Origin of the sequence: Pseudomonas sp. NFACC39-1 (genome assembly GCF_900110355.1) — a bacterium.
In the GTDB taxonomy this organism is placed as follows: Bacteria; Pseudomonadota; Gammaproteobacteria; order Pseudomonadales; family Pseudomonadaceae; genus Aquipseudomonas; species Aquipseudomonas tehranensis.
Genome location: NZ_FODL01000003.1, coordinates 282,032 through 338,505, shown reverse-complemented (window position 1 = coordinate 338,505; position 56,474 = coordinate 282,032). Strand labels below are relative to the sequence as shown.

Sequence of the window (56,474 nt, the reverse complement as noted above, 5' to 3'; positions counted from 1 at the left end):
CCGGGGACCGCTATTTTCTGGGCGATGAAATCGACCTTGGCCACCGACCCTTCCGTGTCGGACAGTTGTTCATCGGCAAACTGAAATGGATCACGCCCATGATCTGGATGGGCTTCGGAGCAAGCTCCATGGCCATGTACTTTCTCGCTTCATGGAGCCCACTGGTGTACCAGTATGCAGGCTTCGACCGGGCTACCGCGTCATGGGTAAGCTCCTTCGCCTCGTTCAGCGGAGCCATGGCCGGGCTCGTGTTGATGCGAGTGGTCGACACTCGTGGGCCCTACGCCGTAATGATATACCCCCTGTTGTCGTTACCCTTTTTGCTGGTCCTGGGTATCGGCGAACTGCAAGGCGACGCCTTTATTGCACTGAGCCTGATGGGCGCTATTTTCGTCAAGGGCAGCCACTACGGCATCACCAGTATCGCCGGGGTTTTCTACCCCAGTGCCATTCGCGGCAACGGCGCCGGATGGGCCGCGTCCATGGGTAAGATCGGCTCTGTATGTGGGCCGTTACTCGGGGCCTATGTGCTCAACAGCGGCATGCCCGTGGTGAAGAGCTTCGCCGTACTGGCCCTGTGTCCTGCGGTACTTGGCGTGTGCGCCTATGTCGTGGCCCGCATTGATCGGCGCGCAACCGTGAACACCGAACTTCTGACCACGTCGCAACCCTAGAAAAAATCAACGCAGCAGCGACGCAGAATCATGCAAGTCAAGGAAGCACGTCCACGACTTGCATGTACGCTATTGGCCCGAACAAGGGATCACTCGTTTGACCAGCTTACCTATGGTCATCCCCTGGATCAGAATCGAAAACACCACGACCAGGTAGGTCATCCCCACCACAACATCACGTGCATCCCCCGGCGGCAGCGACAACGCCAGGGCCACCGATATCCCGCCGCGTAGCCCACCCCACGTCAGCACACTCCAGGAGCCTTCAGGTAACCGGAACCGCTGCCCCAGGACCGCTATCGGAACGCCTACCGTCAACAGGCGCGAGAACAAGGTCAGCACGATCACCATCAACCCCGTGATGATGAGTGGACTGCTGAAGTGGATCAGAATCACTTCCAGACCGATCAGTACAAACAGGACGGCGTTGAGTATTTCGTCAATCAACTCCCAGAACATGTCCAGGTTCTTCTCGGTCTGCTCAGACATCGCATAGGAGCGTCCGTGGTTACCGACGATCAACCCCATCACCACCATCGCCAGCGGGCCGGACACGTGCAAATGAGTGGCCAGGGCATACCCGCCGAGCACAGCGGCCAAGGTGATGAGCACCTCCTCTTGATAGCTGTCGATACTCTTGAGCATGCGGAACGTGACATATCCAACGACCGCGCCCAGAACCGCACCGCCGCCCGCCTCCTCCAGCAAGAGCCTCGAAACGCCAGTGACGGTGGGCGCGTCGCCACTGGCGATCATCGCCAGAATCAGTGAAAACAGCACAACGCTGACGCCGTCGTTAAACAGTGACTCTCCGGAAATCACCAGCTCCACGCTACTGGGAGCACCGGCGGATTTCAGAATGCCCATGACCGCAATCGGATCGGTGGGGGAAATTAGCGCGCCGAACACTAAGCAGTAGGCAAGCGGCAACTCCAGCTCGGAAAAAGACAACAGCCACCATAGCCCGAAGCCGATGAACAACGTCGACACAGTCGTGCCGACCACAGCCAGGGATGCCACCTGCCATCGATAGGCACGCAGTTGCGACAAGTCAACGTGCAGGGCCCCCGCGAACAACAGCAATGACAGCATGCCCTCCATGAGCAACTCGGAGAAGTCGATGGACTCCACCAGTGATTGCTCAAGTGTGTGCAGGGCGTGAAAACCCAGCGCATCGGAGGCCATGTTCAACAACGATAAACCCAAGGCGATGCCCATCACGCCAATGGCCGGCGGCAGGCCGACATAGCGCCGATTAAAAAAAGCGAGTACTGCGGTGATGCAGAGAAATATTGCAACGATGTCTAGCATTGGCTGAGGGGTCCGTTGGAATACAAAACGTTAACGTTGGACAATACCGTCATCCCCCATTCCCAACCATCTGCCACAACGACGCCCCCACCCCGGTAATGCTCTCCCCGGCAATCAACCCCGCCGCCGCGGTGATGGCAAAGCGTTCTGTAAGGCTCGGCCAGCGGCAGCTCACCAGCCAGGTGAGTACCGCGCCGAGGGCCATCATCAGTGACACCGAGGCCGGCAAGACGAAGGCCAGGCCCAAAGCCGCCGTGCTTGGCAGGTAACGGGCCCGGTGCGCGGGCAGTACGCTGTCGAGGATCCCTAGCAGCAAGCCGGCCACTGCGCCGATGATGACCGCCCAGCGAATGCTCGCTGACAGTGAGTCCAGCCCCAGGGTCAGGGTTTGCGCCACGGCTTTCCAGGTGGCGACCGCCGGGGCCGGCCATTCCTGGGTGAGCAACATCCCTTGCGGGTCCGGAATCAGGGCCAGGTAGGCCAACACCCCGACGATGCTGCCGACGAAAATCCCCAGGGTTTGCGCGATCAACTGCTTGCCCGGCGTGGCGCCAATCGCCCGGCCCACCTTGAAGTCGTTCATCAAGTCCGTGCATTGCCCAGCCGAACCGCCGGCGGTGTTGGCGCTCATCAAGTTGATCGGCACCTGTCCCGGGGCGACGATGCCAAAACTCAGTTGGGACAATTGTCCGATGGCGCCGATGGGGGCAATGCCCGTGGCGCCGACCACACGGGCGGCCACGGCCGCCAGGCAGATCGCCAAGGGAATGGTCAACAAGGCCATCCACGGGTTGATGCCAAACAACAGTGCTTGCAGGCTCACCACCAATATAATCGCCAGCAGGAAACCGGCGGCGGGCCCCGCCTTGGGGGCCGCCCAGGTCGCCCCACCACCTGCCCTGGTGGACTTGTGCAAGGCCCACAAGCGAATCGCCAGAGAGGTCAGGGTCGCACAGACCATCAGGCTCACGCCCGGCCACAGCAACCACTCCACCAGCGCCGCGAACTGCGGACCACTACTGTCCGGTGGCAGTTGCACCAGACCCTGCGCCAGCAGCCACGGCGCCAACCCGCCCCATGCCAGCAAGGCGCCGAGCAGCAGGGTCAGGCCGACGCGAATCCCGATGATCGCGCCAAAACCCACCAACAACAGTGAAGGGTCAGCGGTAAACGTCAGGCGTTCCAGCTGCGGAGTTGGCGACCAGCGCGGGAAGGTCCACAGGAAGGTATCAACCCCTTTGACCCACCCCGACAGCAACGCAGCGCTGAGCAACACCTTCAAGCGCTTCGCCGCTTCGTGGCCGTGGTTGTAGATGTGCAGAAGGGTTTCCAGGGTCGCCATGCCCTCGGGGAATTTCAGCGCCTTGTCGTTGAGCAATGACGGCCGCAGGTACCAGGCGATCCAGATCCCCAGGAAGCTCACCGAGAACACCCAGGCAATCATTGGGATGGCGTCCAACTGTTGACCAGTCAGCAAGGTATAGGCCGGGATCGGCGCAACCAGCCCACCGGAAATGATTGATGCAGCGGCCGAGGCCACGGTCTGGTTGATGTTGCTTTCGTGCAGCGTCCAGGGCAGTTGAGCGGCCGAACGCTTGGCCAGGCCTTGCCAAATGCCATAGCCGATCAGCAAGGCAATGATCGACATGTTGAACGACCAGCCAATCTTGAGGCCGGCGTACACATTGGAAGGCGTCAACAGGATACCGATTACGATGCCGGTACTGACCGCTCGCAGGCTCAGCTCACGTTCGACAGGGTAATCCAGGGCGATGGTTGGCGAGGTTGGGTGCATGCGAATTCCTTATCGGCAATGAGACAGCGCGATCACTCAACGCGGCGACTTAACAAATGAGCGCTGCATTGGCGGAAGGTTCACATGACTGCGAGAAGCCCCTGCCAGCACGGGACATTCCTGTCCAGGCGTTCGCGGGGTGGTTGAGGGCTCAAGCCAACAGCTCGCTGATCCACTGGGTTTGCCGAGCCATCTCTTGCAACTTATCCTCTGGCACGGCCTGTCGCGCCCGGGTGAAGTGGGTCAAAGTGCGCTGTTTGAGGCGCAGCATACGCTGCCACTTGGCCAGGAACGCCGGGCTGCGGACGCGCATCTGCAATGGCCCGAAGTACAGCTCCTGCGCGGTGTACGTCACGGGCCCGGCGCGCTCGGCGACGATGATTTCGTAGTAGAAGCGGTTTTCCCGCAGCACTTCTTCGAAGCAGATGCGATAACCATTTTCCATCAGCCATTGACGCAGTGGCTGCTCGCCGCCATTGGGCTGCAGGATCAGCCGTTCCTGGCCGCTCAGGCGCGCCTTGCCGTCGGCGAGAATGTCGCGGATCGTCTCGCCGCCCATGCCGCACAGGCTGACGGCCGTGATCCCGTCTCCGGGCTCGATCGCCGCCAGGCCGTCGGCCAGGCGCACGATGACCTGCTGGGTAAAACCGTTCTCGCGCACCGTGCGTCCAGCCGAACGAAACGGAGTCAACGCCACCTCGCCAGCCACCGCCGCCGCAATTACACCCCGGCGCATCAATGCCACCGGCAGGTAGCCGTGATCCGAGCCGATATCGGCCAGGCGCGCACCGGCCGGTACATGCGCCGCCACACGTTCCAGGCGCTGGGACAATGTCTGTTCGTTCAACTGCTGCTCCTGTTCATCACCCACGTCTGGATCAAGCCTGAGCAGGTGCCCAGCCGAGGGGCAATCACAACACTCATCGCGCAACGGGTCAAACCGGCTCACTAACCAGAGCTGATGGCTGACCTCAGATCCTTTCCCTTGCTACGTTTTCCATAGGGAATACCCGCTCGACCCGCGAAAAACGCCAACGAATTGGCGCCGATATTTGAAATCTGAAAAAAACTGAACAAACGACGTTTTTCCGACGATTGGCCCATGCGGGCCATTGCTGAGGCTTTGAAAGCAGGCACATCATCCGACTGTCACCGCCAGCATTTCAGGGCCTGACGGCAGAGCAATTAATCGCATCGCTCTAATAGGAGCATTCAGGATGATGACCGTTTATTTTGTGGTTATGGCTATCTGCAGCGGCGTTGAAGGTTGTGTAGAAGAGCGAAAGCCGGGGCCAACTTTTGCCTCCAGGGCGGTGTGCATGGACAACGCCCGGGCGATGGCGCCGCGCAAAGGCGTGAAATTCAAATGTCGCAGTGAACGCCTCTGGGTGCCGGTTGAGGCGCGGGGCGTAGACGGCAACGAAAGCGTTGTTTCAACCGGCGCGCACACCCAGCCTTAGCACGGTGACCGATGAGCGGTGAGCCATCAGCCACTCAACACCGCCTTAAGCAACGGGTCATTCAGGTACGCGACATTCAATCGCGTCCAGGGATTGATACGCGACTGCTCCGGTGAAAATATGTGACCGGGAGCAATCATGAATCCCTTCGGCAGCAGTTGCCGGGTCAGCTCCCTGGCGTCATCAATGTGGGCAAACCGGGCCCACAAATACAGACTCTGCTCTGGCCGAAAGAACACCTCGGCGCCTATCTCATCAAGCATCTGCAAACCTGACGCAGTGGCGCTCTTGAGCCGCTCCTGGAGACGGATCTGATGCCGCAGAAAATGCCCCTCCGTCAGGATGACATCAATGGTTCGTTCACACAGCTCCGAGGTGCTGGTGTGCAGGAGCATTTTCAGATCACCCAGTTCATCGATGACGTCCTTGCTCCCCGCGATAAACCCCACCCTCAATGCCGCAGAAACCGACTTGGAAAAACTGCCCACGTACAGTGAACGGTTCAATTGATCCAGCGCAGGCACCTTGATGGCCGACGCCGGTTTGAAATCAGCCAACGCGTCGTCGTCCACCAGGATAAAGTTGTGCTCATGGGCTAACTGGACCAGTCGATGGGCTTTGCCGGGGGAGATATCGGAGCCCGTCGGATTGTGCCCAACCGACTGAATGAAAAATAATTTCGGCTTGTGCAACAGAAGATGCTGCTCCAACACGTCCAGGTCCGGCCCGTCCGGCAATCGAGGTACGGATAACATTCGCGCCCCTTGCAGTTGCAGCTTGCCAAACAGCGGGTAATAACCCGGATCCTCGACAAAAACGTAATCCCCCGGGGCAATGAAGCGGCGGATGATCAGATCCAGTGCGTGATTGGCCCCATGGGTCGTTACGATTTGCCGCGCACTGGCGGTAATCGAATAGCTCGCCAGTTTTTGCACCAGGTGTTGGCGCAATGCAGCGTTACCCAGCCGGTTGCCGTAGCGAAAAAGCGTGGTGACCCCCATGCGCATGATCTGGCGCGTGAACTTGTCCAAGCGCAGATCCATCAGCCACTCTACGGGCGGAAAACCTTCCCCAAGCGGCGAGTGCCCCGGCTCTCGGACAAACTGCTGACGCATCAGCCAGATGGTGTCCATCGCCCGGGTAAAGGGCAGTGGCTCTTCCGGTTCGCTGCTGCTCGGCGCGCCTCGTGTCACGAAGAAACCCTGCCCGTGACGCGCCTCGACCAGTCCTTGGGAGGCCAACGATTCATAAGCGTTGATCACCGTATTTTTCGAATGACCAAACAGACGCATGCACTCGCGCAGGGACGGTAAACGGTCACCCACTCGGTAGGTGCCGTTGCCGATCTGCGCAACCAATGATGCCGTCAGCTCCTGGGCAAGCGTCAGTCGTGCCATTGTACGAAGTCCTGGAGGAATGATTCGCAGAGGGTACAGCTTAGGTACTGTCTGTCCAAACTGTACCTTTTTTGCCAGGACACATACGCATAGGGTGGCAGGCATTGAAAAACAATAACTGCAACCGGATGCCTTCCATGAGTATCGACTCCCGCCTCCCGATGTTCCGTAGCCTGTCGCCAGCCGAGCGCCTGAACCACTTGCAACAGCTGCTTGAGCTTGCAGAAGATGACGTTGCCCTGCTCCGCGATGCTGGCGCCCTGCCCCTGGAAATAGCCGATGGCATGATCGAGAACGTCATCGGAAAATTTGAATTGCCCTACGCTGTCGCGAGCAACTTCCAGATTAACGGACGCGACGTCATTGTGCCGTTGGTCGTCGAGGAGCCTTCGGTGGTCGCCGCCGCCTCGTTCATGGCCAAACTGGCGCGCGAAGCCGGTGGTTTTCAGACCTCCAGCTCGCTGCCGCTGATGCGCGCGCAAGTGCAGATCGTGGACATCGACGATCCCTTCAATGCCCGTCTGAGTCTGTTGCGCCGCAAGGACGAAATCATCGAACTGGCCAACCGCAAGGATCAACTGCTGAACCAGTTGGGTGGCGGTTGCCGCGACATCGAAGTGCATACCTTCGCCCAGAGCCCTCGCGGCCCCATGCTGGTCGCCCACCTTATCGTGGATGTACGCGACGCGATGGGGGCCAATACCGTAAACACGATGGCTGAAGCCGTGGCCCCGCTGATGGAGCAGATTACCGGCGGCAAGGTCCGGCTGCGCATTCTGTCGAACCTCGCCGACCTGCGGCTTGCCCGAGCCCAGATCCGTATTGCACCGGAACATCTCACCACCAAGGCCTACAAGGGCGAGGACGTCATTGAAGGCATCCTCGATGCTTACAACTTTGCAGTGGTCGATCCCTATCGTGCGGCCACCCACAACAAGGGCATCATGAACGGCATCGACCCATTGATCGTCGCCACCGGCAACGACTGGCGCGCAGTGGAAGCCGGAGCACACGCCTATGCCTGTCGTAACGGACATTACGGGTCACTGACGACCTGGGAAAAAGATGGCAGGGGCCATCTGGTGGGAACGTTGGAGATGCCCATGCCCGTCGGCCTGGTCGGCGGCGCGACCAAGACGCACCCGCTGGCCCAACTGTCGTTACGCATCCTGGGCGTGAAAACCGCTCAGGAACTTGCCGAAATTGCCGTGGCGGTCGGCCTCGCCCAAAACCTGGGGGCGTTGCGTGCGCTGTCTACCGAGGGGATACAACGCGGGCACATGGCTTTGCATGCACGCAACATTGCGCTTTCGGCGGGGGCCAGGGGCGATGAGGTCGATTGGCTGGTCGCGCAGATGGTCGAAGCCCGGGACGTGCGCTCAGACAAAGCCGCTGAACTTCTTGGGCAAAAACGCGCGCAGGCGTCGGACTCATAGCCACGAATTCAAGCACATCTCTTCACGTTCATAACAATAAAACCCTCCAGGGGCAGTGGGAGAATCCTGATGAAATCCGAACTATTTGAAGTATGGGGCGACACGGTTGATGGTCGCCACTTGCTCTACTCCATAGGCATCGGTGCAGCCGTCAGCCTTGGCGCTTTTTTTATCGCCCAGCACCTGCTTGTCGGCTGGGTGGACTCCGCGCAGATGGCCCGCGCCTACGCGATGCTGGTAGGTATTGTGGGCTGCCTGGCAGGTGGCGCCATCAGTGCGCTGCTTTTCAAACCCAAGCGCCATGTCATAGAACATCTGGCGGATCCGGCTTGGCGCGCAAAAATCCTGATTGAGTTGCAGAACGAGTACGGCCCACTGGGCAGTCTGGCTGATCTGCCGCCGGCGACGATCGCGGAACTGCGTGAAATGGACCTGTATGAGCTGTTCGCCGATTACGAGAAAGGCCTTGGTGCGCCCGCGAAAAGCCCCGCTGCAACAGCCACCGTGGGTGTCGGCGCAGTCAGTGGCAATGGAGGTCAATCATGATCGTTCCACTGATGGATCAGATCCTGGTGGCACTGGGCATGGGGATCCTGGGGGCGGTGATTTTTGCCGGGATCGGGCTCATCTCCGGAAGCGATGAAACCACCACCCTCGCCCCTTTGACCTTGCTGGTCGTCCTGCTGGGCGTCCCGGCCCCCGGCGTGCTGACGTTCTTTCTGGCCGGCGCCGTCGCCAAACATATGACCCATGCCGTCCCGACGGCGTTGCTGGGTATTCCTGGCGACACCATGGCGACGCCATTGATGCGCGAGGCCAACTTTCTGCGCAACTTGGGCGTGCCCCACATTGCCCTGCGCAAGATGATTTCGGGCGCTGTCATTGCCGCGTTGATCGCCGTGCCAATGGCCGTATTGTTCGCGCTGATGCTGGCGCCGTTCGGGGACATGATCAAGCAGGCTGCGCCTTGGGTGTTCCTGCTCGCGGCGGTGGCGATCGCGTGGTTCTCCAAAGGTCGTCTGGCCGCCGTGCTGACGCTGATTCCGTTCGTCATGATCATCGTTGGCCTGCAAACCATGACCGCACAGTTCGGGGTCAAGCTCAGCGTCAGTTACTTTCTGGGCATCGCCATTGGCCCGTTGATCGCCGCGCTGTTCTCACTGCTCGCGCCCGCCGAGCGGGAAACCATGCGACGCCAGCAAGTGCGCACGTTTTCCCTGTCGCCCGACGTAAAAAGCTGGGGTGGCTTTTTTCCTAATCCGCTCAAGGTGCTGGACAGCAAGCAGAGCCTGTGGACGGCCATTACGGCGGTGATCTCCAGCGCGACCTTTGTGTTCAGCCCAGTGGCCATGACCGTCATCATGGGCGAGCTCGTCGGTTCGAGGGTCAAGCATGTCTATCATCGCCTGACCACGGTCATCACCGCTCGAAACGGCGTTACGGAATCAACCTACCTGGCCGAAGCCTTGATCCCGCTGATCGCCTTCGGCCTGCCACTGAGCCCTGTCGCAGCGGGCCCGGCAGCGCCACTGTTCAACGCTCCGCCGCGCTTTAGCGTGGACGCGGCGACAGGCGAGGTGAACAACTTGCATTCACTGCTCAGCACCTGGGAGTTTTTTGGCTACGGGTTATTGGCGGTGGTCGTCGCCATCCTGATCGCTTACCCCTTCACCATGAATTACGCCCACAGAGCCGCGTCCTACGTGTCGCGCAAGATCAGTCACGAAGCGGTGATCTCGACCTTTGTCGGCCTGATCCTGGTGATCGGCATTTGGGAAGGTGGCCTGCTGGGGTTGCTGGTGATCGTCACCATCGGCCTGCTGGGCGGTTTCCTCTCACGCTTTTTGGGGTTCAACATCGGTGTGCAGTTCATGGGCTATTACACAGCCGTACTGTCTGTTCCCGCCCTGGTTGCCCTGATGAATGCGTGATGTTTTTAACCCTCTACAACAGTGTTCAGATAACCAATAACGGTGATGCGAATGACTCTGAAAATATCGGTACTGGCAGCGGGTGCGATCATGGCCTTTTCGCTTTGCACCGCAGCGTTTTCCGCTACGAAAAACCCACTGGTCGGAACATGGAAAATGGTCAGCGCAACCATTGAACGCGATGGCATCCGATCGGATGCGTACGGCCCCAATCCACATGGATGGCTGGTGTTCACTGAAGATTTGACGTTTGTCGAGGTGCTCACCGATCCGCGAGTGCCTGCGTTTCGATCCAGCGTTCGGGGCGAAGGAACCGATGAGGAAAACCGGGCAGCGATGGCTGGGAGCATCGGTTTCTTCGGACGATATACCGTCGACCAGAACGGTGAATTCACCGGCAATACCGTCGAAGGATCGACGTTCCCGAATTGGGTGGGCGCGACACGTACTCAAGATGACCTGCAACTGAAAGTCGACGGCAACCGGATGGTGGAAAATTTCCAGCGTCCCGACGGAACGAAGGTTCATATCATCTTTGAGCGGGTGAAGTAGCTGTGCGTCGCGAGCAGCCCTGACCGGGCCGGCTCAATCCAAGGTGAGCTGAGCTGAGCACAGCTCAGCCCACGCTTGCGCAACGCGGGTATCCACTCGCCCCACGGCTTACCAGATCGGCACCGTGTAGAGCACCAGGAAGCGGGTCTGGTTTTCATCGCGAAACGCCGCGCCGGCCGGGAAGTCGTTGCGATAGATCGATTTGCGCACCATCAACCCGACATTCTTCAGCGGACCGCCCTGGATCACATAGCCCAGTTCCATCTGGAATTCCCGCTCCTTACGGTCGTCGGCATTGAGTGCCGCCAGTTCGATATTGTCACCGCGCACGTAACGCAGCCGGCTCTTCAAGCCGGGCACCCCGGCGGCGGCGAAGTCATAATCGTAGATCGCCTGCCAGGTCCGTTCCTTGGCGTTGAGAAAGTCCGAGCTCATGGTCAACTCGCTCATGCCCATCAACTCAGTGCCTGACACATAAGGCGTCGCCGTGTCGCCGCTGGCGTGCATGTAACCCAGGCTCAGGCGATGACCGCCAACGCGATAGCCGAACAACGCCGAGAGGTTGCGGTTGTCCACCTTGCCGCCCTTGGCACTGCCCTCTTCGTCGCTGAAAAAACTGCGCAGGTCAGTGCTCAACGTGCCTTCGCCCACTTGCACGTTATGCAGCAAGGCCAGGGTGTTCTGCTGGTACAGGTCGGCTACTTCAGCGTGATAAACCCGCAGGCTGAGGTCTTTGTTTACCTGATAATCGCCACCGACATAGGCCATGTGCGATGAGGTGGCCGCACCGTTGAAACGTCCGTTCGGCGAAGCGATGCTCATTGGCTGGTAGTCGGTGGAGTCACGCTTGTTGATGCGATCGATGTAGCCGGTATTGAGCGTCAGTCCGTCGATGTCCTTGGAACTGAGCGTGGTGCCGCGAAACGTCTGCGGCAGCAACCGCGACGGGCTGGCAAAGGCGAACGGCAGGAAGATCGACACATCGCCGCTCTTCACCGTGGTTTGCGCAAAGCGCATTTTGGCGGTCATGGCCAGGCGCGAATATTCGTCCGCCGCGCGCTTGTCGCCGCTGGACACCGGCAGCAATTCAGTGCCGCTGCGGTCCGGTGAGGAGTCCAGCTTGACCCCCATCAACCCACGGGCGTCCAGGCCGAAACCGACAGTGCCCGGCGTAAAACCCGACTCCACATTCATGATAAAGCCCTGAGCCCACTCCCGAGCTGCGGTTTTCGCCCCCTCGTCCTTGTAATCCCGATCCAGGTAAAAATTGCGCAAGGTCAAGGTGCCGTGGCTATCGTCGATGAAACCTTCCGACAGTGCGGGGGTGGTGACCGCATATAAGCCCAACAGGACGAGGCCCCGTGCGCAAAGAGGTGAGACTGAGGTCGTCGCAAGGACGCCCCGGGGTGAATTCGCCATGTCCGATGTCCACTTATTGTTGTTGTTTTTTTTGAACGTGATCGACAGCCATATAGCCGCGATCTCGGGCCAGAGAGTGGGAAAAGGCGGAGGCGCCGTCAATCCATACTGGCCGATAATCGAACATTAATATTCATATCTATTTTCAAGAAACCCCCAAAAATACATTACATGCCATTGATTTAAATAAGCTTATAGCGATTATTTTGGGCTTCTTCTGTGAGCGTTCATTTTTTAGTTATCTTTGTTAATCTTAATTTCGGCTTGGCATTGCAGGATGCGAGCAAGCCTGCGTGCGCCCGTCAGTACACTCACAAAAATAATAAAGAGGTTTGCCATGGACACCCCATCACGTCGCACGACGCTGACCATTGCCCTGTGTTTTATCGTCGCTTTGATTGAAGGCTTTGACCTGCAAGCTGCCGGCACTGCCGCCGCAGGGCTGCGTCAGACCTTCGCCCTGGACCCGAAAATGATGGGTTGGGTGTTCAGTGCCGGCATTATCGGTTTGCTGCCGGGCGCCTTCTTCGGTGGCTGGATTGCCGATCGCATCGGTCGCAAGAAAATCCTCATCGCAGCGGTGTTGCTGTTTGGCGTGTTTTCGCTCAGCACTGCCTATGTCGGCTCTTTTTCCAGCCTGCTGCTGGTGCGCTTCATGACTGGCCTGGGCCTGGGCGCCGCCCTGCCCAACCTGATCGCCCTGTGTGCCGAAGCCGTGGGCGAGCAACGGCGCGGTACGGCTATCAGCATCATGTATGCCGGCGTGCCATTGGGTGGGGCTCTGGCGGCGGTGGTCGCCATGCTGTTTCCCGAACACTGGCAGACGACCTTCATCATCGGCGGGCTCGCGCCGTTGCTGGTGGTGCCACTGATGATGGTATTGCTGCCCGAATCCAGCGCCTTTCGCCAGCAACAAGACACCGCTAACCCCATGCGCACGTCAACCGGTCAAGCCTTGTTCGGCGAAGGCCGGGCCAGCGTGACCCTGGCGTTGTGGTTGAGCTACTTCTTCACCCTCACCGTGATGTACATGTTGCTCAACTGGCTGCCCTCGCTGTTGCTGGAACAGGGCTTCAGTAAACCCCAGGCAGGCCTGGTGCAGATGCTCTTCAATATCGGCGGTGCCCTCGGTTCCTTGCTTGGCGGACTGTTGCTGGATCGCTGCAACGGCATCAAGGTGGTGCTGTTCGTGTACACCGGATTATTGGTGGCGCTGGGCGGGGTCGGCCTGTCTGGGGGCATCGTCCCCATGGCCATCGCCGGCTTTGCAGCCGGGTTGTTTGTGATGGCCGCGCAACTGGTGCTTTACGCCCTGGCTCCACCCTCCTATCCAACGTCGGTGCGTGCCACCGGCGTTGGCGCAGCGGTAGCGATCGGTCGTTTAGGCTCGGTGGCCGGGCCTCTGGCGGCCGGGCAGATTCTGGCGGCCGGAGCCGGCACCACCGGTGTCTTGCTGGCCACCTCGCCCGGTTTGGTGATTGCGGCATTGACCATCATCAGCGTCATTGTCCGCTCTGCCCCACCGAGCCTATCGATGGATAAGGCCAAAGCCTGATAGCAACGGGGTGCAACACCGATTAATAAGAGCGTCCAAGTGTTCGCCTTTATATCGTTTTTCGTTAACGTAATTCGATTATTATCGCGCCACACTGCCACAGCCCCAGGTGTGACCATGGCCGATACCGCTGGAACTGACCGCAGCCCTTGGGCGGTCTTTCTGATCTTCTTACGATTGGGCTTGACCTCTTTCGGTGGCCCCATTGCCCACTTGGGCTATTTTCGCGAAGAGTTCGTGACGCGGCGACAGTGGCTAAGCGAACGCAGCTATGCGGATCTGGTTGCTCTGTGCCAGTTCCTGCCAGGGCCCGCCAGCAGCCAGGTCGGGATCGCGCTCGGGCTGTCCCGGTCTGGCTACGCCGGGGCGGCGGCCGCTTGGGCGGGCTTCACGTTACCGTCAGCGATTGCCCTGATTCTGTTTGCGCTGGGCATCGCCCGTTACGGCGATGCGCTGCCTTCCGGCGTGCTGCACGGTCTGAAGGTGGTGGCCGTCGCCGTGGTGGCCCAAGCCGTGTGGGGAATGGCGCGCAATCTTTGCCCGGATGCACCGCGCATCACCCTCATGGCGGCGGCGGCCTGCTTCGTCCTTCTGATGCCGACGGCATGGGGACAGGTGGGGGTCATTGCCATCGCAGCGATAATCGGCCTCGTGCTGTTCAAGCCTCAGCACGATTCAACCCATGATCCCCTGCCAATAACGGTCAGGCGTCGAGTTGGCCTGCTCTGGTTGACGCTGTTCTTTGCCCTGCTGATGGGATTGCCGCTGCTGTCGGCCATGTTCCCGAATCAAACGCTGTCGATGGTGGACGCTTTCTACCGTGCCGGAGCACTGGTGTTCGGTGGCGGGCATGTCGTGTTGCCGCTGCTGCAAGCCGAGGTCGTGCCTACCGGGTGGGTCAGCAATGACGCCTTTTTGGCCGGCTATGGCGCGGCGCAGGCTGTTCCTGGCCCCTTGTTTACCTTTTCAGCGTTTCTCGGCGCCTCGATGAACAATGCCCCGTCCGGCTGGTTGGGCGGCCTGATCTGCCTCTTGGCAATCTTCGCCCCCTCCTTTCTGCTGGTCGTCGGCGCATTGCCCTTCTGGGAGCGCCTGCGCCGTAACGGGCGCACCCAAGCCGCACTGTTGGGCGTCAATGCGGCGGTGGTTGGCCTGTTACTGGCTGCCCTCTACAACCCTGTCTGGACCAGCGCAATTCACGCACCACAGGATTTCGGACTCGCTCTGGTGGCACTGGTCGCCCTGATGTTCTGGAAGTTGCCGCCGTGGCTGGTGGTGATCGGAAGCGGCGTCGCGGGTGGGCTGTTGAGCGCGGTTCTGTCCTGATCGCTGGCAAAAAACTCGAACTCACGCCATGCCGCTGCATCCAATGTGTAGGCCAACAGAGGTGAGCGATATGAACAACGATGACGATCTGGAAAAAACATCGCACAACCCGTCTACCGATACATCCGGCACACAGGTTGAAAGCGATGTTGAGGACAGCCCCACTTCAGCCCAAACCGAGGAGGAGGAAGCGGAGGCACTGAGACGAAAAATAGCCGAGATAGAACGCAAGGTGGCGGATGGTCACTAACCCAATGCACCAGCCCCTTGAGGTCAGTTTTACGGTTTGCTCCATTTCCCTTGGAAGTCGCTTGAATGCGCGAAGTGTCGCGCATCAACATAAAGCTGTTCATTCAAGAAAAAACGGTGCGCCTTCCCAGCTCGGAAGAAACACCGTTTTCTCTTGAACGAACAGCATTACACGCATCAACGGGCGTTTTTTCAGATCCATTCCGTGTGCACCTGTTACCCCCCGATCACGCCCGCATACACCGATCGATCGACATTGCCACCCGACAGAACCACCCCCACTGTTTCCCCCGCCCTGGCTTCACGCTCCTGAATAAGCGCCGCCAAGGCCGCGGCGCCGGCCCCTTCGGCGAGGTTATGGGTGTCGGTGTAATAGACGCGCATGGCCTCGGCAATTTCCGCCTCACTGACCGCTACGATCCATGCGGCCCCCGCTGCGTAGAGGGCGAACGCCTCGGGAATCGGTTTGCGCACGGCAAGGCCATCAGCAAAGGTATCTGCCGAGGCGGTTTCGCGTATTTCGCCGGTCTCAAACGATAACTTTGCGGCCATGGCCTCAGTGGACACCACCCCCACCACCCGGGTTTTCAGGCCCAGCGCATCGCGAGCGGCGATCACGCCACAGATGCCCGACCCACAGCCAATCGGCACATAGACCGTATCGAGCTGCGGCGCGGCGGTGAACAGTTCCAGTGCGTACGTGGCCACGCCTTTGACCAGCTCCAGGTGAAACGGTGGCACCAGGAACAGCCCATGCACTTGCGCCAAGCGGGCTGCCTCTTCACGGGCTTCATCAAAATCCCGGCCACACTCAATGACCTCACCGCCAAAGCCGCGCATGGCATTGTTCTTTTCCAGCGAGTTGCCCTGGGGCACGACTATCAACGCCTTCAAACCCAGCGCACTCGCCGCCAGCGCCAGGCTCTGGCCATGGTTGCCACGGGTGGCGGAGACGATGCCTTTTACTTCTGGATGTTCGCGCTTGAGCCAATGCATGAAGGTGATGCCGCCGCGTATCTTGAAAGCGCCGGTGGGGGTGTGGTTCTCGTGCTTGACCCACACCGTGCAGCCCAGACGCTGGGCCAGCAAGGGCCAGGAATACTGGGCAGTGGCGGGCATCACTTGGTAAACATGGCGAGCAGCCTGTTCAATATCGTCACGAGTCAGTCGGTGCATGAGGTTGTCTCCCTGAGTGGCTAGCCAGTCTAGACACCGCAGCCTTGGGTCGGCTTTCAAAAAACCGACCTGACTTTTGCGCCCTGTCTTGACTACTATGACGCTCATGAGCCATTCAAATAGCCGACCACCCGCGCCCTTGTCTGAACCGGTCCGCCGTGTCGAGACCGGGGCCTGGGTGATCGAATTACTGCCCAGCGCTGCTTACTCGACCCGCTATGTGGCAACCCAGGCGTCGATTGGTTTTGCCTTCGACAGCCAGCGCGGCGTGCACGCCCTCGGCAGCGATCGAGTGCTTCCCTTCGAGGCGATGCCCAACGGCCTGGCATTCGTCCCGGCCGGGTGCGACGTGTTCTCCGAATCACGCAAAGGCGGCGAATACCTGCGGGTGATGCGTACCGACGGCGCCCTCTTGACCGGGGATCGGGCATTCAACAATCGCATCGACCAGCGGGCCATTCATCTGGCCCTGCGAATGCGCGGCGCGCTGTTACGTGCCGGTGTGGAAGACGACTGGGAAACCTGGGCATTGGCGCTGGCGCAACGGGCGACGGGTGACGCGGCGTTGTCGACACCCAACCAAGGCACTATCACCCCCCGGCGCATGCGCCAGCTGGATGAGTTTATCGAGGCGAGTCTTGACGAGCCGCTAGGCGTATCGGCGATGGCCGGTTTACTGGGGTTGTCCGAGGGATATTTCATGCGCGCCTTCAAGCTCGCCACGGGTAAAAGCCCACACAGCTACCTGATCGACCGGCGCCTGGCCAAGGCCCGCGCACTGATGCGTGACTCCACAGCCAGGCTGTCGGAAATCGCCCTCGCCTGCGGGTTCAATTCCCAGGCGCACATGGCAACCACGTTCAAGCAACGGCTTGGGGTGAGTCCGGTGCAGTTGCGCTGAGCTCAAGACTTCTGACGGCGATAAAAAAAGTGCCAACCCAGCGGCACCGGCCATTGGTCGGTGCGTCGGCACGAACGATCACCAAAGGGCAATATCGTAGGTCAGGTAGAGCCGGTTACTGTCCCGGCCCCTCGAGAATTCAGAGCGGTAGACGTAATTGCGCAACTTCACGCCCACCCCTTTGAAAGTGCCCTGCTGCACCACATAAGCCAGCTCAGCATCGCGCTCCCACTCTTTGATTGTGGTGTTGGACTCTCCATCGTCGCCGCTAAGGTAACGAGTGGAGAACGTCAGGCCGGGGACGCCCAGGGCGGCGAAGTTGTAGCCGTAGTTGAGCATCCATGTCTTCTCGTCTTCCTCTATGAACTTACCTATGCCGGCGTTGCTGAAAGAATAAACGGACGCCCCGCTGATGTAGGGCAGCCCAGCGTCGCCCTTGAGTGTTTGATAGCCGCCGCCTACGGTATGGCCTGCGACAGCGTAAGACAGTTGGCCGCTGAGCATATGGTTGTCGATTTTACCGCCATAGGCAGAACCGCTATCAACGCTGCGGAAGTAGCGCAGATCACTGGTCAGCACGCCTGAGCCGAGCGGCAGATCATGCTGGATACCCGCGAAGTTCTGCCGATAGAAGTTCTCCAGTTCGCCATGGAAGTAGCTAAGGCGAATCGTCTTGCCCAACTTGTAATCGGCACCGAGGTAACTGAAGTCCCCTGACTTATCGCCACTGTAGCCGTCTGGCACGATGGGCATACTGTCGCTCGAATCTCGCAACTTGAAACGATCAAGATAGCCGCCCGTCAGGCTAAGGTTGTCAATGTCGGTGCTCGTGAACTGGCCGCCCTGGTAGGTCTGAGGCAGCAATCGGGCATCGTTGTAAATGAGCACCGGCGTTTTAGGAAGCAACGTACCGTATTTGACGGTGGTCTTGGCAAATCGGGCCTTGGCGGTCATCCCAAAGCTCGCAAATTCATCGGCGGCACGGCCGTCATCATGCAAAGGCAGCAGGCCGGTGCCGCTACGACCGCGGCCAGAGTCGAGCTTGATCCCCAGCAGGCCCAGAGCATCAATGCCCAGGCCGAGGCTGCCAGATGTGAATCCCGACTGATAATCAAGCAAAAAGCCTTGGCCCCATTCGGTTCGCTCGCTCTTGGCGGTGTTGGCCGCTCGCGCACTCATGCCATGTTCATCGCGGAAATTCTCATTGATGTAAACATTGCGCAATTGCAGCTTGAGTTTGCTGTCGTCGATAAAACCTTGCGCATTGGAATTGGCCAGCGGCAACAAAGCCAGGAGAGTCAATAAAGCTCCACAGGTATAAACAGAGGTCATATCAAACTACTCATTGTTGTTATTTGGAATGCAGCTAGCCGTCCACCCCACTGGCGTGGGGCGTCAGGTCCTTAAAAAGACGTGGGGGATCAGGAGAACAGGCTTATTGCCCCCGTCAGCAATGCCAACGCAGTCACGACCAGGGAAGTGAGCACGGCCCACTTGACGGTGGCTTTCTGGAAGTCGCCCAGATCACGGTCCACCATGCCGACCAGCAGCAGGGTCGAGGCCACCAGCGGACTCATCAGGTGCACCGGTTGGCCGAGAATGGAGGCCCGTGCAATCTCGACCGGATCAATGCCATAGGCCGCTGCGGCGTTGGCCAGGATCGGCACGACACCGAAGTAGTAGGCATCGTTGGACAATACGAAGGTCAACGGCATGCTGGTAATCGCAACCACCAGCGGGAACAGATGGCCCCAGGATGGCGGAATCCAGTCGACCAGGGTTTGCGCCAGCGCATCGACCATTTTCGTCCCAGAGAAGATCCCGGCGAAGATACCCGCGGCGAACACCAACAGAACCACGGTCATGGCGTTGCCCGAATGAGCGAGGATCCGTTCTTTCTGAATATCCAGTTGCGGATAGTTGATCATTAGCGCCAGGACAAAACCGATCAGGAACAGGATCGCCGAGTGCATGAGCCCCATCACCAGCGCAACCATCACCGCAGTCACCAGCAGCAGGTTGACGTAGGCCAGTTTCGGACGCTTGTGCGGCGTGTCTTCAATAATCGCCTTGATGTAGCAATTGCCCCCACCGCTTTGCAGATGGACGTTGCCGATGCGCTTGCGTTCGGCACGCCCCAGCAGGAACGCCGTGAACACCACCCACATCGCACCGCCGATCATGGTCGGCAGCAAAGGTACGAAATACTCACCGGCATCCAGGCCCAGCGCTGCAATCGCACGGGTCGCCGGGCCGCCCCAGGGCGTCATGCCACTCATGATGCTCAACGAGAGCATGGAAATGGTCGCCAGGATCATTGGGTTCATGCCGATACGTTTGTACAGCGGCAACATCGCTGCACAGGTGATCATGTACGTGGTCGTGCCGTCACCGTCCAGCGCCACCAACAGTGACAGCAGCGCCGTGCCGATTGCGATTTTCATCGGGTCACCGTTGACCCGCTTGAGGATCTTGCGGATCAGCGGGTCGAACAGACCGGCGTCGATCATCAGGCCGAAAAACAGAATGGCGAACAACAGCAACGCCGCCGACGGCGCGACCATCTTCAGGCCGTCCAGCATCATCTTGCCGGTGGTACCGCCAAAACCGCCGATCACGGCGAAGACGATTGGCACCACCGTCAAGGCGACGATCGGTGACAAGCGTTTGGTCATTATCAGGAAGGTGAAGACCACCACCATGGCCAAGCCAAGTAAAGCGAGCATATGTCAGATCTCTTGTTGTTATTGAGTCGCTGATGCAATGACGAGGTCTGCCTGGGCTATCCTGCCAGGCGCTGGGAAACCGTGGCGTAGACGTAACCTGAGAAAAGCCGGCGGGCGGTGCGCACTACCGAGGCACGAATGGTCTCACCCTTTTCGCCGGTATAGGACAGCACGACATCGATACCGCCGCTGGGGTGTTCGATGCGAACCTGCTGCAGACGCGGCTCGCTGATGCCGCCAAGCAACTGCGCCACGACGCTGCCTTGCGTCACGCAAGCGGTGGCCAGACCGATGGAGCCAGTGATGGCCAGGGCACGGTGACAGTTGTGCGGCATGAAGTAGCGCACCTGGACCGTCCCGCCCGACTGGGCAGGCGACACCAGCACCGGCTTGGGGATGACCTTGTCACTGACATCACCCAGGCCCATGGCCAGGCCGGCTTTGAGTCGCAGGGACTCCAGGCGCTGCAGGAACGCCTTATCGGCGTCCAGTTCGGCGGGGCTTTCATCGCCGCGCTTGCCAAGCTGACGGGCCTCGACAATCAGCATCGGCATTGCCATGTCGATACAGGTCACCGGGATGCCATCGATCAGGTCCAGAGATTGCCCCGTCGGGAAGAGCTTGCCGGTCTTGCTACCCGCCGCATCCAGAAAGGTCAGTTGCACCGGAGCGGCCGTGCCAGGCACGCCGTCGATGGCGGTGTCCCCTTCATAGCTGACCTTGCCCCCAGGGGTTTGCACCTCTGAATTTACGAAGGTCCCGGTATTGAGGTTGCGAATACGCACGCGGGTCAGATCGCCGCAAGCCTTGACCAGCCCTTGCTCGATGGCAAACGGACCGACGGCGCACAGCATATTGCCGCAGTTGGGTGCGGTATCGACCCGGCGCTGGGAAACCATGACCTGGACGAACAGATAGTCGACATCCGCGTCCGGGTGCAACGAGGGGCTGACGATTGCCACTTTGCTGGTCTGCGGGCTGCCGCCACCGATGCCGTCGATTTCCAGCTCATGGCCGGACCCCATCAGGTTGAGCAGCAGCTCATCACGTTCGGCGATGGCACTGGGCAGATCCCAGGCAAGAAAGACGGGTCCTTTGGAGGTACCACCGCGCATCAGCACACAAGGAATTCGCTGCATGAACACTAACTCTTGTTGATCAATCTGGATAATTGATGTTCTGGACACAAGAGTGGCAGGGTTTTAAAAGTGTTTCCAATGCAAAGATCAGAGCAATTATTGCGTTTCACGAATGAATTAATTTACGATGTTTTTCCCGGCGCATTGCTCTTGCCCCAGTGAGAAAGAACATGGAATACGAGCTTCAGGACATACGATCTTTCGTGAAAATCGCTGAACTAGGCAGTTTCCACGAAGCCGCCGATGCGTTGCATCTCTCCCAACCGGCCCTGAGCCGGCGCATGAAAAAACTGGAGGAAGGCCTGGGGACCGCCTTGCTCGATCGCACCACCCGAAAGGTCAGCCTGACCAGCGTCGGGCGCGACTTTCTGCCCAAGGCGCGGCGCCTGCTGGATGATTTCGACGACTCGATTCTCAACATTCGCGAACTGGCGGAGCGCCAGATCGGTCGGGTGACGTTGGCCTGCATCCCCACCGCGGCCTTCTATTTCCTGCCTTCAGTGATCCGCCTTTATAACGAGCGCTACCCCAAAATCCGCATCCGCCTGCTCGACCTCAGCGCCAACGAAGGGCTCGAGGCGGTACTGCGTGGCGAAGCCGATTTCGGTATCAATATGATGAGTGGCCAGCACCCGGACATCGAGTTCGTGCCATTGGTCAACGAACCTTTCGTTTTAGCCTGTCGACGCGACCATGAACTGGCCGGACGCAGCTCGGTAAGCTGGTCTGAGCTCAGCGATTATCGACTGATCGGTGTCGGTCGTCTGAGCGGCAATCGAATGCTGCTGGACCACGCCTTGTCGGGCTTGAGCTGGCGTCCGCAGTGGTTCTACGAAGTGCAGCACTTGTCCACGTCGTTGGGGTTGGTCGAGGCCGGCCTCGGGGTGTCGGCCATGCCCAGCCTCGCAATGCCAGCCGAGGATCACCCGACATTGGTCAGCGTGCCGTTGATTGATCCGGTGGTAAACCGATCGCTGGGCCTGGTCTATCGAAGGGGCGCATCGCTCTCCCCGGCAGCGGAAAAATTTGTCTCGATATTGCTCGAGCAATGGGAACACTGATTTTTCGGTGTCCATGATCAGGACTGGATGAGAAACGGGCCGATCTCAGTCAACCTCCGTGCTCATTGCAAGCGCTTGATATTGCTCCAGCTCAGCCAGCCGTTGGACCAGGGCATTGCGAACACGCTCGTAAGCCCCGCTGCCTAGCAGTAGACGCCTGGGTGCGGGATCGACATCGACAATCTCGAGCATGATCCTGGCCATTTTCTGCGGGTCTTCGGTAAGCGGGAAAGTACCCTCGGCGATTGCTTTACGCACTTCACCGGCAGGCGTTTGCTCGTACTCAACCATCGCGGGCGGGCGAACCAGCGCGGCGCCGAAATTAGTCCGTGTCGGACCCGGCTCTACCAGGGTGAACTCGATCCCAAAAGGCGCGACTTCCAGAGCGACCGATTCAACGAATCCCTCAATGGCCCATTTGCTTGCGTGGTAAAGGCTGAAGTTCGGGTAAGCGAGCTGCCCGCCCTCCGAGGACACTTGAAGAATTCGACCGCCCCCCTGTTTGCGCAGAAACGGTAGGCAGGCACGGATGAGTTGAATAGAACCGAGCAGATTCGTTTGCAACTGCTGGTCGATCTGTTCATCGCTGACCTCCTCCGCCGCACCAAACAACGCGTAGCCCGCACTGCTCACCACCACGTCAATACGTCCTAGCTCGGTGAAGGCCTGATGAACCACAGCGCGGATCGCCGCTGCGTCATTTACATCGAGCATCGCTGTCCACAGTTGCTCGCCGTAGCGTGTCTTCAAGTGACTCAAGGCCTGAGGCTTACGCAAAGTGGCCGCCACACGGTCCCCCCGCGCCAGCAATTGTTCGACCACCGCCAGACCGATGCCGGAGGAACTTCCAGTCACTAACCAGGTTTTGCTCATGTGCTTGATCTCCGAATGAAGGGTGAGTTGCCATCGATGTGAGACCAAACTACGTCAGCCGGACTGCTGCTACTATGGGGCGGAATTCGGATGAGCTAATGAAATATAGCCATGAATCATTTACCCCTTTCGCTTGCCGATTTACGGGCACTGACCCGCATCGTTGCTCATCGCAGCTTTCGTAAAGCGGCCGATGAGTTGGGCCTGTCAGCCTCTACCCTGAGTCATATGATGAAAACGCTGGAGGCCGGTCTTGGGGTGCGTTTGCTGCACCGCACCACGCGCAGCGTTTCACCGACGGCAGCGGGAGAGCGTCTGCTAAGACGACTGGCGCCTGTGTTGCGCGAATTCGAGCTAGCGATTGAGGAAGTCAATGAATACCGGGATCTTCCCAGCGGCACTTTACGGATCAATGCCAGCGAACAGGCCGCGCGCGTTTTGATGAAGGCTGCCCTGCCGATATTCCTGGAACGCTTCCCCCAGATGTCGGTTGACCTCGTGACCGAGGGCCGTCTGATCGATATTGTGGCCGAGGGCTTCGACGCCGGTATCCGTTTAGGTGAAGCGATCCCCCAAGACATGATCGCCGTGCCGATAGAAACCGATACGCGATTTATTACCGTGGCGTCACCCCAGTACCTGAAGACTCATCCTGCCCCTCTTACGCCGGATGATCTGCCAGGACATCAATGCATCTGCATCCGGATGCCCAGTGGTAAACCTTATAGATGGGAATTCTCCAGGAACGGCCAATCCTTGGTCATCGAGCCCAAAGGACAGCTAACCCTCGATAATGCCGAAATCATGGTCGATGCAGCCATATCCGGGCTCGGCATCGCTTACGTGCCAGAGCAGACGGTATCGCAACCTTTGGCAGACGCTCGTCTGGTCGAGGTCCTGGCGGATTGGTGCCCCAGAATTCCGGGGCTCTGTCTGTATTATCCGGGGCACCGCTATATCCCATCAGGCTTGCAGGCCTTCATCGAGGTCTTGCGCGAGTCTCATTGATTGTCCGCGACTGTGCATTCGAACATAACGGCGTGCGCCCTTGCGAGGTGAACGCGCGACGGCCTCAAGGCCGACGCGTCGGTTGCGATCCGGCCCTTGTTTGAGCTGACTCAGGCCTTCTGCTCTTGCTGCAAGCGCTTGAGCAGCGCGTTGGCGGCGGCTTCGGAAGAAGCCGGGTTCTGGCCGGTGATCAGATGGCCATCCTCGACCACGTAACTCGCCCAGTCCGCCGCCTTTGAATACTCGCCACCTCTGGCTTTGAGCATGTCCTCCACCAGAAACGGCACCACCTGGGTTAATCCCACGGCCTCTTCTTCAGAGTTGGTGAACCCGGTCACTTTCTTGCCCTTGACCACTGGATGGCCATCCGGCGAGTTGACGTTCTTGAACACCCCAGGCGCGTGACAGACGGCCGCGATGGGTTTATTCGCGGCGTAAAAGGCTTCGAGAAGGGTCTTGGAATCAGTGTCCTCGGCCAGATCCCACAGCGGCCCATGGCCTCCGGGGTAGAACACGGCATCGAAGTCGTAGGGGTCAATTTCGCCCAGCGGCACCGTGTCGGCCAACGCTGCCTGGGCCCGGGTATCGGCGCTGAAGCGGCGAGTGGCATCCGTCTGGGCCTGTTCCTCGTCGCTCTTGGGGTCCAGCGGCGGTTGCCCTCCCTTTGGTGAGGCGAGCGTAACCGCCACGTTGGCGTCGACAAACACGTAATAGGGAGCGGCGAATTCTTCCAGCCAAAACCCCGTTTTCTTGCCGGTATTACCCAACTGATCGTGGGACGTCAGGACCATTAGAATGTTCATGTAAACCTATCCTCCAAGACGGAATGAGCGGCGTATGTTCGCCCTGCATTACGTCAGAGGCCGCGTGGTAGTAGACGTTCAAGTGGGTGAAGCGAATCCTTATGAAACGGTCGTTAATCCCAGCGTTACTCGCCCCAATCAGCCCCGCTGCCGAGGAGTTCGGGGCCCGTTATTGAGTTGCCGAACCGGTTCACCGCTGCTAGAAATGAAAGACCTTGGCCTTGTCTCTGCCAGCGCCACAATCCAGGACAGCCTCGCGGGCATCATCCGTTGACCCCATTCATACCTCACAGGGAGCTTCACCGTGTTTCCGATGGATATCTGGTTCACCTACACCGCAGCCTGCGTGCTGCTGGTCTTGTCACCCGGTCCTGACAATCTGCTGGCCATAGGACGGGGGCTGAGCCAGGGTCGCCTGGCCGCCATCGTGTCCGGCCTGTCCTCTGGGCTGGGCATTTTGTTTCACGTCACCACCGCTTCGCTCGGGCTGACGCTGTTGATCCAGACCTCGACGGTTGCCTTCTGGGTCGTCAAATTGGTAGGGGCGGCCTATCTGGTCTGGCTCGGGATCAAGGTGCTGCGCTCCAGAAGCCTGATAACCTTCGCGCCCGCCGCACGACAGCCACTGCGAAGCATCTTGCTTACAGGCTTTCTTTCGGCGGCGCTAAACCCCAAACCCGGGTTGTTCGTCCTGGCGTTCATCCCTCAATTCATCAACCCCGCGCTCGGCTCGGTCACCGTACAGATGTTGGTCTACGGGTTCTGGTTCGCCCTGCTAACGGCCGTGGGGTTCTCGTTGATGGGGATCTTCGCCACGCGCCTGTCGCAATACATCTGTCAACGCCCACGCCTTACCAACGGACTGAACCTCGGGGCAGGATTGACCTTCATCGTGTCAGGACTGTCCATCGCCGCCCTCAGGCAGAAGTAGCCGCCTCAGGTTTGATCGGCGCAATAAAAATCGAGCCGCGTTCAGTGATCGCGGCTTTTCTTCAAAGATTCAGAGGCAATTGAAGGTAGAACGAACGGCAGGTCCCTATGCACCTAGCCACCGACCAACGAAGTCGCCAGCAATGCCTGCAGCCCCATCGGCTTGGCAAAATAATAACCTTGGGCCTGCCCTGCCCCCATCTCCCGCAGCAAGAGCAGCGTCTCTTCATCTTCGACACCTTCGGCCACCACGCTGAGGTCCAGTGATTCGGCCATACGCACGATCGCCCGGACGATCGCCCGGCTACGAGGGCTGCTGGTCAGCTCGAAAATGAACGACTTGTCGATCTTCAAACCGCTGAAACGGTATTGATGCACATAGCTCAGGGAGGAAAATCCTGCGCCAAAGTCATCGAGCACCACCGACATGCCGTTGTCGGCCAATTGCTGCATGGTCAGTCGGGCAATGGCGGGTTCGGCCACCAGCGCACCTTCGGTCAACTCCAGGCAGATCCGCGACGGCGCGACGTTGTAGCGGGCCAACAGTGCCAGCACATCATCGGCAAAATCCGGGCGCGTCATGCTGTAGCTGGAGCAATTGACATGCACCGGTGGCCAATTGGCGTGTTGCGGTTGTGCGAGGATCGCTACGATGCTGGTGAGCATGTACAGATCCAGTCGACCGATCAGGCGCAACCCCTCGACATCGGGCAGAAACTCGCCCGGCGCGATGATCCGGCCGCCCGGTTGATGCCAGCGGATCAGCGCTTCAAGGGCCACCAGCTCACCGCTTTCGACGCTGACAATCGGCTGGAAATACGGCAGCAGTTCGTCGGTACGCTTGAGCGCATTGCGCAGGGCCGCTTCGCGCTCGACCTGGTCCGAGACCTCGCGACGCACTTCCTGGTTGAACACTGCGTAACTGTCGCGCCCGGCACTCTTGACCCGGTACATCGCCGCATCGGCATCGCGCAGCAAGTCAGCGGGTTCGTGATGGAACTGACTGTCGGCGCTGACAATACCGATGCTGCAGGACGAAAAAACTTCGTGATCATTGATGAAAAACGGTAGGTCGAACACCGACAGAATCCGCTCGGCGATTTCGATCACCACCGCCAGCGGCGCCTCCGGCGCCAGCACTGCAAACTCATCGCCCCCCAGGCGGGCCAGCATGTCGGTGTCTCGCAGGCAACTGCGCAAACGGTGAGCGGCCTGCATCAACAGCAGGTCGCCAAAATGGTGGCCGAAACTGTCATTGACCATCTTGAAACGGTCGAGGTCGATGAACATCACCGACAATTGCCCGCCGTCGCTCTCGAACCGCGCCCAGGCCAGATTGAGGCGCTGCTGCAGGTAGGTGCGATTCGGCAGCCCGGTGAGTGCATCGTGGGCGTTTTCGTGTTGCAGCTTGGCGTTGGCGTGATCGAGCTCACGGGTGCGGTCCTGTACCCTGGCTTCGAGCCTGAGGTTGGCGGCATGGATCGCTTCTGCGGCGGTACGGCGCGACAATGCCGTATCAATGTGCCGTGACACGAACGTCAGCAGTTCCTGGTCGCGCAGGGTGTAGCGCACTTGGGCGGTATAGCTTTGCACCGCCAGCACACCCCGTACCACATCGCCATCGAACAACGGAATGCCCAGCCAGGAATGGAATCGGACCGACTCGTAGGCCACTTCGAGTTCACCTTGCGCAGACAACCGATCCGCGTCAAAAGGGTCAATCAGGCAAGGACGGCGCTGGCGGATAACGTACTCCGTCAGCCCCCGGCACCCACGTCTTGCCTCCGGCAGGGTGGTTCTGCGCTCATCGACATAATACGGAAAGGTGACTTCATCGATCGTGTCGTCGAACAGCGCGATGTAGAAGTTCTGCGCGGACAGCAAATCACCGACAATGCCATGCAAGGTTTGGAACAGCTCCGCCATGTCCCCAGGCTGGCTCGACAGTTCTGCAATCTGGAACAGCGCGCTCTGCAGGTGCTCGGCGCGCTCGCGGTCCGCCACTTCCTGTCTCAACGCGGCGTTGACTGCCGACAGCTCCAGCGTGCGACGCATCACCGTCTCTTCCATGCCCTCACGGTGCAGAATCCGGTCCAGCGCCATGGCCACGTGCCGGGCCACCACCAGAAACAGCGCGCGGTCTTCGGCGCTGTAGGTGCGTGCAACGTCGTAGACCTGCATGGCAAGCATGCCAAACACTTCATCGGAGGCATTTTTCAGCGGAGCGCCCATCCAGAATTCGGGACGATCACCCACGCAATAGAAACGACCCTCAGCCTGAGCGGCGCAAATACCCGCGGCGTCGATCAGCAACGGCTGACCTGAGGTCAACACCTGGCCGGTCAACGACAGATGCGAAGGATCAAGGTATTCGTAGTGTTGGGCCTCCACGGCATCGACATCGATGATGTCGACGTAATACGGGTAGTCGATCTTTCCGCTGTGGGGGTCATACAGCGCGAGATAAAAGTTCTCGGCATCGATCAGGCTGGCGAGCAACCGGTGAACCCCCACCAGGAACACGGAGCGGTCGCGGGTGGAACTGGCCAGGTAGGTAATTTCATACAGCACACGCTGAGTAATCTGGGCGCGAGCCAGGGTATTGGTCTGTATCTGGATACCCAAACGCAGGGCAAACTCGGCGAAGGCTGGCTCTTGGGCAGCGGTGACTGGCGCCAGTAGCCAACCCAGCACATTTTCGCCCCGACCGGTCGGCCAGCGGCACAATCGTTGGGTCCGGCAGAAGCGCTCGAACTCTTCGTTCGCAACGCTGGCCGGCCACTGCGCCCGAGGGTCGCCCTGCCCCACCCGATGCAGTTGTTCACCGGCGCGATAAACCACCCACTGGGTGGTGTGGGCCCAGGTGCGCGCTGATTCCAGCAATTGTTCGATCGCGTCTTCGTTGCCAACGTATGCCATGCCGGCCGCATCCGGGTTTTCTGGCGGGTGAGTTGCCACACCGCAATGATTCGATTGCTGCGGGGGATCGCTCAATGGGCGAAAACTCATCAGCGCTCCCTGCGCCGCAATGGCGAGATTGAATAACTGATTGCCGGGCAGTATGCCAGTGAGCCTTCGGTGTATAGCGTCCGGAGGGTTTTTTCAATCGTTTTATTCACTTGAGTGCTATCACGACGCAATGTGTGTTCATCGGTCGTGGAGTGGTGCCTACCACACCGCAATATGAGAATCCGCCCTCGGCTCGGTGCCGCCACACAGGACACCGCTGACCGGGTCGCGGAGGATGATCTGGCCTCGTCCGTAATCAGTCAGGTCACTGGCGATCTGCACTTCATGACCGCGCCGCGCCAGGGCATTGGCCAAGTCACCGGAGGCACCCTGCTCGATGCCCACCTTCATCTCACCCAGCCACTGCCAGCGCGGAGCGTCCAGCGCCGCTTGCGGGTTCAGGCCGAAGTCCACCAGGTTCATCACCATCTGCACATGGCCTTGGGGCTGCATATAGCCGCCCATCACGCCGAAAGGGCCAAGGGCCTGGCCATTCTGGGTGAGGAAGCCGGGGATAATGGTGTGAAAAGTCTTCTTGCCCGGGACCAGGCAATTGGCGTGGCTCGGATCCAGGCTGAATTCCTGTCCGCGATTCTGCAAGGCAATCCCGCTGTCAGGCAGCACCACGCCGGAGCCAAATCCGTGATAGTTGCTCTGGATGAACGAGACCATGTTGCCTTCCCCGTCAGCGGTCGCCAGGTACACCGTGCCGCTGGCGTGGGGATCGCCGGGTTTGGGTGCCTGGGCCTGTTCGCCGATCTGGGCGCGACGGCGGGCGCTGTACTCCTCGCTCAACAGGTCAGTCACCGCCACGCGCATATGCAAAGGGTCGGTGATGTAGTGCAAGCCATCGCTGTAGGCCAGCTTCATGGCTTCCAACTGGCGATGCCAGGTCTGCTGGCTGTCGCGGTAATCGAAGCTGAAGCCTTCGAGTATCTTCAGCGCCATCAAGGCCACCAGACCCTGGCCGCTCGGCGGGATTTCCCAGACATCGACCCCACGGTAATTGACGTGGATCGGTGCCACCCATTGGGCGCGATAATCCTGCAGGTCCGTGGCGCGAAGGTAGCCGCCGCTGGCCCGGGAGTGGGCATCCAGGCGTTCGGCCAAGGCACCGCGATACAGGCTCTCGCAGCGGGTGGCGGCCAGCTCTTCGAGGGTGCGGGCCTGGGCCGGGTTGCGGAAAATCTCCCCCGCCCGTGGCGCGCGACCGTCAATCAGAAAGGTCTGGAACCAGGCATCCAGGACCTGATCACGATGAGGCGTGAATTCGTTCAAAGCGATCTGCCATTGATGGGCAACCACCGGCGACAGCGCAAAACCGTCCCGCGCCAGGCTGATCGCTGGCTGCAGCAACACGGCAAAGGGCAGCTTGCCGAAGCGTTGCGACAACTCGGCCCAGGCCGACGGGCAACCCGGGACGGTCACCGGCGTCCAGCCATAGAGCGGCATCTGTTCATGGCCGGCCGCCTTGACCGCCTCGATGCTCAGGGACGCCGGTGCATGGCCGTTGCCGTTGAGGCCATGTAACTGGCCCTTGCACCAGACCAAGGCAAAAGCATCGCCGCCGATGCCGCACCCCGTGGGCTCGACCACCGTCAGCGCCGCCGCGGTGGCGATGGCGGCATCAATGGCATTGCCGCCCTTTTGCATGATCTCGATGCCCGCTTGGGCAGCCAAAGGCTGAGAAGCCGCGACCATGCCCCGGCGGGCAAAAACGCTCTGGCGTTGTGATGGATAAGGGTACTCGTGAGCAGAAAATTTCAGCATGGCAAAGACTCTTCAACACAAGAATTCATTGGCGGGACTCAATTGACGGGGCTCAGGGCGAACACCCTTGGAACGGTCATAACACGCGACTGAGAAAAGCCCGGGTTCGAGGGTGCGTGGGGTGACTGAAGATCTGCTCCGGCGGGCCTTGTTCGATAAGCTCACCTTGGTCCAGCACCACCACACGGTCAGCCACTTCCCGGGCAAAGCCCATTTCATGGGTGACCACCACCATGGTCATGCCCTCCTCTGCCAGCGCTTTCATCACTTGCAGCACCTCGCCAACGGTTTCCGGGTCGAGGGCGCTGGTGGGTTCGTCGAACAGCATGGCCTGGGGTTTCATCGCCAGGGCACGGGCAATCGCCACCCGTTGCTGTTGCCCGCCAGAGAGCATCGACGGGTAGTGGTTGGCCTTGTCCGCCAGGCCGACCCGCTCCAGCAGGTTGCGGGCCTGTTCCAGCGCCGCGGTGCGAGGAATCCCGAGTACCTGGATCGGCGCCTCGATGATGTTCTCCAGGGCCGTCATGTGGGGGAACAGGTTGAAACGCTGAAACACCATGCCGATGTCCCGGCGTTGGCGGGCGATGTTGCGCTCCGACTCACGCACCAGGCTGCCGTCCGCCCGCTCGCGATAGCCCATGGCCCGGCCATTGACGCGGATGCGCCCGCCCTGGATGTCTTCCAGCAGATTGATGCAGCGGATAAAGGTGGTCTTGCCCGAGCCGGAGGCACCGATCAGCACCACCACTTCGCCGCGCCGTACTTGCAGGGAAATACCTTTGAGGATCTGCAGGTTGCCAAAGGATTTGTGCACATCCATCGCCTCGATGATCAGCTCTTCACTTTTGTGCGCCATGGTTAACGAGCCCTCAGCAAGTTCAGGGTGCTGCGACCGAACATCCGCGTCGACGCCGGCGGCGGTGACGAGGGCCGGTCCGATTGGCCGAAACGGGCTTCCAGCCAACGTTGGAAAAAGCCCCACAAAGTGGTCAGCAAGAGGAAATAGATCGCCACCACCAGATACAACTCGAACACCCGGAACGTCGCCGACGTGACCATCTGAGTACTGAGCAACAGTTCCTGTACGCCGATCACACTGACCAACGTGGTGTTCTTGAGCATCACGTTGAACTCGTTGCCCAGTGGCGGGACGATGACCCGGAACGCCTGGGGCAAGACAATGCGGCGCATCAGTTTGGCGAATGTCATGCCCAGGGAACGCCCGGCTTCGTACTGGCCCTTGTCCACCGCGCCGATGCCGGCCCGGATGATCTCGGCCATATAGGCCCCTTCGTTGAGCCCCAGAGCAATGATCGCCGCCTGGATATTGCCGGGGATCACCAGGCCGAACAGATCGATGTCTTCGAAGCGGAAAATCCCCCCTGCCGCCAGCGCTGTATAGAGAAAGACAATCTGCACCAGCAACGGCGTGCCGCGCATCAGCCACACATAAAAACGCACCGGCAAATGCAGCAACGGGTTGCTCGACAACCGTAGCAACGCTGCGGCCAGTCCCAGGAAGCAACCCAGCAGCATCGCCAACACGCTGATCACGCAGGTCAGCCAGAGCCCGGTGAGGTAAACATCACTGGGCTGCAACAGGTACTGCCAAAACACATCCCAATTGAAGTTCATCGACGCTCACCTCAATCAAGAGTGTCACTGGCGACATGCCATTTGCTCAGTAGCTGGCTGTAGCTGCCATCACTGCGCATGTCGTTGATCACCTGCTGCACGGCGGCGGTCAGTTGCGCATCGTCCTTGCGGATGCCGAGGCCGGTGAGAATCCGGCTGAAGGCCGGCACCCCTTCCTCGAACAGATCGGGCGCCATGGCGGCGTAATAACCGGCGGTTTCCACCGTGGTGCCATAGGCGTCGACCTGGCTGATACGCAGGGCCTGGAAAGCATCGGTGTCGGTGTTGTAGACCACCAGCTTCATCGCCGGCTTGCCGGACTTGGCCAGGGTTTCGTTCTCGGCGTCTAGCAGGGTCTTGATGGTGGAACCGTTGAGCACCGCGACCTTGTGTCCGGAGAGGTCCGGCAGCGTCTTGAGGCCCTTCGGATTGCCCTTGGGCACGACCACCGCCTGGCTGGAATACATGTAGTTGACGATGTCGATCACCTCGCGGCGCTCGGGTTTGTCGAACAACTGGTCGACGATCATGTCGCACTGCTTGGCGAGCAACGCCGGGAGCAGTCCGGAAAAGGGAATCACCCGCCACTCGACTTTCTTGCCGCCCAGGCGCTCGGCGATCTCAAGGCCCAGGTCAACGGTCAAGCCCCTGGGTTTCTGCGCTTCATCGAAGGACACCAGGGGTGGCGAATCCATGCCTGAGCAATAGACGAGTTTTTCGACCTTGAGCAAGCGCTCCGGAACAACGGGCGCGGCAACCGCCCACTGAGCACAGAATCCCAAGGATAGGGCGGCAACCAACAGGCGAGGCTTATGCATGACCAGACACTCCAGTTCAGTTAGTAACGGGCAGTACTCAAAGTCAAAACAACGGCAGGCTCGGGGCCCGCTCTGGTTAATTTTTCGATTGCAGAAACTGGATCAACTCAGGAACAGTGCCTTCGATGTGCGCGCGCACCACGGCCTCGGCCTTATCGGCGTCGCCAGTACGAATCGCGTCGAGGATCACCGCGTGTTCCTGGCGCGCACTCAGGGGTTTTTCCACGTGCTCAAGCCATAGGCGCATGGGCGCCTCGATCAGGGAATAGAGGGCACTGATCTGCTTCAGCAACCGGGGACGACCGCTGAGGCTGCACAGGTATTCATGAAAGGCACGATGCCGGCTGACCCACTCGGCGCTTTCCTCGCGGTAATCGTCCATCTCGTCCAGCAGACGCTCCAAGGCAGCCAATTGGCGCTCGCCTATCCTGGCGACCGCGACACGGATCGCCAGCCCTTCGAGGACGCTGCGCATCTCGAAGACTTCGTGCAGCTCATCGATATCCAGGCCACTGACAATGGCCCCGCGATTGGGCCTGAGGGTCACCAGGCCTTGGGCGTCCAAGCGACGAAACGCCTCTCGTACGGGCATCCGGCTCATACCGATCTCGCTGGCGATGTCCTCGGCGATCAGCCGGTCCCCCTTGCGCAATCGTCCGCCACAAATGGCGTCCAGCAGGAAGTTGTAAGCCTCCTCCTCGGCCGTCATCGGCGGGCGTTCAGAAAAAGTCGGAACGAATTGCATGGCGGCACCTTTTGAATTTTTGTATCCAATTATCCATAAATTCAAAAATAGCAGGATGCGTGCCAACAGCATTTGACAAGGCGCAAGTGATTGATTCAGGAGACATCCTCGCCGAACCCGGTTTCGGGACGTCGCTGAAAAGGACGAAAAGCGCACAAAAGTGCTACCAAACGGCTCACGCCCTGCCCATTCATGTGCATAGCGGTAGCCAGGTAACACCGTAAGGATGTGGGAGACAAAAAAATGCTCCGGATCATTCGACACGGAGCATTTTCTGCGCGTGATGCAGGTTACTGGCGTTTCACACCGCCTGGTGCCCCAATGAGCGGAACCGCAATGGCGCCGTGGTGCGCAAGCGCGCCGCCAATATCACACCAATGAGGGCCGTCAGCGGGATGATCGAGCACAACACGATCGACAGCTCCTTGCTGGCACCGGTGAGTACATCGAAATGCATCAGCGCCATCAGCCAGATGCCGGCCAGCGCCAAGCCGGAAAAGACTGGCAAGAACAGGCACCGCAACTTGCTGGTAGCCAGATGCGGATTGGCCCGGAAGTAGAAGATGACCGCGAGGGAGGTCATGGCCATCAACAGGATCAGGCACAGCGTTGCCAGGTTGGAAAACCAGGCGAACAGCTGCATCACCGGATCAGCGCCAAGCAGGGCAAAAACCGACACGATCAGCACGGCGATCAGGCTTTGCAGGCCGGAGCCCACGTGCGGGCTTTGATGGAGCAAGTGAGTGGTGCCCAGTTTCCGGGGGATCAGCCCGTCGCGGCCAATGGCGAAGAAATATCGCGCGGCGGCATTGTGAAAGGCCAGCAAACCAGCGAACAGGCTCACCATGAATAACAGCCTGATCAGGTTGGTCAGGCCGCTGCCCACGTATTGATCCGAAAGCGCATACAGGAAAGTGGTCGGATCCGACATGGCCTGGAGGCGCGCAACGATCTCATCGCTGCCCGCACCAATGACCATGGCCCACACCGACAGGGTGTAGAAACCACCAATCAACAACACGGAGGCATAGGTGGCAATGGGAATGGTGCGCTTGGCGTCCTTGGCCTCTTCGCCATACAGGGTGGTGGCTTCGAAACCGATGAATGCCGCAAAGCAGAACAACAGCCCGATGGACGGATTGCCCTGGGTCACCTGCGTCGGCGTAAAGGCGCTGAAATCGACACCGTGGGCGCCGCCGTGGCCGATGATGACCACATCGAGAATCAACACCACGGCGTACTCGGCGATCACCACCACCGACAGCACCCGGGCGGACAGATCGATGTTGCGGTAGCCGAGAAAAGCGATCAGCCCCAAGGCCGCGAACGAGCAGCTCCACCACGGCACTTGGACACCCAGCGCCGCTTCCAGGTTACCGGCGACCACGGCGCCGAACAGCCCATACATGCCGGCCTGCAGAATGTTGTAGGCCACGATCGCCAACACCCCGGCCGCGCCTCCCGCCAGGCCGCCGAGCCCCTGGGAAATGAAGGCGTAGAAGCCCCCGGCATGAACAACATGACGGGCCATGGTGGTGTAGCCTGCGGCGAAACACAGCAACACCAGCAAAGTGGCCAGCAACAGCGCCGGCATGCCGGCACCGTTGCCCAGCATGATACCGATGGGAAACCCTCCCGCCAGGACACTGAGCGGGCTGGCTGCAGACACAACGAAGAAGATAATCATGGCGGCACCCAGGGTGCCGCGGCGCAGTTCCGTGGCGGAACTGCCGCAGGTTGATACGCTCATTTTATTTACCTTGTTTTATGAGGGCAGTCGTTGCGGGAAAAGCCACCGTGACAGGCAAGGCAGGTGGCGAATTATTATTAGGTTCATCCATTGAACCGGATGTTAGGACGCCGTGCGCCGCGGCGGCTATCCCATATTGGCCTAGTTTGCGGGACCTGCCGCCGGCACGAGCGCACCGTTCAGCTGGCCCGGCATTGCGCACGGGTCAACAGGCCTTGGAGGCCTCGCACAGGCGGTGATAGGCCCGGTTGAAATACACCAGGCCCTCGTCCGCGCCGCTCTGGCGAATGGTCTGGACTTCGCAATAGAAGATGCTGTGGGACCCGACCTCATGCACCTGAGCGATACGGCAATCAAAGTTGGCCAATGCCTCGAGCATGACCGGCGCACCGCTTTGCAGCGTGGTCCAGTCGGTGACCGCGAAGCGCTCATCCATCGTCAGCGCTCGATTGGCGAAGGCGCCGGACAGCTCGTGATGATTGCCGCATAAAATGTTGATGCAGATTGCGCCGTTGCGCTTGAAATGCTCGTTGGAATGCGATGAGCGGTTCATGCACACCAGCAGCGTTGGCGGCGAGTCGGTCACACTGCACACCGCAGAAGCGGTAAAGCCAAAACGACCCGCCTTGCCATCGGTGGTAATGACCGACACAGCGCCACCGAGCATGGCCATTGCATTGCGGAAAGTGCTTACGTCTACCATGGTCGTTCCCCTCAGATATCCAGCACGAGTTTCTTGGATTTGGCGCGCGAACAGCACACTAGAATTTGATCGTTGCCGGCTTTTTCATCGTCCGTGAGGTACACATCACGATGATCCGGCTCGCCTTCGAGCACATCGCACAAGCACGTCCCGCAGACGCCTTGCTCGCAGGAAATCTCGATCTTGATGCCCACTTGCGCCAGCGCGGCGAGAATGCTCTGTCCTTCGGCAACCTGTACGGTCTTGCCACTGCGCGCGGCCACCACCTCGAAGCCGGCGCCGGAACCGTCCACCTCCACCTGGAAATACTCCTTGTGGATGTGCGTCTCGGCATACCCTTGTCTACGTGCGCCCTCGATCACCCAGTCCATGAATCCGCCAGGCCCGCAGGTGTACATGTGCACGCCGTCCTCTCCCTTGCCCAACACCTTGACCAGGTCGAGAGCCTGCCCGGGACCTTCGTTGTCAAAATGGGTGGACACATTCGCGGCGAACGGCGCACAGGCCAGTTCATCGAGAAACGCACTGCGGCTGCGCTCGCGCCCGCAGTAGTGAAGTTCAAAAGACTTGCCGGCCTGGTGCAGGGCATACGCCATGGCGATCATCGGCGTAACACCGATGCCCCCGCCCAGCAGGATCGAGTGCCGTGCCTGCGTGGCCAGCGGAAACAGGTTGCGTGGCGCGCTGATCTTCAATTCACAGCCTTCGAGCAGCGTGTCGTGCACACTGATCGACCCGCCACGGGAAGCCGGGTCCTTGAGTACACCCAGCCGATAGACGCTTGGGTCGGCGGGATTGCCGCACAGCGAATACTGGCGTACCAGTCCCTGGCCCAGGTGAATATCGATGTGCGCCCCAGCGTCGAACACCGGCAGGGCGGCGCCGTCGCGACGACTCAGGTCCAGGACGACGACGCCGTCCCCTTGCAGCTCGCGCTTGCGCACGACTACGTCCAACAGTTCTTCATTCATGACCGTTATTCCAACGAGTTCGAGAAGACCGCCCGTGGCGGCCCGGTATCAGTCAACGCATGAACAGGCCGCCATTCACGTCCCAGGTCGCCCCGGTGGTGAAATAGGCTTCGGGGCGTGCCAACTGCACAATCAAGTCGCCCAGGAAATCCGCATCGCCCAAGCGTTGCACCGGGATATTGGCGAGCAGGCCTGGCAAGCGCTCCGCCGGCACCGCCGAGCGGACCGCCGCCGAATCGATGGGCCCCGGCGCGATGGCATTTACGGTGACGCCCTGCGCCGCGAATTCCTTGGCGAAAATCTTTGTCAGGGTGACGATGGCGCCCTTGCTGGCGGCATAGTGCGCACCGGTGGCGGTCCCGCCGTTCTGCCCCGCCAGGGAGGCCATGTTGATGATGCGACCGTAACCGGCCTCGGCCAGGTGCGCGCCCAGGACCTGGCAACTCAGGAACACGCTGCGCAGGTTCAGGCACACGACGGCGTCGAATTCCTCGGGGCTGATCTGCATCAGCGGCGTGGTCTTGGTGACGGCTGCGTTGTTGACCACGACATGCAAGCCGCCAAAATGCTCCAGTACCTGGACCAGTACGCGCTCGAAATCAGCCTTGTTGCCGACGTCCAATTGCAGCGCCAGGGTGGACTTGCCACCGGCGTCCAACTGCAGGGCACAGGCCTTGGCCGCCTGCAGCTCGATGTCGGTGATGACCACGGCGTAGCCCGCCCGCAGCAAGCTGGCGCAAAAATGTTGCCCCAACCCCTGCCCCGCGCCCGTCACCAATGCGATATGGCTCATGTCAGCCCCCCTTAGAGGATGTAGCCGATACCGGCAAGGGCATCGTCACTGTTGATCAGGCTGACCAGCTTGCGCTGGATCTTGAAGCTGCCATCGGCACGCACCAGCTCGTAGGTCAGGTCGGCGCTGTAGAACTTCAGGCTCTCCTTGCGGAATTCGCGCACGTTCTGCGCGCAACGTACGGTGACGGTCATGCCGTCATCGCGCAGCACCCGGAAGCGCGATTGCGTACGCACGGTACGCGGCTGCGGGCTGGTGGAGATCGACTCCCCGCCAATCAGGCGCTGCACGCGCAACTCGCGCATGTGGTGATCGTCGTAGGCGTAGTTGAGCGTGTTCTCGAAGTCGGTTTCCTTGGGGTTGATCGGGATGATGTAGGTGCCTTTTTCGGTCCACATCTTCAACCAGGTGTCGTATTCGCCGTGGTCCAGCATGTCGCCTTCCTGCCAGATGAAAGCGGTGACTTCTTGCAGCAATTGCAGGTTCATAAGGTTCTCCACAGGTCAGGCCGACATCATCTTTTTCCATTGCTGGTAACCGGCGCGCATGCCGGTTTCGGCACTCACGTCAGACACCCGCCCATCCTGGCTGGACTGCTCGCCGGGCAGGCCACGGTTGAGCATGATCCACAGGTCTTCACCAGCATTGGCGCCCTTCTGGACGCGTTCCCAGGCTTCGGAGTCATCCGGCGTGCCAAAACCCATCGGCCCCTGGAAATGCTCATGCAGGCGCAAGCGGTAGCGGTTGGCCACGGCCGGTCCGCCGTCCATGGTGATCACCGAATGATGGATCTCGGTCTCGTTGACGGAGATCGGCTGTAACACCCGGAAAAACGCCATCGAGCAGGCGACGTTGGGAAACAGGTTCAGGTTGAAGCCGGTGCCGCCCACCGCACGCACGATCCGGCGCACCTGCTGTTCTTCGATGCCTTCGGCGCGCAGTTCGGCGGCCAGTGCTTCAAACCGCTCGGGGATCGGCCTGTCCAGGTCAGCCTCCAGGTCGATGAGATCGGGGATCATCACCATCACGCTGTGGCCGTTGCCCAGGTCCTCGACATAGCCAGGCCCTTTGACGAAATCGAACAGTTCCATGGTCTGTTCGTCCACCGACGACAGGAAGCTCTTGTGAACCAGTGGGAAGTGATAGGCGTCGGTGGTGTTTTCCAGCTGGATTTTCCAGTTGCCCGGGAAGCGGAAGCGATGTTCGCCCGGCACCTTGATGCCATAACCGGCACCTTGCTTCATGAACAGGTCCATCCATTTCTTCGCCGCGCCGAGGTAGTCCTCCAGCGGTTCGATGTCGTCTTTGAAGGTGGCGAAGATCATGCCCGCATAGCGCTCGGTTCGCAGGCTGACCAAAGGCAGCTCGGCCTTGTCGATGCAATCGGCGTAGCTCTCTGGATGCGGAATGCCACGCAGCGAGCCGTCCAGGGCGTAGCCCCAGCCGTGGTAAGGACACACGAAGCTGTTGGTCTTGCCCTTCTTGTGCTCGCACACCGTGGCACCACGGTGACGGCAACGATTGAGCAGCACATGCACGTCCTTCTTGCGGTCGCGGACCACGATGACCGGCTGCTTGCCAATGTAGGTGGTCTTGTAGCTGCCGCTGTCTGGGATTTCACTTTCGTGGGCCACCCAGATCCAGGTGCTATAGAAGATTTTCTCGAGCTCGGCATCGAATAGCTGTGCATCGGTGTACATCGAAGTGTGTACACGATCAGCCTGCACTAGGTCGGCAGGATCGATGGCAAGGTTTACGGCTGGAATCAACTGGGTCACGGTATCTCCTCGTCGGCGCAGGTGCCGACAGATCAATAGCGGGTCGCGTGGGCGCGACCCGGGCAGTCAAGGGCGCCTCGCGCCGCTCGCGGTCATTCGAAATACGCTCGCGAGCGTCAGGCGCGCTGGATGATCAGTTCGCGTCCAACCCGGGCTTCGACCTTGGCGTAGCGCCACAACTTGTAGAGGCCCTCGCCCACCGGCGTGCTGCGGAACAGGTTGCACGCCGCGTGCACCGTTTCGATATCCGGTACGTCGGCCAACAGGTAGGTGGTCCAGGGGAAGCCATCGGAAGGCCCGACCATGCTCTGGTCGTCGTCCATGTTGCCCAGCACCTTTACGCCGGCGAGGTCGTGAATGCCGTTCCACATGGCGCTGAACGCTGCCCACACTTGCAGTTGCTCGTCGCGGGGGGCGTCGAAAAAGTTCTGGTTGATACCCATGCAAAACAGCACGCGCAGCATTTTTTTATCACTCATTTTTTGTTCTCGACGGTTAGAGATAGCCAGGCAAAGGCTGTTTGCCGAAGAACATCGCCCCGGCGTTCTGATAGGTGATATCGCCCATGAAAGCGTGCTGGGTCACGACTTGAGCATCGTTGACACAGCGCGCCAGCGGGCTGTCGTTGTACACACCGCTCATGCCCGAAAGCATTTGCGCAGTGCGCGCCACATCAGCGGCAACACGAGTGGCATGGGTCGAAGACAGCCGCAGCAGATTGGTAATCGACACGGGAACCGCATCGCCGGCCAGGACGAACGCCCAAGCCTGCTCGATGGCTTCGTAGAAGAAAGCGCGGGCCGCCCGCAGGTCGGCTTCGGCCTTGGCGATGTCCACTTGGGCCAATGGCCGGTCGGCAATCGCGGGAGCTCCGGTCACCGATACCCGACCGCTGGCCATGTCGGCCAGCGCATCCAGCGCGGCGCGCGCCACGCCCAGGCCGACCACCGATAACACTTGGGTGGCGAATGACAGTGACGGGTAGCGAAAGAACGGTTCGTCCAGGTTCGGCAGGCCACCGCGCACGAAGGTCCACTCCTCGGCAACCATTACGTCCTCGGCCACCAGGTCATGGCTGCCCGTGCCCAACAAGCCGACCGTGTCCCAGGTCTGCTCGATACGGATCGCACTGCGCGGCATCACAGCGATACGCGGCAGCCCGAATGTGTCGCCATTTTTTGGCGCGATGCCCACACCGACGATGTCGGCGCCCATCGAACCACTGGAATATTTCCAGCGACCGTTGACCCGGAAGCCACCCGCCACCGCCTCGGCCGGTTGCGGCGGGAAGATGCCACCGGCGAAGACCAGGTCCGGGCCATTGGCGTACACCTTGGCGATGCTTTCGATCGGCAGCGCAGCAAGGTAGACCGGGCTCATACCGAAACTGGCCACCCAACCGGCGGAACCATCGGCCTGGGCAATGCGTTCGATCATCTGGCAAAAATCAGCGGGCGAACATTCCAAGCCACCGAAGCGTTTAGGCACCAGCGAGCGGTAGACGCCATGGTGTTTAAACGCGTCGATCACGTCCTGGGAAATATACCGTTGACGGTCAAACTCACCGGCGCGGGCACGCTTGCGGACATCGTCAAGCAGCGCATCGAAAGCGGGACCACTGGCAAGCGCGCTCGGGGCATCGACCGCTGAGGCATTTAGCGAATGCATACGTCTACTCCGTCATCAGGAACGGTATTGGGCTTGGCCTGGAATCAGGACCCGGGCTTGGGCGAAAAGGCTGGCAAATCGAATGGGCGCTGCTGGCGAAATCGAAGGGTCTTCATCTTGAAGGATCGCGGCGCAAGCCAAGCGAACGGACTGGATCGGCATGGTGATTACCTTTGTTTTTATGGGGTGCCGCTGGGATAAATCTGGGCCGAATTACGTGAATTGTCAATTGATTAGTCATGCAATATAGTTCGATTATCGGACATCATAAAAAGCAGTAAATACTTTAAATTCAACACTCAACTAACTGTTTAATAGGTGTTTTTTATACAATACGATCAGTTTCAACCACTGGCACCACAACCAAAAATCACAAAAATTTATTGATATTTTTTCAGCTAAATACCGACCTGCATCGACGTGAGTAAAACGTTGAAAGCCCGGCCGAAACGCGAACGGCCGAATGCATCGGCCACAGCTGCGGTGCGGGGTTTTCCAGTAGGCAGGCGCCATCGACAGCGCGCCCCGGACCGAACCGTGAAGGTCGGTCGAGGCGCTCAGGCGAGGAAAAGGATTGACGAACGGATCAGTGCGCTACTGCGCAGTGGATTGGGGCACTGGCAGGTCGGCGTCGCTGTTCCAGGCCTGCACCGGGCGACTGAACAGGTTCTCTGTCTGGAAATGCGCCATCCGCCACTGCCCGTCTTCCTGGGCGAATCGCACGGTCAGGCGCGCCGCATTGAGATGGGACGCACCGCTGTTGAACGTAGACGTCTGCAGCATGACCCAATGCCCCATGGCCGTGTCGTCCTGCACCTCGATCAACTCGCTGGTGAGAAAATGGACATTCAGGGCGAAGTGCGCCGGCGACTTCATGTACCCGGCGAACATTGCGGCAATCGATTCGCGCCCGCGGTAGCCACCCAAGCTCTTGGCGTACTTGGCGCCTTTGCCCTCCCACAGGGCTTCGCGGGTAAACAGAGCGGCCAATTCATCCAGCGGCGTCTGCGCGTCCAAGGCATCGCACAACACCATGTAGCGATTCATGCAGGCGCGTACGCAGGATTCGATCTCGAAGCGCCGCAGGCGTCGCTCCAAGGCTTCAATCGTTTTGGTTTCGCTCATCACCGCGCCACCGTGTCGAGCCTGGAATAAAGCCGTTCAAGCAGGCGACCGGCGATGGCCAGCAGTTGCTCATCGGCGCCTTTTGCCCCCACCAGTTGCAGGCCCACCGGCAAACCCTCGGCGCTGCCCAGCGGAATGCTCAACGCCGGGTGCCCGGAAAGATTGAAGGGCCGTACGAACGCCGTCATGCCCAACACTGCGCGGGTGTCGGTAGCATCGACCAGCGCCAGTGGAAAATCGGGCATGGTCGGCAGTACCAGCACGTCGACCTCACTCAATGCCTGGTCGACTTCAGCCGTGAACTGCGCCCGGACCTGCTCGGCCTGCGCCAGGGCCTGCGCCGTGGTGGTACCGGCTGCGGTCAACCGCGCGGCGATATCGGCCCCCACCCGGCCCGTCTCCAACAAATGGCCACAGGCGTCGTAGGTTTCCCGATTGATGACCACCATCCCGGCCTCATAGGCGGCTTCAAGGCCGGTCAGCGTCATGGCTTGAGTGGGTAACCGGCTGTCAGCGACAGCGGCGTCGATAACCCGTTGCACCGATGCACTGGCAGGTACCTTCACCACACCCAGGCGTGGTGCGTCAGGCGCCGCCACCGGGACGAAAGTCGGGTCGATGGCTTGCATGGCGCTGACCAACATCGGCAGGCTCGCGGCAAACGGGCCCACACAATCGAGGCTGGTATGGGTTGGCATGACGCCGCGGCGGCTGACACGGCCGAACGTCGGCTTGAAGCCGAACACCCCGCAGCAACAGGCAGGAATACGCACTGAGCCCCCCGTGTCGGTGCCGAGGGAAAAATCCGCCAGGCCGGCGGCCACGGCAGCCGCCGAACCACTGGAAGACCCGCCGGGGATCCGGCCGGGATAACGTGGGTTGGGCGCCGTGCCTGTCCAGCGATTGATCCCGGTGGTGCCGAACGCCAGTTCATGCAGGCTGGTCTTGGCCACCAGACGACAGCCCTTGTCCAGCAGTGCCTGCACCACATCGGCGTGGGCGGTGGCGGGTGCTGCGTCAGCCAACGCCTGGCTCGATGCGCGGGTCACCAGGCCCGCCACGTCGATGGTGTCCTTCACCATCACGGTGGGCCCATTGCCCCCCAGGGAAAACTGCTCGATCACTATGGTCATGTCACGTCCACCTCTGGGCCGAATGCATTCATGGGCGCATGATGCGCTTTTCTTTTTTTCACACTCACCGAAATTTACGTGAATTGTCAATTAATTTTAAGCCGATCCCATCGCGCTTTTTCCGTTCTCCCTGCCTACCGGAAACGTGCCAAAATCACGAGAAAAGTCTATGATTGCCGGCCGTTTCCGACATGAGCCCGCCATGAACCTTCCAAAAAAACACCCAGGCCGCTACGACCCTGGCAGCGAAGACTTCCACAAAGAAGATTTCCCGTTCTATTGGCTGGCAATGGTCCATGGCCGCTACAGCCAATACATGGAAAAAGCCCTGAAAAAAATCGGCCTGGATATCCCGCGCTGGCGGGTGTTGTTCATCCTCAAGGAGAACGGCCAGTCGAGTATTTCGGAGATCTCTACCCACGCCATTGCCAAGCTGTCGACCATCACCAAGACGGTCTATCGCATGAAGGAGGATGGCCTGGTCGATACCGCGCCCAGCGAGGAGGATGGTCGCGTCACGCAGGTACGGATCACCGAGGAAGGCCGCGCGGCCATCGAACGGATCCAGGTCGCGACCCGCGATGTGTTCAAGCGCAGCTTCACCGGCATGACCGAAGCCCAGATCCAGCGCCTGAACCGCATGCTGGAAACCGTGTTCGACAACCTGGGCGAGCCTTAGCCGTTCCGATAGTCGACGGCGACAGGCACTGTCAGGCACATCCAAGTTTCAGGCAGGCAGAAGCAAGCAGTCACTGATGCGCACGGTTCTAATGCAAGGGTCTTTCGAGCGCGCCACGACCTGAGTTGGTCGGGTGCGACGACCCCTTCATTGGAGCGCTGCCATGCACATCACCTTACTGCCCTCGGTCGTTGCCTTCCTGGCTCGCGACCACTCCAACTTCATCGATGGCGCTGCAAAAATCAGCGCTGGCGAGGAGCGCATCGCCGTGATCGATCCGGCCACTGGCGAAGCGGTAGCCCACCTGCGCGATGCCCAGGCCCACGACGTCGACCTTGCCGTCGACAGCGCCGTGAGCGCGTTCCAGAACGCTTGGGCCCGCGTCTCGCCGTACCAGCGGGGAATCGCGCTGAATCGCCTGGCAGACCTGATCGAGATCCACGGGGAAGAACTGGCCCAGCTGGAAACCGTGTGCTCCGGCAAGTCGATCAATCTCGCGCGCCATCTGGAAGTGGCCCAGAGCGCGGTGTTCCTGCGTTACTTCGCCGGCTGGGCCACCAAGATCGGCGGTCAGACCATGACGCCGTCGATTCCCTCGATCGAGGGCGAGCAGTACACCGCCTTCACGTTGCGCGAACCGGTGGGCGTCGTGGCCGCCATCGTGCCGTGGAATTTTTCCCTGATGATCGGTGTATGGAAGTTGGGCGCCGCCCTGGTCACCGGCTGCACCGTGGTCATCAAGCCCAGCGAATATACGCCCCTGTCGCTGCTACGCCTGGCAGAACTGGCCATCGAGGCGGGCATCCCGGCCGGCGCCTTCAACGTTCTCAACGGACGCGGCCAAGTGGGCCAGCAGTTGATCGAGCATCCGTCTGTACGCAAGGTCTCGTTCACCGGTTCGGTGCCGACCGGTATCGCCGTGGGCAAGGCCGCCATGGCCGCCAACCTGACCCGCGCTACCCTGGAGCTGGGGGGCAAGAACGCCGCGGCGTTGCTGGCGGACGCCAATGTCGACGATGCGGTAGCACGCCTGCTGCAGTCGGCCTATGTGCACCAGGGGCAAGTCTGCGCATCGCCCGAACGACTGTATGTGCACCGCTCCATCGTCGAACAGGTGACACAAAAACTGGGCGCGGCCTTGTCACAGATGGTCATCGGTTCACCGTTGGATGAACAGGCCCAGTTCGGTCCGTTGGCCAACAAGGCGCACTACGACAAGATTCTGGGTTTCTTCCAGCGCGCCCAGCAGAACAACCAAGTGATCTACGGCGCCCGCGCTGTCGAGCGTGCCGGTTTTTATGTGGAGCCCACGCTGGTCCTGGCGAGCGGCAAGGATGACCCGCTGCTGCACGAAGAGACCTTCGGCCCGGTGGTGTGCGTACTGCCCTTTGACGATGAGCAGGAACTGGTCGCGATGATCAACGACAGTCCGTTCGGGCTGACTGCCAGCATCTGGACCAACGACTTGTCCAAGGCCCTGCGGCTGATACCGCAAATCGAAGCCGGGACGGTCTGGGTCAACATGCACACCTTCCTCGACCCATCGGTGCCATTCGGAGGCACCAAGGCATCGGGAATCGGTCGTGAATTTGGCAGTGCATTCATCGACGACTATACCGAGCTCAAATCGGTGATGATCCGCTACTGACGGGACTCTGGCCTGAAGCGTGCAAGGTTTGTTCGACCCTACGATTACTCAGATAATCACGTGAAAAGTGCATGTATTTACGCACTGTAGTGTGTACGGAGGTTGCATGATCGAACAAGCTGATACCCGCCTTCACACCTGGTCGCGCAAAGTCGAGGCGGTTTGCGGTGCGTTCACGGCTCGGTTTGCCCATGACAACGCCCTGTTCATCGGCGACATCGAGTTGCGTAATCTGGCCGGTACGGAGATCGCCCATATCCGCAGCAATGCCCGGTCCATCGTGCGCCATAAAGGCGCGAGCGACCGCGCCGAAGACCGCTTCTGCTTCCTGGTGTTGCAGCGCTCGGGGACCATGCAGGTGCGCCTGGACGATGAGAGGATCGAACTCTCCGAGGGCGACATGGCCTTGCTGGACTCTTCCCTGGACATCGAGATGCTGCCCAAGGGCTTGTTCCGCCACGTGTCCATCCACTTGCCACGGGAGAAGCTCAAGGCCGGCACGCGGTTTGGCAAGGTGTCGACCGATGGCATGAGCGGCCACCTGCTGCGGACATTGCTGCTGCAGGTCAGCTCAGGTGAACTCGATCACTGGGCGGACACCGAGGATGAAGGCGCCCTGGAAGACGCCCTGATTGCCCTGCTACGCCCCGCCCTGGGTCGCCAGCCGAACCTGGGCAGTAGCGATCCGCTGCGCTTGCAGGCAGAGCGCTTGCTGCGGGCACAGCTCGCTTCACCGCACCTCAATCCGGCGCGCCTGGCCGAGCAGATGGGCATTTCCAGTCGCCGACTGTATCGCCTGTTCGAAGGCGAGGCCGAGCCGGTTTGCAAATACATCCAGCGATTGCGCGTGGAAAAGGCCGCCCAGGCCCTGGGCGATCCAAACCGTGCGCACAGTTCGATCACCGACATTGCCTTCGAGTGTGGCTATCAGGATGCCGCGCACTTTTCCCGGGTATTTCGCCAACAGTACCAACAGTCCCCGCGCAGTTATCGCAGCGCGCAGGGCCGCTGACTGGAGCACGATGGCCTGGGACTTGCTCTGGAATCCAAGCGTGAAATAAGCCATGGGTGGAGCGCAAAGATCATGCAAACGCGAACCGAACGTTTTGACGACATACACCTGCATGCCTGTGCGATCACCGGTTGGCAGCAAACCTATGACCAACTGAGCAACGGCTGCGCCCACACCCTGCTCAGGTACATCAACGGCGAACGCTTCCAGATTTTCCACGAAACCCTCGATAAGCGTGTAGTGCAACAAGGCACCGCGCCGGCGGGTCGACTGTGCCTGGCCATGCCGATGTCACTGAATGAACCGCTGTTGTTCCAAGGCAAGCGTCTCAATGCGCAATCCGTGTCGCTTCTTCACGGTGGCCAGGATTTTTCCGTGCAGGCGGCCCAAGGCATGGAGTTGCTGGCGATCACGGTAGCCAGCGACAGGTTCGGTTTTTTCGCCGAGCGCGAGTTTACCGAGAGCGGCCTGCGCAAGCTCGGCCGCATCACCCATCTGGCGCTGCCGCAACCCTCGTTGAACGCCATCCGCCAGCGCCTGTTGGCGCTCGTCGCCGCCGCCCAGGCCAATCCTTGCTTTCCAGAGAACGTGGTCGAGGATGCCACCCTGCAATCGATGCTGGACTTGTTCGAACAAGGCTGCGAACAGGATCGCACACGCTTGGGCAACCACACCGTCAGCGCCTACCTGGTCAGGCAGAGTCAGGAACTGGCCCTCGCCGATCACGAAACGCCGATCACGGTGCTGGATATCTGCGAGCAGCTGAGAGTCAGCCGCCGCACGCTACAACGCAGCTTTCTCAGCGTAACCGGCATGCGTCCGGTCGAATACTTGCGGTCAGTCAGGCTCAATGCCGTGCGCCGACGACTGCACGCCACATCTGCCGACGACTTCACCATTGCCCGCGTGGCGAGTGATTTCGGCTTCACCCACCTGGGGCATTTCTGCAGCGCCTACAAGGCGCTGTTCGCCGAGCAGCCGTCAAAAACCCTGCGTTCGCAATAATCCCTATCAAGGCTGGAACGGCACGCACGCGTCATCCCCCGCGATGCCGGGCTCGATGGGCGTGCGGGTCGAGAACCCGCACGCGACCAGGCAGCCCAGTCCGCAGATTCCCATGACCAGGCACATCGGCCACGACGTGCCATCGGCCAGGTAGCTGACCCACAGGCTTGCCAGCGCGCCGACGGCAAACTGCACCGACACGCCCAACGCGATACTCGCGCCCGCCTGGTGCGGGAACATCGCCATCAGGCTCGCCGTGCAATTGGCACCCAGCAACCCCGTGACACCCATGTACATCACCGTGCAGCCGACGATAGGCCACAAGCCGCCCCATTGCGTGAACCCGATCAGCAGCATCGCGCCCCCGGCCCCGCCCGCCAGTACGGCCCCCACCGCCAACATGCGCTGCGGCCCGAACCGGCCGACCCAGCGGGCGTTGATCAGGGTCACCACGATGATGCCGAGAATGTTCAAGGCGAACAGGCCACTGAAGGTCCGTGGCGAGACGCCGAAGAACACCACATACACGAATGGCGAGGCGGTGATGAAGGCAAACATGCCGCCGAATGACAGGGCCATGCAGCCAATCAGCGCCACGGCCCGAGGCTGCCTGGCGATGGCAAGGTAGGCGGCAAAGGCCCCTTTCACCGAGGCGCCATTGGCCCGTGGCGCAAGGCTCTCTTTCAGACCGAATGTCACCATGATCAGGCACAGGCTGGAGAGCATGAACAGCGCGGCGAAGATCGTGCGCCAGCCTTGGATCAATACCAGCCATGTACCGATCATGGGCGCGACCAACGTCGCCATCATCGTCAGCAAGTGCATCCAGGACAGCACCTTGGCCGCTTGCGCCAGGCCAAACAGATCCCGGGCAATGGCCCGGGCCAGTATCAAGGCCCCTGCTCCGCCGATCGCCTGGAGAAATCGCCAGGCAATCAGATGCTCGACGCTGTCGGCAAACAGGCATCCCAGGGTCGCTGCCCCATACACGACGAGACTGCCCAACAACAACGGACGACGGCCATAGCGGTCGGACAGCGGACCATAAAACAGCATGCCCAGGCACAAACCGAGCAGAAAAGCGCTGATGGTGTGTTGCACCTGGGCGGCACTGCCCGACAGGTCGCGAGCGATCTGCGGGAGACTGGGCAAGTAAGTGTCGATTGAAAACGGCACGAATGCCGTAAGCGATGACAACAGTGCAATCAGTCGGGCTCTGGATTTCATCGAGCCGGGATCGCCAGGCTCTTCAGGAAGCCTGCGACCAGTTGGTTGAAAACCTCGCCCTGGTCGTCGTGCACATAATGGCTGGCCCCGGCGACTTCCGCTGTCTGGACATGGCGGTTACTGGCACTCATGGCCTCCAATGTCGCCGGCGGCAGGAAGTCCGAGCGAGCGCCGCGAATGAACAGACTCGGGCAATCCAGGGCGTGGACGGCCGGCCATAGATCGGTCGGTTCAATGCTCAGGCGCGCCTCGGCAATGCCTTGTTGATCGTGGCGCCAGGTGACCACTGGGCCGCTCTGTTTCATCGAATGGGCCAACCTGGAGGCCAGGGCCTCTTCCGACAGGCCGGGACGCGAAGCCCGCCAGAAGGCACGAGCCGCGTCCCAATCATCAAACTGCAGGGGCGTCTGGCTCATTTCCCGGCGAATGCGCGCCGCGCCATCACCCTGACTTGAAGAACCGGGACCAATGTCCTCGATGATCAGCCCTATCAGGCGTCCCGGGTTGAGCCGCGCATATTCCAGGGCGTTGGCGCCTCCAAGCGAGTGCCCCAGCAACACGAAACGTTGCAGGCCTGCATGAGCGACGAGGTCCTCGAGATCCTCCACATACGACCGGGTGTGGTAGCTGCTGGGTTCAGCCCAGTCGCTCAGGCCACGACCACGCTGGTCCAGTGCATAGATGCAGTAGCCATCACCCAGCGATTGGGCCAACGACGTCCAGGTCTGGGCGTAGGCCCGCAGCCCGTGCAGCAATACCAAGGGCACCCCGGTCGGCTCGCCCCAGCGCAGATAATGCAAGCGCAGGCCTGAGCGATTGGAAAAGAAACGACTCTGTGTAGGCATGGGTTGGCTCCGCACAATGAAGGTGCTGGACGGTCGATTAGAATCGATCAAAGCGATAAGGGCTCGGATCGATGATAGGGGCATGGCCACTGACAAGATCCGCCGCAAGGTGCCCCGCCGCCGGCGAGGTGCCGAAACCATGCCCGGAAAACCCGGTGGCCACGGTCAGACCGGGAATTTTCGCGACCGCGCCAATCACCGGATTCGAGTCAGGTGTGACATCGATGGTGCCGGCCCATGCCTGGGCGATGCGGGCATTCTCGAAGACTGGCCACGCGGCCTTGAGGTTATTCATCGCATCGTTATTGAGTCGCTGGTTCGCGGCCGGGTCCTGCACCCGCACACGTTCGAACGGACTCACAGAGTCGGCCTGCCAACGCCGGGCGAGCGCCAGGTCATTGAAAAAAGGTTTGCCCAGGGACACTTCCAGGACACTGCGTTGCGCCCGGAATTGCGGCAGGTACTGTTTGGCGAGCAACAGGTGATCCAGGGTCAGGAAAGCGTCCAACTTACCGCGCTGGGTGATGATGAAACCGCCGTCCTTATGCTTGCGAAAGGAAAAATCAGGCGCGCCCACAGCGATCTCCGTGGGACCTTCCATCGGCAGGGTACGCAGCACCGAGCAGGTCAGTGGCAAGGTTGGCAACGATACGCCGAGGTTGCCCAGGAACCGCCGCGACCACATGCCACCGGCCAGCAGCACGTGTTCGCAGCGGATCTCGCCGTTTTCAGTGACCACGCCACTGACTCTGCCAGCGGACATCTGCAAGGTACGCACCGCGCACTGCTCGATAATGATTACGCCCTTGGCCATGGCGGCCTTGGCGATAGCGCTGCTGGCCAACGTCGGCTCGGCCCGCGCATCGGATGGGGTATGGATGGCACCGGCCCAGTCACCCACGCCACCGGGCACCAGTTTTTCGATCTCACGTTTGCTCAGCAATCGCGAGTCCAGGGACAGATGTTCGACCGACTTGAGCCAGCCGGCATGCATCGCCATCTGCGCCTCGTTGCGGCCCAGGAACATGATGCCCGCCTGACGATAGCCGACATCGGCCCCTACCCGCTCAGGCATCTGTGCCCACAAGCGATCCGCCGCGAGGGCCAGCGGGATGTCATCGTGGTGACGATTGGTCTTGCGCACCCAACCCAGGTTACGGGAGGACTGCTCGCCGGCAATACGCCCTTTCTCCAGCACGACGACCGAAATGTTGCGCTCAGCCAGCGTCAACGCAGCAGTCAGGCCAATGATCCCACCGCCAATGATGACGACAGAGGTCGTGGAAGGAAAAGCGGTCGACGTGTTCACGGGCTCTATGGTCGGTGCCATGATTAAAACTCGATAAGCGGTTGAGGACGACCGCGCGCGTGCGCGGCCGTGTAACAGTCACTGGGACAGGCGAATGACTTCGACTTGCGCCTTCGAAGCATTGCGATAGGCCGTCACTTCCAGTTCCACCTTGTAGACCGTCGAGCCCAGGGGTGGGCAGGTCACCGTGCTGGCTGGATCGACACCGCGAAACTTCTCGCCGATCAGGTTCATCACGACCGGCACATCCTTGGGATCCTGAATGAACACCCGCGAGCAGACGACATCAGCCAGGCTTGCATCGACGGCTGCCAGGGCCGTCTCGATGTTGGCGAAGACCTGGTGCGTCTGTTCGAGGATGTCCTCGGGAATCAGTTTGGTCTGTGGGTTGCGGCCCGCGGTGTTGGAAACGTAAATCCAGTTGTCCACGACCACGAGGCGCGAATAACTGGCCTGTTCTTCGAACGGGGAACCGGTCTTGAGCTTGATGATTTTGGTCATGTCGAAAGTCTCTTCAAAGGAATGGAGGCGTTAGCTGAGGACGGGGGTTTCCCACAGATTCAATTTGACGCCGATGCCCTGTTCGATGGCATTGCGGTACACGACCGTGCCCCAGGCGACGTCTTCGACCGGCATGCCGCCCACCGACATGATGATGATCTCTTCATCGTTCCGCCGGCCTGGCGCTTGGCCGGCGACGATCTTGCCGATGTCTTCGAGCTCTTCCGGGTGCATCTTGCCTTCGGCAATCATGTCCATGAAGCGCACGCCGATCACGGGAACGCAGTGGTGCGCGGGTTTGGGCAGTTCTTCGAACCAGGCTTCGTAGAGGCCGGTGTTGTCCAACACCTTGCGCACGTCGGATCGCTCCATGTCGGCGTCGATGTTGCAGCAGGCAGGCATGGCCATGAAGGCGCCCGGCTTGACCCACTCGCGCTTCACGATTGGGTAGGTTGCGGGGTCGCCCACCTCACCGGAGCTACAATAAGTAACAAGGTCGGAATCACGGACCACTTCTTCGAGGGTATCCACCACCTTGATCGTGGTCACCTGGGGGTAGGTTTCCTTGACCCAGGCAATGAAATTATCGAGGCTCTTCTGGCCGCGACCTTTGATTTTCAATGTGTCGATTTGCGGACAAACGGCGATGAATGCCGCCAGGGTGGTCTTGCCCATGACGCCGGGGCCGAGCAGGCCAACCACCTTCGAATCCTTGCGAGCCAGATGACGCGCGCCCACGCCGGGAATCGCGCCGGTGCGGTAAGCGGACAGCAGGTTGGCGGACATGTGCGCCAAAGGCGCTCCGGTGTCGGGGTCGTTCAGGGTGAACATCAGGATCGAGCGCGGCAGGCCTTTTTCGCGGTTGGCGATGTTGGAGCCATACCACTTCACGCCCGCTGTGCAGAAGCTGCCGCCCAGGTAGGCCGGCATCGCCATCATCCGGCGGTCAGCCGTGGGCTTGGGCATGTTGGGAAACGGTGAGTCCTGCGGAAAGGTCACCATTGCGCCGTGGGAGTCGTTGTTCGGTCCGGCCATGCGATAGTCGCCGATGTACAGCAGGCCGAACATCTCCTCCATGGTGTTGACGCAAGCCAGCATGTCCGTGACACCGGCGCGGATCATGTCCTGCTCGGAGAGGTAGATGAAGTCGATTTTTGTATTATTAGACATAGTTTTTCTCGGGCTGAAGGTGACATCGCTGCGGTAGGCGCAGCTCCACGCTGTCAACGTCGAGTATCACGCTGGGGTGTGCGGCGGTATTGTAAATTTCGGACATGCCGCGATTGGCCAGGCGCACGAGTTGGCGCGATTAATGCGTGAAAATTCTCGTAAGTTGCCCATTGAAGGTCTCACCATGGCCAAACTGTGCGCGCCGACTCCCCGGCACCACACTGCGTACGAACAACCCTGGTTCGTGCTCAACTCTTCGCGGTATTCGGTCATGCCCTCCGAACACCCGGCGATCTCGCATTTCTATGCCTTCGATGTGGCGCTCTCCAGCGACATATTGGCCGTACCGGACGGTTGCGTGGACATTGTCTTTGACTGTGATGCCACGCGCCCGACCGCCAGGATCTGCGGAACGCCCCTGGCGGCCCAGGCCGTCGTGCTGCACCAGGGTCACCATTATTTCGGCGTGCGTTTTTCGCCGGGTATCATTCCCGGTTTCATCAATGTGCTGGCTGAGGAGTTGACCGAGCAGGAACTCGATCTGCTGGAAGTTTCAGGGTTCGCCCAGCGCATCTTCGAGCGCATCGTCCAGACCCCGTTGCTGGCCGAACAGATGCGGCTCTTCAACGATCATCTGGCGCCGCGCCTGATGGGCAAGACCTCACAACTGACGAGCATGGTCATTCAACAGGCGCTGCGGCATCGCGGCGATATCCGCATCCAGCACCTGGAGGACCTGAGTGGCTACACCAGCCGCACACTGCACCGCCAGTTCAGCCAGGACACCGGCCTGTCGCCCAAAACCTTTTGCCGGATCATCCGCTGCCAGGCCGCGTTGGAAACCCTCAACACCCATCAGGACGTATCGTTCTCGGAGCTGGCGCTCGACCTGGGCTTTTCCGACCAGTCGCATTTCCTGCGGGACTTCAAGAAGCTGGTCAGTACCACGCCTTCGGACTACCAGCGCAAGATCGTTCAGAATGCCTACGCCGATCGGATCAGTTTTGCCTGAGCAGCCTGCCGGCAAATCGCACATCAGCCCCCTCCATACGGACATCGAGCCCTGAACGACAGCACGCAGGCATGGGCGTCAGCGCTTCGCCCTGGGTGTATCGGAAGGGGACTCGCCAAATAGCTCGCGATAATGCGCGGCGAAATGGCTCAGGTGAAAAAAGCCCATTGCCACCGCGACCTCGCCGATGTTCATGGCGCAGGCGGGCGTAGCGATCAGGCGCCGACGCACCGCGTTGAGGCGCAGGTTGCGCAAGTACTCCACCGGACGCATGCCGGTCACTGACTGGAAACTGTTCTGCAGGGTCCGTCGGCTGACGCGCAATTGCTCGCACAGGTCGAGGATGCTCAATGGGGTATCGCCACTGGCGACGATCAGTTCCTGGCAGCGCTTGACCAAGTACGCACTGACGGAAAAGTTGCTCCGGCGTGAGCGTGTGTCGTCGGTCGCATGGCTGAACAAATCGAGGAAGGCATTGAGCATGACGTCCTCGAGCATTTTCTCCGAGGCCGGGTTGATGGCGTCCGCATGTTCCAAAAAGTGACGAAACGCCGGGAGGATACGTTGCCGTATACGCAACAGTAACGCCTCATCCACACTCACCTGTGACACCGTCTTCAAGCGCCTGAGTTGCTCGCTCGATAATTCGAACGCCGCCAGTTTGGCAAAGCGTACGGTGTCGACATTGAGCGCCAGGAAGTGCGTGCCTTCCGGTGCATGCAGGACGAACTCTTCGGCGTCACGCAACAGCACGACACTATGTGCCCCCACCTGCTGCCCTTGAACGACGGGCGCACCGCCCAGAGACATGGCCGCGCACAACCGACCTTTGGGCGCAAAGCCGCGCTGCACCACGCGTTTGTCCAGCACCTCCTGGAAGATCTGGAAGCGATCAGCGGACAACTGCCGCAGTTCGCTGGTCAGGCAACCACGCCCCAGTTGGTCATAGACTTGCTGCCAGCCCTGGATGGAGCCGGCATGTTGTTGCGGGTCATTGAAGGTCCGGACTTCAGCGAGCATGTTCGTCGTTCCTCGGTGGCCCCATTGTTTTTATTGGTCTGCAGGGGCTGGGTCATCCGTGACGACAGTGATCGTTCACGCGGGGGCAGGCTCCGCGACGAAAACCAAAGCCAGTTCCGTGCCAAGCATGTGCAGCCGGTAAGTGGCAGGCTGGACATCCAAGGGTGCCAGCAGCGATCCGGACAGCACGACCTGGCCTGCTTCCACCCGCTGCCCGTCGGCCAGCAGGCGCCGGACCAACCAGCACAGGTTGCGCAACGGGCTGTCCTCCCGGTCGAGGGTATCCCCTACACCGCAAAGCACCCCGTCACATTCCAGCCGATAGGCGACACAGGCATGGCGCAAGGCATCGAACGCCACGCGTTGCCCGAGGCTGTAAAGCCCCGCCGCGGCGTTGTCGGCGAGAAATGCCCCAGCCCCGAAACGCCATTGCTGCCATCGACAATCGGCGATCTCGAACGCGGGCGCGACCTCGCCGATGGCCGCCAGGATGTCTTCGTCTCGACAGTGGCCGGCAGGCAAGCTGCGGCCAAAGACAAAGGCCAGTTCAATTTCCAGCTTGGGCTGTATCAACCGTGGGAGCGACACCGGATTCCCCGGCTCGACGGACATGGCATCGGTCAGGCTTCCATAGGCCGGTTCGTCAAGACCGAAACGCGCCTGCGCGGCACTACCCGCGAAGGCAATCTTCCATCCGCTCAGTTGCTCCCCCCTCGCCAGACGCTGCTCCAGGGCCTGGCGCTGCAGCGCATAGCCGGTGGACACGTCGAGCGCTTCCGGGACGAGCGCCGGCAGCGCCTGGACGCTGCGCGTAGCGTCGAAGAGCTGGTCGAGTATCTCCTGGCCGCCCTTCACGACAGTTGCCCCGCCAGCTTGCGCAATACCCCATCGAGCCTTTCCGGTGTGGTAATGGCCGCGACAAACCGATCCGGACGCACCACCACGATGCAGTCACGCACCCGGGAGAACCATTCGCCCAATCGGTTATCGACATCCTCCACGCTGATGGCGTCGACAGCCGTCAACGGCTGGTTGCGTCCAACGCCGCTGCGCGAGCGATTGACCTGGATGAAGCGCGCTTCCCAGCGTGCCCAATAGTCAGCCATCTCTTCGCTCACCTGTTCGCGCGGATTCACCCGATACCCCAATATCGCGTAGGACGATCCCATAACGCTGTCCAGCCGTTGACGCTGCCCCTGGGCATCCTCGACGTAGGGCTGGACGAACAACTGCCCGACCAGGTCGTCCTCGCGCAACTCGGCACGCTCGTGATACACGAGCCCTTTGGTGATGGTCGCCTTGGGCTTGAACTTGAACTCCAACAAATGAGAGCGCAGGTTGTCGACGCTGTTGACGGCCTGGAACAACCAATCGCGCACGCCGGCCATCAAAGGGTTGGTCAGCCCCAGCACCGCGCCCATGTTGT

General features: G+C 60.3%; 53 protein-coding genes (2 of these 53 running past the window's edge). 18 read left to right on the top strand and 35 right to left on the bottom strand.

The window, feature by feature from the left end; all coding sequences use genetic code 11:
• Positions 1–674: the 3' end of an MFS transporter gene (locus BMY45_RS08325; RefSeq protein WP_092396503.1), read on the top strand. 691 nt of this gene lie to the left of the window's left edge; 674 of the gene's 1,365 nt are visible here — the last part of the coding sequence; its start codon lies off the left edge, out of view; its stop codon occupies positions 672–674.
• Between the two features lie 69 nt (positions 675–743).
• On the opposite strand, the gene BMY45_RS08320 is transcribed toward BMY45_RS08325, so the two are convergent.
• From BMY45_RS08320 to BMY45_RS08310, 3 genes are all read right to left on the bottom strand, one after another.
• Entirely contained in the window at positions 744–1,985 is a 1,242-nt protein-coding gene (locus BMY45_RS08320) for a cation:proton antiporter (protein WP_092396501.1), read from the bottom strand.
• A 49-nt stretch (positions 1,986–2,034) separates the two neighbouring features.
• Positions 2,035–3,780 (bottom strand): OPT family oligopeptide transporter, encoded by a 1,746-nt coding sequence (locus tag BMY45_RS08315; protein ID WP_092396499.1) that lies wholly within the window; start codon positions 3,778–3,780, stop codon positions 2,035–2,037.
• Between the two features lie 151 nt (positions 3,781–3,931).
• The gene (locus BMY45_RS08310; protein ID WP_092396910.1) at positions 3,932–4,627 is read right to left on the bottom strand and encodes a tRNA (adenine(22)-N(1))-methyltransferase; all 696 of its coding nucleotides are present in this window, start codon (positions 4,625–4,627) and stop codon (positions 3,932–3,934) included.
• Positions 4,628–4,997: 370 nt separating this feature from the next.
• On the opposite strand from BMY45_RS08310, the gene BMY45_RS08305 reads away from it, so the two are divergent.
• A complete protein-coding gene (locus BMY45_RS08305; RefSeq protein WP_092396497.1) occupies positions 4,998–5,240 on the top strand; it encodes a hypothetical protein in 243 nt (80 codons plus the stop codon).
• A 26-nt stretch (positions 5,241–5,266) separates the two neighbouring features.
• Here the strand turns inward: BMY45_RS08305 and BMY45_RS08300 are convergent, their stop codons facing one another.
• On the bottom strand, positions 5,267–6,637 hold the full coding sequence (locus BMY45_RS08300) for an aminotransferase-like domain-containing protein (protein ID WP_092396495.1): 1,371 nt from the start codon (positions 6,635–6,637) through the stop codon (positions 5,267–5,269).
• A gap of 137 nt (positions 6,638–6,774) precedes the next feature.
• Between BMY45_RS08300 and BMY45_RS08295 the strand changes: the two genes are divergently transcribed.
• The 4 genes from BMY45_RS08295 (at position 6,775) to BMY45_RS08280 (ending at position 10,556) form a co-directional block, all read left to right on the top strand.
• On the top strand, positions 6,775–8,073 hold the full coding sequence (locus BMY45_RS08295; protein ID WP_092396493.1) for a hydroxymethylglutaryl-CoA reductase, degradative: 1,299 nt from the start codon (positions 6,775–6,777) through the stop codon (positions 8,071–8,073).
• Positions 8,074–8,142: 69 nt separating this feature from the next.
• Positions 8,143–8,619 carry a hypothetical protein gene (locus BMY45_RS08290; protein WP_092396491.1) on the top strand — a complete coding sequence of 159 codons (477 nt, stop codon included), beginning with the start codon at positions 8,143–8,145 and terminating at the stop codon, positions 8,617–8,619.
• Positions 8,616–10,004 (top strand): tripartite tricarboxylate transporter permease, encoded by a 1,389-nt coding sequence (locus tag BMY45_RS08285; protein WP_092396489.1) that lies wholly within the window; start codon positions 8,616–8,618, stop codon positions 10,002–10,004. The genes BMY45_RS08290 and BMY45_RS08285 overlap by 4 nt, the downstream gene beginning before the upstream one ends.
• A 51-nt stretch (positions 10,005–10,055) precedes the next feature.
• Positions 10,056–10,556: a lipocalin-like domain-containing protein gene (locus BMY45_RS08280; protein WP_092396487.1), complete on the top strand. Its 501-nt coding sequence runs from the start codon at positions 10,056–10,058 to the stop codon at positions 10,554–10,556.
• Between the two features lie 108 nt (positions 10,557–10,664).
• Here the strand turns inward: BMY45_RS08280 and BMY45_RS08275 are convergent, their stop codons facing one another.
• On the bottom strand, positions 10,665–11,975 hold the full coding sequence (locus BMY45_RS08275; RefSeq protein WP_092396485.1) for an OprD family porin: 1,311 nt from the start codon (positions 11,973–11,975) through the stop codon (positions 10,665–10,667).
• A 337-nt stretch (positions 11,976–12,312) separates the two neighbouring features.
• Between BMY45_RS08275 and mhpT the strand changes: the two genes are divergently transcribed.
• The 3 genes from mhpT (at position 12,313) to BMY45_RS08260 (ending at position 15,106) form a co-directional block, all read left to right on the top strand.
• On the top strand, positions 12,313–13,530 hold the full coding sequence (gene mhpT, locus BMY45_RS08270) for a 3-(3-hydroxy-phenyl)propionate transporter MhpT (RefSeq protein WP_092396483.1): 1,218 nt from the start codon (positions 12,313–12,315) through the stop codon (positions 13,528–13,530).
• A gap of 117 nt (positions 13,531–13,647) precedes the next feature.
• On the top strand, positions 13,648–14,856 hold the full coding sequence (chrA, locus tag BMY45_RS08265) for a chromate efflux transporter (RefSeq protein ID WP_177193319.1): 1,209 nt from the start codon (positions 13,648–13,650) through the stop codon (positions 14,854–14,856).
• A 70-nt stretch (positions 14,857–14,926) separates the two neighbouring features.
• On the top strand, positions 14,927–15,106 hold the full coding sequence (locus BMY45_RS08260) for a hypothetical protein (RefSeq protein WP_092396479.1): 180 nt from the start codon (positions 14,927–14,929) through the stop codon (positions 15,104–15,106).
• A 215-nt stretch (positions 15,107–15,321) separates the two neighbouring features.
• Here the strand turns inward: BMY45_RS08260 and BMY45_RS08255 are convergent, their stop codons facing one another.
• Positions 15,322–16,281 (bottom strand): threonine dehydratase, encoded by a 960-nt coding sequence (locus BMY45_RS08255; RefSeq protein ID WP_092396477.1) that lies wholly within the window; start codon positions 16,279–16,281, stop codon positions 15,322–15,324.
• A gap of 97 nt (positions 16,282–16,378) precedes the next feature.
• Between BMY45_RS08255 and BMY45_RS08250 the strand changes: the two genes are divergently transcribed.
• Positions 16,379–17,182: a helix-turn-helix transcriptional regulator gene (locus BMY45_RS08250; protein ID WP_092396475.1), complete on the top strand. Its 804-nt coding sequence runs from the start codon at positions 16,379–16,381 to the stop codon at positions 17,180–17,182.
• Between the two features lie 78 nt (positions 17,183–17,260).
• Here BMY45_RS08250 and BMY45_RS08245 read toward each other — a convergent pair whose 3' ends face one another.
• The 3 genes from BMY45_RS08245 to BMY45_RS08235 all read right to left on the bottom strand — a co-directional run bounded on the left by BMY45_RS08245 (position 17,261) and on the right by BMY45_RS08235 (position 21,047).
• Positions 17,261–18,514: an OprD family porin gene (locus BMY45_RS08245; RefSeq protein ID WP_092396473.1), complete on the bottom strand. Its 1,254-nt coding sequence runs from the start codon at positions 18,512–18,514 to the stop codon at positions 17,261–17,263.
• A gap of 89 nt (positions 18,515–18,603) precedes the next feature.
• The gene (locus BMY45_RS08240; protein WP_092396471.1) at positions 18,604–19,908 is read right to left on the bottom strand and encodes a CitMHS family transporter; all 1,305 of its coding nucleotides are present in this window, start codon (positions 19,906–19,908) and stop codon (positions 18,604–18,606) included.
• A gap of 56 nt (positions 19,909–19,964) precedes the next feature.
• Entirely contained in the window at positions 19,965–21,047 is a 1,083-nt protein-coding gene (locus tag BMY45_RS08235) for a 4-oxalomesaconate tautomerase (RefSeq protein ID WP_092396469.1), read from the bottom strand.
• Between the two features lie 170 nt (positions 21,048–21,217).
• On the opposite strand from BMY45_RS08235, the gene BMY45_RS08230 reads away from it, so the two are divergent.
• The gene (locus BMY45_RS08230; protein WP_092396467.1) at positions 21,218–22,108 is read left to right on the top strand and encodes a LysR family transcriptional regulator; all 891 of its coding nucleotides are present in this window, start codon (positions 21,218–21,220) and stop codon (positions 22,106–22,108) included.
• Positions 22,109–22,153: 45 nt separating this feature from the next.
• On the opposite strand, the gene BMY45_RS08225 is transcribed toward BMY45_RS08230, so the two are convergent.
• Complete coding sequence (locus tag BMY45_RS08225; protein WP_092396465.1) at positions 22,154–22,981, bottom strand: SDR family oxidoreductase; 828 nt, start codon at positions 22,979–22,981, stop codon at positions 22,154–22,156.
• 111 nt (positions 22,982–23,092) lie between these two features.
• On the opposite strand from BMY45_RS08225, the gene BMY45_RS08220 reads away from it, so the two are divergent.
• The gene (locus tag BMY45_RS08220; protein ID WP_092396463.1) at positions 23,093–23,989 is read left to right on the top strand and encodes a LysR family transcriptional regulator; all 897 of its coding nucleotides are present in this window, start codon (positions 23,093–23,095) and stop codon (positions 23,987–23,989) included.
• A 110-nt stretch (positions 23,990–24,099) separates the two neighbouring features.
• Here the strand turns inward: BMY45_RS08220 and BMY45_RS08215 are convergent, their stop codons facing one another.
• Positions 24,100–24,792, bottom strand: coding sequence for a type 1 glutamine amidotransferase domain-containing protein (locus tag BMY45_RS08215; RefSeq protein WP_092396461.1), 693 nt, complete (start codon positions 24,790–24,792; stop codon positions 24,100–24,102).
• A gap of 304 nt (positions 24,793–25,096) precedes the next feature.
• Here BMY45_RS08215 and BMY45_RS08210 point away from each other — a divergent pair, with 304 nt between their 5' ends.
• Complete coding sequence (locus tag BMY45_RS08210) at positions 25,097–25,723, top strand: LysE family translocator (protein ID WP_047225545.1); 627 nt, start codon at positions 25,097–25,099, stop codon at positions 25,721–25,723.
• 113 nt (positions 25,724–25,836) lie between these two features.
• Here the strand turns inward: BMY45_RS08210 and BMY45_RS08205 are convergent, their stop codons facing one another.
• The 16 genes from BMY45_RS08205 to BMY45_RS08130 all read right to left on the bottom strand — a co-directional run bounded on the left by BMY45_RS08205 (position 25,837) and on the right by BMY45_RS08130 (position 43,620).
• Positions 25,837–28,731: a sensor domain-containing phosphodiesterase gene (locus tag BMY45_RS08205; protein WP_092396459.1), complete on the bottom strand. Its 2,895-nt coding sequence runs from the start codon at positions 28,729–28,731 to the stop codon at positions 25,837–25,839.
• 159 nt (positions 28,732–28,890) lie between these two features.
• The gene (locus BMY45_RS08200) at positions 28,891–30,501 is read right to left on the bottom strand and encodes a gamma-glutamyltransferase family protein (protein ID WP_092396457.1); all 1,611 of its coding nucleotides are present in this window, start codon (positions 30,499–30,501) and stop codon (positions 28,891–28,893) included.
• A gap of 76 nt (positions 30,502–30,577) precedes the next feature.
• Entirely contained in the window at positions 30,578–31,357 is a 780-nt protein-coding gene (locus tag BMY45_RS08195; protein WP_092396455.1) for an amino acid ABC transporter ATP-binding protein, read from the bottom strand.
• 2 nt (positions 31,358–31,359) lie between these two features.
• The gene (locus tag BMY45_RS08190) at positions 31,360–32,136 is read right to left on the bottom strand and encodes an amino acid ABC transporter permease (protein WP_047225541.1); all 777 of its coding nucleotides are present in this window, start codon (positions 32,134–32,136) and stop codon (positions 31,360–31,362) included.
• Between the two features lie 11 nt (positions 32,137–32,147).
• Positions 32,148–32,954, bottom strand: coding sequence for an ABC transporter substrate-binding protein (locus BMY45_RS08185; RefSeq protein ID WP_092396453.1), 807 nt, complete (start codon positions 32,952–32,954; stop codon positions 32,148–32,150).
• Positions 32,955–33,030: 76 nt separating this feature from the next.
• On the bottom strand, positions 33,031–33,699 hold the full coding sequence (locus BMY45_RS08180; protein ID WP_092396451.1) for a GntR family transcriptional regulator: 669 nt from the start codon (positions 33,697–33,699) through the stop codon (positions 33,031–33,033).
• Between the two features lie 301 nt (positions 33,700–34,000).
• On the bottom strand, positions 34,001–35,449 hold the full coding sequence (locus BMY45_RS08175; RefSeq protein ID WP_092396449.1) for an APC family permease: 1,449 nt from the start codon (positions 35,447–35,449) through the stop codon (positions 34,001–34,003).
• Between the two features lie 205 nt (positions 35,450–35,654).
• A complete protein-coding gene (locus BMY45_RS08170; protein ID WP_092396447.1) occupies positions 35,655–36,152 on the bottom strand; it encodes a flavin reductase in 498 nt (165 codons plus the stop codon).
• A gap of 11 nt (positions 36,153–36,163) precedes the next feature.
• Positions 36,164–37,123, bottom strand: coding sequence for a PDR/VanB family oxidoreductase (locus tag BMY45_RS08165; protein WP_092396445.1), 960 nt, complete (start codon positions 37,121–37,123; stop codon positions 36,164–36,166).
• 52 nt (positions 37,124–37,175) lie between these two features.
• Entirely contained in the window at positions 37,176–37,916 is a 741-nt protein-coding gene (locus BMY45_RS08160; RefSeq protein WP_092396443.1) for an SDR family NAD(P)-dependent oxidoreductase, read from the bottom strand.
• 11 nt (positions 37,917–37,927) lie between these two features.
• A complete protein-coding gene (locus BMY45_RS08155; protein WP_092396441.1) occupies positions 37,928–38,404 on the bottom strand; it encodes an aromatic-ring-hydroxylating dioxygenase subunit beta in 477 nt (158 codons plus the stop codon).
• 15 nt (positions 38,405–38,419) lie between these two features.
• Positions 38,420–39,694 carry an aromatic ring-hydroxylating oxygenase subunit alpha gene (locus BMY45_RS08150; RefSeq protein WP_092396439.1) on the bottom strand — a complete coding sequence of 425 codons (1,275 nt, stop codon included), beginning with the start codon at positions 39,692–39,694 and terminating at the stop codon, positions 38,420–38,422.
• A gap of 116 nt (positions 39,695–39,810) precedes the next feature.
• Entirely contained in the window at positions 39,811–40,173 is a 363-nt protein-coding gene (locus BMY45_RS08145) for an IacB protein (protein WP_092396437.1), read from the bottom strand.
• A gap of 16 nt (positions 40,174–40,189) precedes the next feature.
• Complete coding sequence (gene iacA / locus BMY45_RS08140) at positions 40,190–41,362, bottom strand: indole-3-acetate monooxygenase (RefSeq protein WP_092396435.1); 1,173 nt, start codon at positions 41,360–41,362, stop codon at positions 40,190–40,192.
• A gap of 594 nt (positions 41,363–41,956) precedes the next feature.
• Positions 41,957–42,487 carry a nuclear transport factor 2 family protein gene (locus BMY45_RS08135; protein ID WP_092396433.1) on the bottom strand — a complete coding sequence of 177 codons (531 nt, stop codon included), beginning with the start codon at positions 42,485–42,487 and terminating at the stop codon, positions 41,957–41,959.
• Positions 42,487–43,620: an amidase gene (locus tag BMY45_RS08130; RefSeq protein WP_092396431.1), complete on the bottom strand. Its 1,134-nt coding sequence runs from the start codon at positions 43,618–43,620 to the stop codon at positions 42,487–42,489. Before BMY45_RS08130 ends, BMY45_RS08135 begins: the two co-directional genes overlap by 1 nt.
• A gap of 202 nt (positions 43,621–43,822) precedes the next feature.
• Here BMY45_RS08130 and BMY45_RS08125 point away from each other — a divergent pair, with 202 nt between their 5' ends.
• From BMY45_RS08125 to BMY45_RS08110, 4 genes are all read left to right on the top strand, one after another.
• Complete coding sequence (locus tag BMY45_RS08125; protein WP_092396429.1) at positions 43,823–44,299, top strand: MarR family winged helix-turn-helix transcriptional regulator; 477 nt, start codon at positions 43,823–43,825, stop codon at positions 44,297–44,299.
• A 163-nt stretch (positions 44,300–44,462) separates the two neighbouring features.
• The gene (locus BMY45_RS08120; RefSeq protein WP_092396427.1) at positions 44,463–45,947 is read left to right on the top strand and encodes an aldehyde dehydrogenase family protein; all 1,485 of its coding nucleotides are present in this window, start codon (positions 44,463–44,465) and stop codon (positions 45,945–45,947) included.
• 106 nt (positions 45,948–46,053) lie between these two features.
• Positions 46,054–46,959, top strand: a complete 906-nt coding sequence (gene feaR, locus BMY45_RS08115; RefSeq protein WP_092396425.1) for a transcriptional regulator FeaR — start codon at positions 46,054–46,056, stop codon at positions 46,957–46,959.
• 72 nt (positions 46,960–47,031) lie between these two features.
• A complete protein-coding gene (locus tag BMY45_RS08110; RefSeq protein ID WP_092396423.1) occupies positions 47,032–47,964 on the top strand; it encodes a helix-turn-helix domain-containing protein in 933 nt (310 codons plus the stop codon).
• A 6-nt stretch (positions 47,965–47,970) separates the two neighbouring features.
• On the opposite strand, the gene BMY45_RS08105 is transcribed toward BMY45_RS08110, so the two are convergent.
• The 5 genes from BMY45_RS08105 to BMY45_RS08085 are packed head-to-tail and all read right to left on the bottom strand — an operon-like array spanning position 47,971 to position 53,016.
• The gene (locus BMY45_RS08105; protein ID WP_092396421.1) at positions 47,971–49,191 is read right to left on the bottom strand and encodes a multidrug effflux MFS transporter; all 1,221 of its coding nucleotides are present in this window, start codon (positions 49,189–49,191) and stop codon (positions 47,971–47,973) included.
• Complete coding sequence (locus tag BMY45_RS08100) at positions 49,188–50,036, bottom strand: alpha/beta fold hydrolase (protein ID WP_092396419.1); 849 nt, start codon at positions 50,034–50,036, stop codon at positions 49,188–49,190. Before BMY45_RS08100 ends, BMY45_RS08105 begins: the two co-directional genes overlap by 4 nt.
• Positions 50,037–50,073: 37 nt before the next feature.
• On the bottom strand, positions 50,074–51,366 hold the full coding sequence (locus BMY45_RS08095; protein ID WP_092396417.1) for an NAD(P)/FAD-dependent oxidoreductase: 1,293 nt from the start codon (positions 51,364–51,366) through the stop codon (positions 50,074–50,076).
• Positions 51,367–51,423: 57 nt separating this feature from the next.
• Positions 51,424–51,846, bottom strand: a complete 423-nt coding sequence (locus BMY45_RS08090) for a RidA family protein (RefSeq protein WP_092396415.1) — start codon at positions 51,844–51,846, stop codon at positions 51,424–51,426.
• A 30-nt stretch (positions 51,847–51,876) separates the two neighbouring features.
• Positions 51,877–53,016, bottom strand: a complete 1,140-nt coding sequence (locus BMY45_RS08085; RefSeq protein ID WP_092396413.1) for an ornithine cyclodeaminase family protein — start codon at positions 53,014–53,016, stop codon at positions 51,877–51,879.
• Positions 53,017–53,200: 184 nt separating this feature from the next.
• Here BMY45_RS08085 and BMY45_RS08080 point away from each other — a divergent pair, with 184 nt between their 5' ends.
• Positions 53,201–54,028, top strand: coding sequence for an AraC family transcriptional regulator (locus BMY45_RS08080; protein ID WP_092396908.1), 828 nt, complete (start codon positions 53,201–53,203; stop codon positions 54,026–54,028).
• Between the two features lie 78 nt (positions 54,029–54,106).
• On the opposite strand, the gene BMY45_RS08075 is transcribed toward BMY45_RS08080, so the two are convergent.
• From BMY45_RS08075 to BMY45_RS08065, 3 genes are all read right to left on the bottom strand, one after another.
• Complete coding sequence (locus tag BMY45_RS08075) at positions 54,107–55,048, bottom strand: helix-turn-helix domain-containing protein (RefSeq protein WP_092396411.1); 942 nt, start codon at positions 55,046–55,048, stop codon at positions 54,107–54,109.
• Between the two features lie 75 nt (positions 55,049–55,123).
• Positions 55,124–55,903 carry a 2-keto-4-pentenoate hydratase gene (locus tag BMY45_RS08070; RefSeq protein ID WP_092396409.1) on the bottom strand — a complete coding sequence of 260 codons (780 nt, stop codon included), beginning with the start codon at positions 55,901–55,903 and terminating at the stop codon, positions 55,124–55,126.
• Positions 55,900–56,474, bottom strand: partial view of a bifunctional 3-(3-hydroxy-phenyl)propionate/3-hydroxycinnamic acid hydroxylase gene (locus BMY45_RS08065; protein ID WP_092396407.1) — the final stretch only. 1,033 nt of this gene lie beyond the right edge of the window; only the last 575 of its 1,608 coding nucleotides appear in the window; its start codon lies beyond the right edge, outside the window — the gene reads right to left on this strand; the stop codon is at positions 55,900–55,902. Before BMY45_RS08065 ends, BMY45_RS08070 begins: the two co-directional genes overlap by 4 nt.

What these genes read in the sequence shown, in the direction of transcription:
- BMY45_RS08320 (WP_092396501.1), bottom strand. Translation starts at nt 1,985, where the DNA reads ATGCTAGACATCGTTGCAATATTTCTCTGCATCACCGCAGTACTCGCT.
- BMY45_RS08315 (WP_092396499.1), bottom strand. Translation starts at nt 3,780, where the DNA reads ATGCACCCAACCTCGCCAACCATCGCCCTGGATTACCCTGTCGAACGT.
- BMY45_RS08305 (WP_092396497.1), top strand. Translation starts at nt 4,998, where the DNA reads ATGATGACCGTTTATTTTGTGGTTATGGCTATCTGCAGCGGCGTTGAA.
- BMY45_RS08300 (WP_092396495.1), bottom strand. Translation starts at nt 6,637, where the DNA reads ATGGCACGACTGACGCTTGCCCAGGAGCTGACGGCATCATTGGTTGCG.
- BMY45_RS08295 (WP_092396493.1), top strand. Translation starts at nt 6,775, where the DNA reads ATGAGTATCGACTCCCGCCTCCCGATGTTCCGTAGCCTGTCGCCAGCC.
- BMY45_RS08290 (WP_092396491.1), top strand. Translation starts at nt 8,143, where the DNA reads ATGAAATCCGAACTATTTGAAGTATGGGGCGACACGGTTGATGGTCGC.
- BMY45_RS08285 (WP_092396489.1), top strand. Translation starts at nt 8,616, where the DNA reads ATGATCGTTCCACTGATGGATCAGATCCTGGTGGCACTGGGCATGGGG.
- BMY45_RS08280 (WP_092396487.1), top strand. Translation starts at nt 10,056, where the DNA reads ATGACTCTGAAAATATCGGTACTGGCAGCGGGTGCGATCATGGCCTTT.
- BMY45_RS08275 (WP_092396485.1), bottom strand. Translation starts at nt 11,975, where the DNA reads ATGGCGAATTCACCCCGGGGCGTCCTTGCGACGACCTCAGTCTCACCT.
- mhpT (WP_092396483.1), top strand. Translation starts at nt 12,313, where the DNA reads ATGGACACCCCATCACGTCGCACGACGCTGACCATTGCCCTGTGTTTT.
- chrA (WP_177193319.1), top strand. Translation starts at nt 13,648, where the DNA reads ATGGCCGATACCGCTGGAACTGACCGCAGCCCTTGGGCGGTCTTTCTG.
- BMY45_RS08260 (WP_092396479.1), top strand. Translation starts at nt 14,927, where the DNA reads ATGAACAACGATGACGATCTGGAAAAAACATCGCACAACCCGTCTACC.
- BMY45_RS08255 (WP_092396477.1), bottom strand. Translation starts at nt 16,281, where the DNA reads ATGCACCGACTGACTCGTGACGATATTGAACAGGCTGCTCGCCATGTT.
- BMY45_RS08250 (WP_092396475.1), top strand. Translation starts at nt 16,379, where the DNA reads ATGACGCTCATGAGCCATTCAAATAGCCGACCACCCGCGCCCTTGTCT.
- BMY45_RS08245 (WP_092396473.1), bottom strand. Translation starts at nt 18,514, where the DNA reads ATGACCTCTGTTTATACCTGTGGAGCTTTATTGACTCTCCTGGCTTTG.
- BMY45_RS08240 (WP_092396471.1), bottom strand. Translation starts at nt 19,908, where the DNA reads ATGCTCGCTTTACTTGGCTTGGCCATGGTGGTGGTCTTCACCTTCCTG.
- BMY45_RS08235 (WP_092396469.1), bottom strand. Translation starts at nt 21,047, where the DNA reads ATGCAGCGAATTCCTTGTGTGCTGATGCGCGGTGGTACCTCCAAAGGA.
- BMY45_RS08230 (WP_092396467.1), top strand. Translation starts at nt 21,218, where the DNA reads ATGGAATACGAGCTTCAGGACATACGATCTTTCGTGAAAATCGCTGAA.
- BMY45_RS08225 (WP_092396465.1), bottom strand. Translation starts at nt 22,981, where the DNA reads ATGAGCAAAACCTGGTTAGTGACTGGAAGTTCCTCCGGCATCGGTCTG.
- BMY45_RS08220 (WP_092396463.1), top strand. Translation starts at nt 23,093, where the DNA reads ATGAATCATTTACCCCTTTCGCTTGCCGATTTACGGGCACTGACCCGC.
- BMY45_RS08215 (WP_092396461.1), bottom strand. Translation starts at nt 24,792, where the DNA reads ATGAACATTCTAATGGTCCTGACGTCCCACGATCAGTTGGGTAATACC.
- BMY45_RS08205 (WP_092396459.1), bottom strand. Translation starts at nt 28,731, where the DNA reads ATGAGTTTTCGCCCATTGAGCGATCCCCCGCAGCAATCGAATCATTGC.
- BMY45_RS08200 (WP_092396457.1), bottom strand. Translation starts at nt 30,501, where the DNA reads ATGCTGAAATTTTCTGCTCACGAGTACCCTTATCCATCACAACGCCAG.
- BMY45_RS08195 (WP_092396455.1), bottom strand. Translation starts at nt 31,357, where the DNA reads ATGGCGCACAAAAGTGAAGAGCTGATCATCGAGGCGATGGATGTGCAC.
- BMY45_RS08190 (WP_047225541.1), bottom strand. Translation starts at nt 32,136, where the DNA reads ATGAACTTCAATTGGGATGTGTTTTGGCAGTACCTGTTGCAGCCCAGT.
- BMY45_RS08185 (WP_092396453.1), bottom strand. Translation starts at nt 32,954, where the DNA reads ATGCATAAGCCTCGCCTGTTGGTTGCCGCCCTATCCTTGGGATTCTGT.
- BMY45_RS08180 (WP_092396451.1), bottom strand. Translation starts at nt 33,699, where the DNA reads ATGCAATTCGTTCCGACTTTTTCTGAACGCCCGCCGATGACGGCCGAG.
- BMY45_RS08175 (WP_092396449.1), bottom strand. Translation starts at nt 35,449, where the DNA reads ATGAGCGTATCAACCTGCGGCAGTTCCGCCACGGAACTGCGCCGCGGC.
- BMY45_RS08170 (WP_092396447.1), bottom strand. Translation starts at nt 36,152, where the DNA reads ATGGTAGACGTAAGCACTTTCCGCAATGCAATGGCCATGCTCGGTGGC.
- BMY45_RS08165 (WP_092396445.1), bottom strand. Translation starts at nt 37,123, where the DNA reads ATGAATGAAGAACTGTTGGACGTAGTCGTGCGCAAGCGCGAGCTGCAA.
- BMY45_RS08160 (WP_092396443.1), bottom strand. Translation starts at nt 37,916, where the DNA reads ATGAGCCATATCGCATTGGTGACGGGCGCGGGGCAGGGGTTGGGGCAA.
- BMY45_RS08155 (WP_092396441.1), bottom strand. Translation starts at nt 38,404, where the DNA reads ATGAACCTGCAATTGCTGCAAGAAGTCACCGCTTTCATCTGGCAGGAA.
- BMY45_RS08145 (WP_092396437.1), bottom strand. Translation starts at nt 40,173, where the DNA reads ATGAGTGATAAAAAAATGCTGCGCGTGCTGTTTTGCATGGGTATCAAC.
- iacA (WP_092396435.1), bottom strand. Translation starts at nt 41,362, where the DNA reads ATGCATTCGCTAAATGCCTCAGCGGTCGATGCCCCGAGCGCGCTTGCC.
- BMY45_RS08135 (WP_092396433.1), bottom strand. Translation starts at nt 42,487, where the DNA reads ATGAGCGAAACCAAAACGATTGAAGCCTTGGAGCGACGCCTGCGGCGC.
- BMY45_RS08130 (WP_092396431.1), bottom strand. Translation starts at nt 43,620, where the DNA reads ATGACCATAGTGATCGAGCAGTTTTCCCTGGGGGGCAATGGGCCCACC.
- BMY45_RS08125 (WP_092396429.1), top strand. Translation starts at nt 43,823, where the DNA reads ATGAACCTTCCAAAAAAACACCCAGGCCGCTACGACCCTGGCAGCGAA.
- BMY45_RS08120 (WP_092396427.1), top strand. Translation starts at nt 44,463, where the DNA reads ATGCACATCACCTTACTGCCCTCGGTCGTTGCCTTCCTGGCTCGCGAC.
- feaR (WP_092396425.1), top strand. Translation starts at nt 46,054, where the DNA reads ATGATCGAACAAGCTGATACCCGCCTTCACACCTGGTCGCGCAAAGTC.
- BMY45_RS08110 (WP_092396423.1), top strand. Translation starts at nt 47,032, where the DNA reads ATGCAAACGCGAACCGAACGTTTTGACGACATACACCTGCATGCCTGT.
- BMY45_RS08105 (WP_092396421.1), bottom strand. Translation starts at nt 49,191, where the DNA reads ATGAAATCCAGAGCCCGACTGATTGCACTGTTGTCATCGCTTACGGCA.
- BMY45_RS08100 (WP_092396419.1), bottom strand. Translation starts at nt 50,036, where the DNA reads ATGCCTACACAGAGTCGTTTCTTTTCCAATCGCTCAGGCCTGCGCTTG.
- BMY45_RS08095 (WP_092396417.1), bottom strand. Translation starts at nt 51,366, where the DNA reads ATGGCACCGACCATAGAGCCCGTGAACACGTCGACCGCTTTTCCTTCC.
- BMY45_RS08090 (WP_092396415.1), bottom strand. Translation starts at nt 51,846, where the DNA reads ATGACCAAAATCATCAAGCTCAAGACCGGTTCCCCGTTCGAAGAACAG.
- BMY45_RS08085 (WP_092396413.1), bottom strand. Translation starts at nt 53,016, where the DNA reads ATGTCTAATAATACAAAAATCGACTTCATCTACCTCTCCGAGCAGGAC.
- BMY45_RS08080 (WP_092396908.1), top strand. Translation starts at nt 53,201, where the DNA reads ATGGCCAAACTGTGCGCGCCGACTCCCCGGCACCACACTGCGTACGAA.
- BMY45_RS08075 (WP_092396411.1), bottom strand. Translation starts at nt 55,048, where the DNA reads ATGCTCGCTGAAGTCCGGACCTTCAATGACCCGCAACAACATGCCGGC.